A 50,546-nucleotide genomic window follows, 5' to 3' on the forward strand; every position below is an offset into this window, starting at 1 on the left:
CGCCAACTTCCATATCGAAGGCCTGAAGTACCACACAACCTTGCTCGGCCCAGTATTGCTGGAGCGCGAGGATCAAGTCTTGGAAGGTACGCACGGCTGGCGTAGGCTGGCTCACGAAATTCACCTGTTTCTTGGGCTGCGATTTAAAGAGCGGGAGTATACCCGATTCGTTGCTGCGCACGCCCCCTGGAGCCTTATGCCACGCTGCTTTTGGTGTACCGAAGATCCGCTGTACATGGCCTATCACGATCAGGAGTGGGGCACGCCGCTACGCGATGCGCAGGGTTTGTTCGAGTTGCTTTTGCTCGAAGGGTTCCAGGCCGGGCTGTCGTGGATCACTGTGCTGCGCAAGCGCGAGCGGTATCGCCAGGTGCTGTTCGGCTTCGATGTGCAGCGTGTCGCGCAGATGAGCGACGCCGAAATCGACGAACTGATGCTCGATCCGGGGATCATCCGCAATCGTCTCAAGCTCAACGCCGCGCGGCGTAATGCCCAGGCGTGGCTGGCGCTGGAGGATCCGGTGGCGTTGCTCTGGTCGTTTGTAGGCGACCAGCCAATCATCAATCACTTCAAGGATCGCAGCGAAGTTCCGGCGATCACCCCCCAAGCGCTGGCGATGAGCAAAGCGCTGAAAAAAGCCGGATTCACGTTCGTCGGCCCGACCATTTGCTACGCGCTGATGCAGGCCTCGGGCATGGTCATGGACCACACCCAGGACTGCGACCGCTACGCGCAGTTGGTCAACGCCGGTTAGAATGCCCGCCTCGCGCACAGCACAAAGATCAGGAGTGACCTGTGGAAAAGTTTAAAGGCGCCTTGCTGGTAGGCGCTCTGCGGCTGTTTGCCCTGCTGCCATGGCGGGCCGTGCAGGCCGTCGGTTCGGCGATCGGCTGGATCATGTGGAAAACCCCCAACCGTTCCCGCGACGTGGTGCGGATCAACCTCGCCAAATGTTTTCCCCAGATGGATGCGGCCGAGCGCGAGCGTCTGGTCGGCCAGAGTCTGAAAGACATCGGCAAGTCGCTGACCGAAAGCGCCTGTGCGTGGATCTGGCCGGCGCAGCGCTCGATCGATCTGGTCCGCGAAGTCGAAGGCCTCGATGTGCTCAAGGATGCGCTCGCTTCGGGCAAAGGCGTGGTCGGCATCACCAGCCATCTGGGCAACTGGGAAGTGCTCAACCACTTCTACTGCAGTCAGTGCAAACCGATCATTTTCTATCGCCCGCCGAAGCTCAAGGCGGTGGATGAATTGCTGCGAAAACAGCGCGTGCAGTTGGGCAACAAGGTCGCCGCATCGACCAAGGAAGGCATTCTCAGCGTGATCAAGGAAGTGCGCAAAGGTGGTGCCGTGGGCATTCCCGCCGATCCGGAGCCGGCCGAATCCGCCGGGATCTTTGTGCCCTTCTTCGCCACTCAGGCACTGACCAGCAAATTCGTGCCGAACATGTTGGCCGGCGGCAAAGCGGTCGGCGTGTTCCTGCATGCTCTGCGCCTGCCTGACGGCTCGGGCTACAAAGTGATCCTCGAAGCCGCACCCGAAGCCATGTACAGCACCGATACCGCCGAGTCCTGCGCGGCGATGAGCAAAGTGGTCGAGCGTTACGTGGCGGCGTATCCGAGCCAATACATGTGGAGCATGAAGCGCTTCAAGAAGCGTCCGCCGGGCGAAGCGCGCTGGTACTGAGCCGCTTCGACAGGTTGGCGGCTGATGCAGACGGCGTCACCTTGCGCTGTCTGTAGCTCAAGGCGCATGCCGCTCGAGCTTCTTCAGGAACACCGTCATCTCCTTCTCGGCCTGTTTGTCACCATGGGCGCGGGCCGCTTCCAGGCCCTGTTCCCAGGCCTGACGCGCAGCGGCGTGATCGCCTAGCGCCAGCTGCGCCTTGCCCAGTAACTTCCACGCTGCTGAGTACTTCGGGTCGAACGTAACGCAGTGCTGGAAATGCTCGGCAGCCCTGGCGTTTTCGCCCAAGTCCAGATAACCCTTGCCCAGGCCGAAACGCAACAGAGCGTTATCCGCACCTTTGGCGAGCATTTTTTCCAGGGATTCGAGCATAGGCGCGTTCCTTTCTGCGGTGTGTCAGAGGTGAGTCTTGCTCAGCAATACCCCTTTCGCGAGCAAGCCTGCTCCCACAGGGCAACGCATTCCAAAGGTGGGAGCGGGCTTGCTCGCGAAGGGGCCATCTCGGGCAACGTTGTTTTCAGGTCAAAAAAAGCTCAACCCCACATGAAACAGCTTCTCCACATCGCGAATATGCTTCTTGTCCACAAGGAACAGAATCACATGGTCGCCCGCTTCGATCACCGTGTCGTCGTGGGCAATGATCACTTTCTCGTTGCGAATCACCGCGCCGATGGTAGTGCCCGGCGGCAGGCCGATCTTTTCGATCGGCTTGCCGATGACCTTGCTCGACTTCGCATCACCGTGGGCAATCGCCTCGATCGCTTCCGCCGCGCCGCGCCGCAGTGAGTGCACGCTGACGATATCGCCTCGGCGTACGTGGGCGAGCAGGGTGCCGATGGTCGCCAGTTGCGGGCTGATGGCGATGTCGATGTCGCCGCCCTGAATCAGGTCGACGTAAGCCGGATTGTTGATGATCGTCATGACCTTCTTCGCCCCCAGCCGTTTGGCCAGCAGCGACGACATGATGTTGGCTTCGTCATCGTTGGTCAGGGCGAGGAAGATATCGGCGTCGGCGATGTTCTCTTCCAGCAGCAGATCGCGGTCCGAGGCACTGCCCTGCAACACCACGGTGCTGTCGAGGGTATCGGAGAGGTAGCGGCAACGCGCCGGGCTCATCTCGATGATCTTCACCTGATAGCGGCTTTCGATGGCCTCGGCCAGGCGCTCGCCGATCTGCCCGCCACCGGCGATAACGATGCGTTTGTAGGTTTCGTCGAGGCGGCGCATTTCGCTCATCACCGCGCGAATGTCCTCACGGGCGGCGATGAAGAACACTTCGTCGTCGGCCTCGATCACCGTGTCGCCCTGCGGCAGGATCGGCCGGTCACGGCGGAAGATCGCAGCGACGCGGGTTTCGACGTTCGGCATGTGCTCACGCAACTGGCGCAGTTGCTGGCCGACCAGCGGCCCGCCGTAGTAGGCGCGCACCGCCACCAGTTGCGCCGCGCCTTCGGCGAAGTCGATCACCTGCAAGGCACCGGGATGCTGGATCAGGCGCTTGATGTAGTTGGTCACGACCTGCTCGGGACTGATCAGCACGTCGACCGGAATCGCTTCGTTCTGGAACAGCTGTTCCTCGCGATTGAGGTACGACGCTTCGCGCACCCGGGCGATTTTGGTCGGGGTGTGGAACAGCGTGTGCGCGACCTGGCAGGCGACCATGTTGGTCTCGTCACTGTTGGTCACCGCGACCAGCATGTCGGCGTCGTCGGCACCGGCCTGACGCAGTACCGAAGGCAGCGAGCCTCGGCCCTGCACGGTGCGGATGTCAAGGCGATCGCCGAGGTCGCGCAGGCGCTCGCCGTCGGTGTCGACCACGGTGATGTCGTTGGCCTCGCTGGCCAGATGTTCGGCCAGCGAACCGCCGACCTGTCCTGCACCGAGGATGATGATTTTCATCCAGTCACTCCGTTGAATCCGTTTAGCTGCGTGCGGCAGCGATCTTGATCAGCTTGGCGTAGTAGAAGCCGTCATGGCCGCCCTGCTGGGCCAGCAGTTGGCGACCATGGGGCTGTTTGATGCCGGCCGCCGTAGCCAGATCCAGTTCGCGGGCACCGGGGGTGCGCTCGAGGAACGCAGCGATCACCTCAGTGTTTTCCGTCGGCAATGTCGAGCAGGTGGCGTAGAGCAGGATGCCGCCGACTTCGAGGGTTTTCCACATGGCGTCGAGCAACTCGCCTTGCAGTTGTGCGAGGGCGACGATGTCGTCGGGCTGGCGGGTCAGCTTGATGTCCGGATGGCGACGGATCACCCCGGTGGCCGAGCACGGTGCATCGAGCAGGATGCGCTGGAACGGTTTGCCATCCCACCATTTCGCCGTGTCGCGGCCATCGGCGGCGATCAGCTCAGCGCTCAGGCCCAGGCGTTCAAGGTTTTCCTTCACCCGCACCAGACGCTTGGCCTCCAGATCCACCGCCACCACGCCGGCCAGCGCCGGTTCGGCTTCGAGGATATGGCAAGTCTTGCCGCCGGGCGCGCAGCAGGCGTCGAGCACGCGTTGGCCGGGCGCCAGGTCGAGCAGGTCGGCGGCCAGTTGCGCGGCTTCGTCCTGCACACTGATCCAGCCCTCGGCGAAACCCGGCAGGCTGCGCACATCGGCGGCGGCTTCGAGGACGATGCCGTCGCGGCTGTATTCGCAAGGTGTCGCGGCGATCCCGGCATCGTTCAGCAGCGCGAGGTAGGCGTCGCGGCTGTGATGGCGGCGGTTGACCCGCAGGATCATCGGCGGATGCGCGTTGTTTGCTGCACAGATGGCTTCCCACTGCTGCGGCCAGAACGCCTTGAGGGATTTTTGCAGCCAGCGCGGGTGCGCCGTGCGCACCACCGGGTCGCGTTCGAGTTCGGCGAAAATCGTCTCGCTTTCGCGCTGGGCATTGCGCAGCACGGCGTTGAGCAGGCCTTTGGCCCAGGGTTTTTTCAGCTTGTCGGCGCAACCGACGGTCTCACCGATGGCGGCGTGAGCCGGTACGCGGGTGTAGAGCAACTGGTAAAGACCGACCAGCAGCAGCGCCTCGACATCGGCGTCGGCAGACTTGAACGGTTTCTGCAAAAGCTTCTCTGCCAATGCCGACAGGCGTGGCTGCCAGCGTGCAGTGCCAAAGGCCAGATCCTGAGTGAAACCGCGATCGCGATCCTCGACCTTGTCCAGCTGCGGGGGCAGGGAGCTGTTCAGCGAAGCCTTGCCGCTGAGCACGGCGGCGAGTGCCTTGGCGGCGGCCAGACGTGGATTCATTGCGCGTCCACCGCTGCACCCAGCACGCTGCCGACGGCGAATTTCTCGCGGCGGCTGTTGAACAGGTCGCTGAAGTTCAGCGCTTTGCCACCGGGCAGTTGCAGACGAGTCAGGCACAGCGCTTGTGCACCGCAGGCGACGATCAGGCCGTCCTTGCTGGCGCTGAGGATTTCACCCGGAGCGCCAGTGCCGTCGGCGACTTTCGCGGCCAGCACTTTCAACGCTTCGCCATTGAGCGTGCTGTGGGTGATCGGCCATGGGTTGAAGGCGCGAACCAGACGTTCCAGCTCTACCGCCGGACGGCTCCAGTCGATGCGTGCTTCATCTTTGTTCAGTTTGTGCGCGTAAGTGGCGAGCTCGTTGTTTTGCACCTCACCTTGCAGGGTGCCGGCAGCCAGACCGGCAATCGCCTGCACCACAGCGGGCGGCCCTATTTCGGCGAGACGATCATGCAAGGTGCCGCCGGTATCGTTGGCGTTGATCGGCGTGACAACCTTTAGCAGCATCGGCCCGGTGTCGAGCCCGGCTTCCATGCGCATCACGGTCACACCGCTTTCGGCATCGCCATGTTCGACGGCGCGCTGAATCGGCGCCGCACCGCGCCAGCGTGGCAGCAGCGACGCATGACTGTTGATGCAACCCAGACGCGGAATATCCAGCACCGCTTGCGGCAGGATCAGGCCGTAGGCGACCACCACCATCAAGTCCGGTTTCAGCGCGGCCAGTTCCGCCTGGGCGTCGGCATTGCGCAAGGTCGGCGGCTGCAACACCTGGATATTATTCTCCAGAGCGAGTTGTTTGACCGGGCTCGGCATCAGTTTTTGCCCGCGGCCGGCCGGCCGATCCGGCTGGGTGTAGACCGCCACGATCTCGTACGGGCTGCTCAGCAGAGCCTTGAGGTGCTCGGCCGCGAATTCCGGGGTACCGGCAAAAACAATGCGCAGTGGCTCAGTCATGAAAGGCGTCTCATAAAAAGAAAAAGGCTTGCCGCAGCAAGCCTTTGAAGAGGGGCATCAAGCGTTCTGGCGGTGCAGCTTTTCCAGTTTCTTCTTGATCCGGTCGCGTTTGAGCGTGGACAGGTAATCGACGAACAATTTGCCGTTGAGGTGGTCGCATTCGTGCTGGATGCACACCGCGAGCAGGCCTTCGGCTATCAGCTCATAGGGCTTGCCGTCGCGGTCCAGCGCCTTGATTTTGACCTTCTGCGGGCGGTCGACGTTTTCGTAGAAGCCCGGTACCGAGAGGCAGCCTTCCTGATACTGGTCCATCTCGTCGGTCAGCGGTTCGAACTCGGGGTTGATGAACACCCGTGGCTCGGTACGGTCTTCGGACAGGTCCATCACGACGATACGTTTGTGCACGTTGACCTGGGTCGCGGCGAGGCCGATGCCCGGCGCTTCATACATTGTTTCAAACATGTCGTCGACCAACTGACGCACTTCGTCGTCCACTACAGCCACTGGTTTGGCGATAGTGCGCAGACGCGGGTCCGGAAATTCGAGGATGTTTAAAATGGCCATAGGCTTCGATTGCTGCACACGTTGAGTAAAGTCGGGTCGATGGCCTGGCGGGTCCGAGGATGCAGGCTACCGTTGTGAAGCGTAGCTTCTGAAAACAGAAGCGAGCCACGGGGGCTCTGACGATTCACGCGAATGCACATGATAAAGGGATTCACTGCATGAGGAAAACACTACTCGCCCTGCTGCTTCTGGCTGCGGCCGGCGGCGCTCAAGGGCAAGTGCAACTCAGGGATGGTTTTCCACAGCAATACACGGTGGCTTCGGGCGACACGCTCTGGGACATCTCCGGCAAGTACCTGCGCGAGCCCTGGCAATGGCCACAGCTTTGGCGGGCCAACCCGCAGGTCGATAACCCCAACCTGATCTATCCCGGCGACACGCTGACGCTCAGTTACGTCAACGGTCAGCCGCAACTGACCGTCAACCGTGGCGAGTCGCGCGGTACCATCAAGCTTTCGCCACGGATTCGCACCAGCCCGGTGGCCGAGGCGATTCCGAGCATTCCACTAAAGTCCATCAACAGCTTTCTGTTGAGCAACCGCATCGTCGACAAGGCCGAAGATTTCGACAAGGCACCGTACATCGTCGCCGGCGATGCCGAGCGCGTGCTCAGTGGCACCGGTGACCGCATCTTCGCCCGCGGCCATTTCGACCCGGAACAACCGGTGTATGGCATCTTCCGCCAAGGCAAGGTGTATACCGACCCGCAAACCAAGGAGTTCCTCGGTATCAACGCGGACGATATCGGTGGTGGCGAAATCGTTGCTGCCGAAGGCGATGTCGCCACCCTCGCCCTGCAGCGCACCACCCAGGAAGTGCGGCTTGGTGACCGCTTGTTCAGCGGCGAAGAACGTTCGATCAACTCGACGTTCATGCCCAGCGCGCCGAATCGATCCATCGACGGCCTGATTATCGACGTGCCGCGTGGCGTCACCCAGATCGGCGTGATGGACGTCGTCACGCTGAACAGGGGCAAACGCGACGGTCTGGCCGAAGGCAATGTACTGGCGGTGATGAAAACCGGCGAAACCGTGCGTGACCGGATCACTGGCCAGCCGCTGAAGATTCCTGATGAGCGCGCCGGCTTGCTGATGGTGTTCCGCACCTACGACAAACTCAGTTACGGCCTGGTGCTCAACGCTTCGCGTTCGTTGGCGGTGCTCGACAAGGTGCGAAATCCGTAAGCTTGCTTCACAAGTTACCAACAGAGTTATCCACAGCTTGTTCCGAATGGTTCGGAGCATAGAACGATCAAGGATGATCCATTCATGTTGTCGCTCAGTACGGCCATTTCCCCGGCGGAACTGGAGGCGCGCCTGCGCCTGCACCGCATGCCGGATATCGGCCCCAAGCGTTTTGCCAAACTGCTCGAAGCCTTCGGCTCGGCGTCGAAAGCCATCAGTGCGCCGGCCAGTGCGTGGCGCTCGCTGGGGTTGCCATCGGCCTGCGCCGAGGCGCGACGTTGTCCGACGGTGCGCGATGGCGCCAGCCACGCAATGCGCTGGCTAGAGCGCCCCGGCCAACATTTGTTGATGTGGGATCAAGCGGATTACCCAGCATTGCTGGCGCAAATTCCCGATCCGCCGCCGCTTTTATTCGTTGCCGGCGATCCGTCGATTTTGGAGAAACCGCAGTTGGCGATGGTCGGCAGCCGCCGCGCTTCGCGTCCCGGGATGGACACGGCGGCGGCGTTTTCCCGCAGTCTGGCCGGGGCCGGTTTTGTCATCACCAGTGGTCTGGCGCTGGGCATTGATGCCGCTGCGCATCAGGCCGCACTGAACGTTGGCGGCCAGACCGTGGGTGTGCTTGGTACGGGCCTGGAAAATTTTTATCCACAACGCAACCAAGGCCTGGCTGAGGCAATGATTGCCTCGGGCAGTGCGGTGCTTTCCGAGTTTCCGCTGGACGCCGGGCCGAGCCCGAGCAACTTCCCCCGACGCAACCGCATCATCAGCGGCTTATCCCTTGGCGTGCTGGTGGTCGAGGCCAGTGTTGCCAGCGGCTCGTTGATCACCGCGCGACTGGCGGCCGAGCAAGGGCGTGAGGTTTACGCGATTCCAGGATCGATCCATCACCCCGGCGCCCGCGGTTGTCACCAGTTGATTCGCGACGGCGCGGTGCTCGTGGAAACTATCGAACACATTCTCGAAGCCCTGCGTGGCTGGCAGCAGCCGTTGTTATCCACAGCTTCGCCGCAGGATGATCATCCGTTGCTTGCGCTGCTTCACGCGGCGCCCCACACCAGCGAAGCCCTGGCCGCGAGCTGTGGCTGGGCGCTGCCCAAAGTGCTTGCGACGCTGACCGAGCTGGAGATCGACGGCCGTGCGGTGTGCGAAAACGGTCGCTGGTTGGCGCGGTCACGCTAGGTTTTACAAGGAAGATCGGTAAACTGCGCGAAACCTGTTTGTGGAGAGTTTTTTCATGGTCAACAGTTGGCGTGTGCAACAAGCCGCGCGTGAAGTTCGCGCCGGCGCGGTGATTGCCTATCCAACCGAAGCCGTCTGGGGGCTGGGTTGCGACCCGTGGAACGAAGACGCCGTGGACCGCTTGCTGGCGATCAAGAATCGCTCGGTGAGCAAAGGACTGATCCTCGTCGCTGACAACATCCGCCAGTTCGATTTCCTTTTCGAGGACTTCCCGCAGGACTGGATCGACCGCATGGCCAGCACCTGGCCGGGGCCTAACACCTGGCTGGTGCCACACCAGAATCTGTTGCCGGAATGGGTCACAGGCGTGCATGACACCGTGGCACTGCGGGTCAGTGATCACCCGCAAGTGCGTGATTTGTGCTCGATGGTCGGGCCGTTGATATCAACCTCGGCCAACCCGCAAGGTCGCCCGGCGGCGCGCACGCGTTTACGGGTAGAGCAATATTTCCGTGGGCAGATCGATCTGGTGCTGGCCGGTAGTCTCGGCGGCCGGAAAAACCCGAGTGTCATCCGCGATCTGGCGACGGGCAAGGTCATTCGTCCCGACTGACGCTTTTCTGCCTCTTCTGCTTTTGAGCTCCCCGAATGGTTTGGCGGGGAGTTTTTCTGCCCGAAATATTATCTTTGGTCAATTATAAAACTTAAACAATCCGTTGTTTATGTTGCTCCGCTGTATGTCAGATAAATCTATAAATCAGAAACTTCGGTAAATTTTCCCACGTCATTATCAGACGTCGTGCAGTGGCGAGATTTGCAGAATCATCCATTATTTCAATGCGTCAGAAAACTTCGATAGTTAACGTCTGCGGAGAGGGAATGGATACTACAAACTTACAATTAAAGGATTACCTGCAGGGGCTTCGAGAAACACTGCACAAGCAGAGTTCTGATTATCGTATCGTTATTCTTGAAGCAGGGTCAGATGCCAGCGAGTTTGAACGCTTCATCGGTCGTCAGTTTCGTCTTCGGTTAAAACATTACATGTTGACGTCAAGAGCCCGAGCACTTGAAACGAGTCTGGCGATCTCATCGCGAAGCACGCATTTTCTGCTGTATCAACGCGATCAACTGACGGCGGTCATGCGTGTCACCCCATCACCGTTCGAATGGGCTTCGCTGGCAAACCAATATGTTTCTCCGACCGTGGCGCTGGCACGTCATGTCGAGTTCAGTCGCCTGATCACCCATTCGCAACAGCACCGGCCAGTGCCGACCAATGCGCTGCTTGCGGCCGCCACGCAATGGGCGATCGACCGCGGTTATGAAGGTGTCACTGCGTTGTGCAGATCGCCACAACGGCGGCTATTTCAGCGTTTCGGCCTGACCCTGATCACCTCCAATCCCCTGCATATCGCAAATCGTTCTCGCGGCGATTACTGGCTGCTGTCTGCGCAGTGGCGACAAATCCTTGCAGCACTACAACAACCATTTCCCATGAACGGCAACTATCCGGAGAATCGCAATGAATGCGTCCATCAGTTTTGAACAACATTTGATTCTGCTCGATCAGCGCATCGACAAAACATGGAGCGATATTCTGGGCAACTCCAGGCTGGTCAAGGCTATTCGCAAGGGCAGTGTTTCCAAGGCGTTGTATGCAATCTACATGATCGAAACCTTTCATTACACCTCACACAATGCTCGAAATCAGGGTCTGGTTGGGGTGCGGCATGCCGATAATCCTGTTTATGCGAAGTTCTGTTTTGAACATGCGGCGCAAGAAGTCGGGCATGAGAAAATGGCCCTGCATGATGTCATGAGTTTAGGCTTGAAAAATGAAGCTTTTGATATACCGCCAGCACTTCCTGAGACCGAAGTGCTGATCGCTTACTTATACTGGATTTCTTTTACCGGTAACCCATTACAGCGGCTCGGATACAGTTACTGGGCGGAAAACGCTTATCACTTTATCACTCCGCTGATCAACAAACTGAGTGAAACGCTGTCGTTGAAGCCCGCTCAATTGACGTTCTTCATTGCTCATTCGGATATCGACGTCGACCACTTCAATGAGATCAAACTCATTCTGCAGCGGACCTGCAAGCGTCAGGCTGACTGGGATGCCGTTGCGACCGTGATGGAAACCAGTCTGCGCCTGACCGGTAACATGCTCGAAGCCGTTTATGACCAGTATGAAGCTTGGCAAAACGGCCTCGCGCCCCGCTACGAGTTTCTTCATGCCCTGGAGAAATCATGACGCCTTCCCGTTCATTTTCCTGTCAGGCAGGCGGAGGTCGAGATGGCTGATTATTTCGAGCGTTTGAACTACTCGCTGGGGGATGAAGACACAGCGCTCGAACATGCCATTCTGCCCGAGCATGCCAGACATGTATTGGGCGTTGCCGGCTGTGGCGGTCGGCTTCTGCCTTTGCTGGCCCGTCACCCAGCCCGCATGACGTGTGCCGATATCAGTGCGCCGCAACTGGCCTTTACGCGCTTGCGTTTTGCCCTGCTGGAGCAGACCGATCGTCAGTCGTTCATGGATTTCATGGGCTACCAGCCCGATATATCGGCGACACGCCGCAAATCCATATTTCGCCTGCTGGATCTGCCTTCTCTTGATAGGCGCTGGCTGGAGCACTTTTTTCATTCCCGTCATTGGCAGGCACCGATTTACCTCGGCGCCTTCGAGCAGACCCTGCAGCGGTTGGCGAAGGTCAACGGACTGTTCACTGGCAAGGCGGGACGAGGGATCTTCCAGGTCCGAGATCTGGAAGAACAATCGACTTATTACCAAAGCCGTTTTCCCCTCAAGCGCTGGAAGGCCGTGATCGCCCTATTGGGCAATGCATCGGTGCTCAACTCGCTTTTGTATAAAGGGGCATTCCCCCGCAACAATCTGGGCATCAGTTCCCGCGAGGTGTATCTGGATATTTTCCATACCTTGTTCACCACCCAGGTCGTGCGCGAGAGCTTTTTCCTGCAAATGCTGTTTTTCGGTGAGTTGCGGTATCCCCAAGGCTTTCCGCTGGAGTGCGATCAACAGGTCTTTCAACAGGCACGCAAGGCACTGCAGCAATGCCGGCTGACCGTGGAGCAGAGCGATATTTTCGACTGTGCTTCCAGGTGCAGGGATGTCGACTTTGTCTCATTTTCAGACGTGCCTTCATTCCTGCCGGCGAAGGTGGGTATTGATGTTCTGCAGCGGCTTCGACCCGCTTTGGGCGAGGATGCGCTGACGGTTATTCGTGGCCATTTGCATGTGGTCAGGCCCGATTGCGAAGGCTTCTGCGACGTTACTACGCAATTTCAGGACGCAATCGCACGAGAAAAAACTCAACTCTGGCGAGTGCAGGTCTACCGCCAGACATCACCTGCGCAGGTATCCCGATGAATACACCTCACCCGACCGTTAATTGGGTCAGGAACCGCGTCCGCCAGGCGCGGGACGATCAACAGCAATTGTTCGACGCCGGTCTCAATGGCCTGCACCTGGTGCAGCGCGACGGCAAGGTCATAGAGTTGGGCAGCGGCGAGCGGCTGACCGAATTTCTCTCATGCTCCTATCTGGGACTCGAAAGCGACCCCCGTCTGATTCAAGGCGCAGTGCAAGCCATCGAGTCCTTCGGCGTGCAGTTCGCTGCCGCTCGCACCCGAGCGCTGCTCCCGCCGATGCGCGAACTCGATGAGCAGTTGAACCGCATATTCCAGGGGCATACGGTGACATTCAACTCGGTGGGCAGCGCCCATCTGGGTTGTCTGCCGCTGCTGGGTTCCGGTGAATTGCCGTCGTATCCCTTGCACCGTGGCCCGGGCTGGATCATTGATCATACTGCCCATGCTTCAATGCAAGTGCTGCAAGGCATTCTGTGGCAGTTCGGCCCCGTCCATCGCTGCGATTGCAGTGATCTTCAGCAAGTCGAAGATGCTTGCTCCACAGCCGTCGCCGCCGGCAATACGCCGATTATCATGACTGACAGCATCGGCTCGATGCGCGGGCTTTATCCTGTCGACCGATTGCTGCAACTGGCAGAGCGCTTCGAGGGTTATCTGTATGCGGATGACGCTCACGGCACTTCCATTCATGGCCACGCCGGGGGCGGTTATGCGCTCGATGTCGCCGCTGCGCCGTCGTGCGAACGTTTGATCCTGCTGTCGTCATTATCCAAGGCTTTCGGTGCCACCGGCGGAGCAATTACAGTGCTGACGTCGGCCGATGCCGAGCTGATTCGGCGCCATGCGTCGACTTATACATTTGGCGGCCCGCTATCGATGGGCGGTGTCGGTGCGGCAGTTGCCTCGGCAAAGATCCACCTCTCTGCACAATTGGGTCAGTTGCAAGAGGCGCTTTGGCGAAACGTGGAGGTCATCGACAGTCTGTTAGGACCGGTTTTAGGCAATCACCAGATTGCTTCGCCCATTCGTTTCGTCCGGGTGGGTGCCGAACGGGACGCGATCAGTCTGGCGTTGCACTTGCGTCGGCACGCCATAGCGGTCACTACAGCCTTGTTTCCAGTGGTGGCCAAAGGTCAAGCCATCCTGCGACTGGCCATCAGCGCGAATCACAGCGAGGTTCAGTTGGAGCATCTGGCCAGTGCGGTCAACGAAGGATTCGCTGAGCTGGGTATTCGCCAGGAAGATCCGCATCATGCGCGGTGACCTGATGAACCAGGCCTGTGCAAAGACCGTTCAGGGTGCGGCCGCGGAGGCCTTCGCGCGTAAACTGGCCTATGCGCGGTCACTGCCATGGTTCTGTAAGCTCTGTCCGCAGATTCAGTACGTACAGACCGCAGCGGATCTGCATCGGTTACCGATCCTCGCCGTGGAGGATGATCAGGACGGATTGCTGTTTACTCATCTCAGCGAAGCGTCACATTGCGCGCCGGGCGGCGGGCTGACCCTGACTTCAGGCGGCAGCACGGGTAACCGCAAGCACATCACTCACTCTTGGGCATTCAACGAAAATATCGTGCCCTTGGGCGCGCGGATGTTCGTTGCGAGCGATGAACTGCCCCGTGTCGTAATCAACTGCCTGACGCCCGGTGAAATGCAGGGTGCCTTTCAATACGCGTCGGCCATTGTCCGGCACATTGGCGCGCGCCTGCTGCCTGCGGGTGCGCTGATGGGGCTGCAGCGTATAGCCGGGCTGATTCATTCTCAATCGGCCGATGCACTGATCTGCACGCCCTCATTCGCCGAGGCCCTGTTCAATCATGCTGATGTCGAGGGCGCGCATTTGCGCAGTTTGAGATGGCTCTACTACATCGGAGAACCTTGTCGTCAGCCACTGCGCGAGCAACTGGCTCGAGCCTGGCCGGCCCTGAACATACGATCATTGGGTTACAGCTCGACGGAGACCGGACCTATCGGGTTCCAGTGCAGGCATCTGGAGCATGGTCTCTACCATCTGCATGCCGATGCCATGCTACTTGAAGTGGTCGATCCCCACAGCCTGCAAGCGGTGGTGGAAGGTGAACCCGGGGAGTTTCTGCTGACCCCTTTATTGCCCGATCAGGTGCCTTTGTTGCGGTATCGCATTGGTGATCGTGGGCGAGTCTTGGGCGGGCAATCCGGTTGTGCCTGTGGCAGCGCTCTGCCAATACTGCAACTGCAGGGTCGCGTCGAGACCTCGATCAAACTGGGCGGCGCGATCATCACTCAGCGACAGGTTCTGAGCGTGCTCGCAGAGCTGTTGCCCGAATTGTACGCTTGGGATGTGCAAGTGCAGATTGATCGGCGGGCCGAGGGTGCGCACCTGCGGCTGCTGATCGCCGAAGACCGGATTCCCGCCGCTGCGGAACGGGTCATCGAAGTGGCTTTGCGCAGCGAGGCACAGGCGAGCGCATTACTCAGATTACCCGGTGTATCGGGCATGCAGATTCAGCGTCTGCCCCGTGGTGATTTTGCCATCACCACGGCTGGCAAGACGCCGTTTTTTGTCGAGAGATGAGGCGTCCCGGTCAAGCTCTTGAGGCGCGCCCGAGTGCTGCGTTTGATGGAAGTGTTTCAGGGGTGCAGAACGGTAGAGCCGGTGGTGCGCCGCGCCGACAGTTCGGTTTGCGCCTTCGCCGCTTCGGCCAGTGGATAACTCTGGCTGACATCCACCTTCAATTTGCCGCTGATGATCATCTCGAACAACTCGTCAGCCATACGCTGCAGGTTCTCGGCGTTGTTGGCGTAGGTCGCCAATGTCGGCCGGGTGACATAAAGCGAGCCCTTTGCGGCGAGAATGCCAAGATTGACGCCATCGACCGCGCCCGAGGCATTGCCGAAACTCACTACCAAGCCACGTGGCGCCACGCTGTCCAGGGAGGTGAGCCAGGTGTCCTTGCCGACGCCGTCATACACCACCGGGACTTTCTTGCCGTCAGTCAGGGCCAGCACACGCTCGGCTACGTTTTCATGGCTGTAATCGATGGTGGCCCAGGCGCCGTTGGCCTTGGCCAGTTCGGCTTTTTCCCTGGAACTGACGGTGCCTATCAGCTTCACGCCCAGTGCTTTGGCCCATTGGCAGGCCAGCGAGCCGACGCCGCCCGCTGCCGCATGGAACAGAATGGTTTCGCCGCCCTGCAGTTCGTAGGTCTGGCGCAGCAGGTATTGCACGGTCAGGCCCTTGAGCATGACCCCGGCAGCCGTTTCGAAGCTGATTTCGTCGGGCAGGTGTACAAGATTGTCTTGCGGCAGTACATGTACCTGGCTGTAGGCGCCGAGCGGGCCGCTGCCGTACGCCACACGATCGCCGACCTTGAACCGGGTGACGTCGCCGCCCACCGCCTCGACGGTGCCGGCGCCTTCCGAACCCAGGCCAGACGGCAAGGCGGGCGGCGCATACAGGCCGCTACGGTAGTAGGTGTCAATGAAATTCAGGCCGATCGCGTGGTTGGCCACGCGCACTTGATTCGGCCCGGGCGCAGCGGGTTCGTAATCTACATATTCGAGCACTTCGGGACCGCCGTGGGCACCGAACTGGATACGCTTTGCCATCTGCCTGCTCTCCTTGGGTCGTCACTAAGCCCTCTATCCAACTCCCCTGCTTGATCTTCGTCAACTGCGGCGCGCCGGTCTGCGATGGTATGCTACGCGCCCATTTGCGCCGCCCGCCTGCCGGGGCGCCGCCCGATTCAAGGTGAAGCCATGACGACCCGCACCGACGCCGTAAAGGCCTATTTGCTCGATCTGCAAGACCGCATCTGCGCCGCGCTCGAAACCGAAGACGGCGGCAAATGCTTCGTCGAAGACGCCTGGACCCGGCCGGCGGGCGGTGGTGGGCGCACCCGTGTGCTGGAAAACGGCACGTTGATCGAAAAGGGCGGCGTCAACTTTTCCCACGTCTTCGGCAGCGGCTTGCCACCCTCGGCCAGTGCGCATCGGCCGGAACTGGCCGGGCGTGGTTTCGAGGCGCTCGGCGTATCGCTTGTGATCCATCCGCACAACCCGCACGTGCCGACGTCCCACGCCAACGTGCGCTTTTTCATCGCTGAAAAAGAAGGCGAAGAGCCGGTCTGGTGGTTTGGCGGCGGCTTCGACCTGACCCCGTATTACGGCGTTGAGGAAGATTGCGTCCACTGGCACCGCGTCGCCGAGCAAGCCTGTGCTCCGTTCGGCGCTGATGTCTATCCACGCTACAAGGCCTGGTGCGATACCTACTTTCACATCAAGCACCGTCATGAGCCGCGCGGCATTGGTGGTCTGTTCTTCGATGATCTGAACGAGTGGGATTTCGACACCAGTTTCGCGTTCATGCGCGCCATCGGCGACGCCTACATCGACGCCTACCTGCCGATTGTGCAGCGGCGCAAAAACGATGCCTTCACTGCACAGCAGCGCGAATTCCAGGAGTTCCGCCGTGGTCGCTATGTCGAGTTCAACCTGGTTTACGACCGTGGCACCCTCTTTGGTCTGCAATCGGGCGGACGTACCGAATCGATTCTGATGTCGCTGCCGCCGCAAGTGCGCTGGGGTTATGACTGGAAGGCCGAGCCAGGCAGCGCCGAAGCGCGCCTGACCGAATACTTCCTGCAGGATCGCGACTGGCTGGCCGAGGCCTGAGGATTGGTGATGGATCGTTACGTCGTTTTCGGTAACCCGATCGGCCACAGCAAGTCGCCGATGATTCACCAGCTGTTCGCTGAACAGACAAGCCAACGCCTCGATTACAGCACGCTGCTGGCGCCGCTTGATGATTTTGCCGGCTGCGCCACCGCGTTCTTTCGGGAGGGGCGCGGTGCCAACGTGACGGTGCCGTTCAAGGAAGAGGCTTACCGTCTGGCCAACAGCCTGACCGCACGCGCGCAGCGCGCTGGGGCGGTGAACACCTTGAGCAAACTGGACGATGGCTCACTCCTCGGCGACAACACCGATGGCGCTGGCCTGGTCCGCGATCTGACGGTCAATGCCGGATTCAGCCTGACCGGCAAGCGCATCCTTTTGCTCGGCGCCGGCGGCGCGGTGCGCGGGGCGCTGGAGCCATTGCTGGCGGAGAATCCGGCCTCAGTGATCATCGCCAATCGCACGGTGGACAAGGCTGAGCTGCTGGCCGAATTGTTCTGCGACCTGGGGCCGGTAGCAGCCAGTGGCTTCGACTGGTTGCGCGAACCGGTGGACGTGATCATCAACGCTACTTCCGCCAGCCTGACCGGTGACGTTCCGCCGATTGCGCCAAGCCTGATCGAGCCGGGCCAGACGCTGTGCTACGACATGATGTACGGCAAGGAACCGACTGCGTTCTGTCGCTGGGCCACCGAGCACGGCGCGGCGCTGGCAATGGATGGTCTGGGCATGCTCGCCGAGCAGGCGGCGGAGGCGTTCTACTTATGGCGCCGCGTGCGCCCGGATACCGCTCCGGTGCTCGCCGAACTGCGCCGACAATTAGCCCTTTAAGAGCTTCGCGAGCAAGCTCGCTCCCACATTTGATCGCATTGCACGGTGGGAGCGCGCTTGCTCGCGAATGGCCACTCAGCTGATCCTGGATCAATCCTCAAAGCGGATCGGGCATTTTTCCGCCCCTTCCAGCTTGCGTAATTCTTCCACGACCTGTGGCCGTGCCCGGCGCAAGGTCAGGCTGCGGCCCTGGCCCAACAAACGCCGCGCTTCCTGATGCAGCATCTCCACCCCTGAATAATCGATGAAGTTGATCTGCTGTGCCTCGATTACCACCCGCGCTCCGTGCAACCGTTGCAGGCGCACTTGCAGGTAATGGCTGGCGCCGAAAAAGATCGAACCGCCGACGCGTAAAACATCGTCCTCACCGTCTCGCCAATGCTGCACACGCGGTTGCGAAGTGCGCTTGAGGTAGAAAAACAGCGACGCCAGCACGCCGGCGTAAATGGCTGTCTGCAGTTCCAGCAGCAGCGTTGCGAGGCACGTCAGCGCCATGACCACGAACTCGGCACGACTGACCCGCAGCAATGCCCGAATTGCTCGGTGATCGACCAGGCCCCAGGCAATCAGCAGAATGCTGCCGGCCATGGCGGGAATCGGAATATGCGAAATCAGCCCGGCGCCGAAGATCGCAAACAAAGCTACCCAGACCGCAGAAAAAATCCCGGCCAGTGGCGAACAGGCACCCGCTTCGTAACTCAATCCCGAGCGGGTAAACGATCCGGCTGACAGCGAGCCGGAAAAGAACGCCCCGACAATATTCGACAAACCTTGCGCGCGGACTTCCTGATTGGCATCAAGCAACTGCTGCGACCGGGCGGAAATCGAGCGCGCAATCGACAGACTGGTGACCAGCCCGAGCATGCCCACCGCTACGGCGCTCGGCAGCAGGCGCAGCATCACCTCCGGATCCAGCGGCAAGGCGCTGAAAGGCGGCAAGCGACCGACGAAAGCGCTGACCAGATGCACATGGCCGAACATCGCCGGCCAGATCCATACCAGCAGACTGGCCAGCACTAGCGTGATCAACAGCGTCGGCCAGCGTGGCAGGAGTTTTTTCAGCGCCACGCCGACGATGACTGTGGCGACGCCGAGGATCAGCGAAGGCTTATCCACAGCCCCGAGATGTCGCACCAGATCCATCAGACTGGCGAGCGCCGTGGTGCTGGCCGGCAATTCCAGCCCGAGCAGATTGGGCAATTGCCCGATGGCGATCACCACCGCCGCACCGAGGGTGAAACCGAGCACCACCGAGTGCGAGACGAAATTCACCAGTGCGCCGAAGCGCAGCAGGCCGAGCAACCACTGGAAAATCCCGGCCAGAAAGGTCAGCAACAGAATCAGCGTGATGTAGTCCTGCGACGCCGGAACGGCCAAGGGGCTGACGCTGGCGTAGAGCACAATCGAAATCGCCGCCGTCGGGCCGCAGATCAGATGCCACGATGAGCCCCACAGGCAAGCGATCATCACCGGGATGATCGCTGCGTAGAGACCGTATTCAGGTGGCAGACCGGCAATCAGGGCGTAGGCAATCGACTGGGGTAACGCGAGAATCGCACCGCTGAGGCCGACGATCAGGTCCCTGCCGACGCTGGCGCGGGTTTGCCGTGGCAACCAGCTCAGGAAAGGAAAAAGTGAATGACGGCTGGGGAAGGCCATGGATCCTCACGGTTGGAGTTTTCAACAAGGGTATCAGCCCTTCCCGCCGATCGTTCCCACGCAGAGCGTTAGAACGATCGGCGAATGCATTTACAGCTTCGCCTTCACCGCCACCAGTGCATCATTGCCATCCACCGTCTTCACGCCATCGAGCCACTTGTCCAGTACCGCCGGATTCGCCTTGATCCACGCCTTCGCCGCCGCGGCATTGCTGATTTTCTTGTTCACTACCTCGGCCATGATGCTGTTTTCCATGTCCTGAGTGAACGCCAGATTGGTCAGCAACTTGCCCACATTCGGGCAGGCCTCGGCGTACCCCTTGCGGGTCAGGGTGAAGACGTTCCCGGTGTCGCCGAAGTATTTTTCGCCGCCTTTCAGATAGCGCATTTTCAGTTGCACGTTCATCGGGTGCGGGGTCCAACCGAGGAAGGTGACGAATTTCTGTTTCTTCACTGCCCGCGATACTTCGGCCAGCATCGCCTGTTCGCTGGACTCGATCAGCTTCCACTGACCCATGTCGAAGTCGTTCTTCTTGATGATTTCCTGCAGCGAAATGTTTGCGGGGGCGCCCGAGCCGATGCCGTAGATTTTCTTGTCGAACTTGTCGGCGAATTTGTTCAGGTCAGCGAAATCATGCACACCCGTCTCCCAGACATAGTCGGGGACAGCAAGGGTGAATTCAGTGCCTTCGAGGTTTTTCGCCAATTGCGTCACATCACCGGTGGCGACGAATTTGTCATAAAAGCCCTGCTGCGCCGGCATCCAGTTGCCGAGAAATACGTCAACCTGGCCGTCCTTCAAACCGCCAAAGGTGATCGGCACCGCAAGGGTATCGACTTTGGCCTTGTAGCCCATGGCGTCCAGCAGAAACCCGGTGATGGCATTGGTCGCGGCGATGTCGCTCCAGCCCGGATCGGCCATTTTCACGATTTCGCAGCCTTGCTCGGCAAAAGCCGAGGCGCTGCTCAACGCGATCAGGCCAACGGTCACAGCTGTGGATAACTTGCGCATGGACTTCCCCTTAACATTATTGGTTTTGGCAGGGTTGTGGATAACGGGCCTTGCGCTCCAGATCATCAAGGTCGATGTGGTTGCGCATGTACTGCTGACTGGCATCGACCAGCGGCTGGTGATCCCAGCTCTTCAGCTTGCCGATGGTTAACGCATCGGCGACGAACCGGCGTCGGCGCTGGCTGGCCAGCACGTCCCGATGGATCGCCGGGATATCCCATTTGGTCCGCGCTTGAGCAAGAAAGTCTTCGAACACCTGACGGTGTTGCGGCGACTGGCTCAGCTCTTCTTCTTCGCGCGGATCGTTAACCACGTCGAAGAGCAGGCACGGGTCGCTTTCGCTGTAGATAAATTTGTAGGCGCCCCGGCGAATCATCATCAACGGGCTGACGGTGCCTTCGGCCATGTACTCGCCGAACACTTCGTCATGCCCGCCCTGCCCTTGCAGGTGCGGCAGCAAGGAGCGGCCATCCAGCGGCAGGCCCGGTTCGAGGCTCCCTCCGGCCAGATCAACGAACGTCGGCAGCAGGTCGGCGGTGGAAACCGCGGCGCTGACCCGGCCCGCCTGGAATTGTCCCGGTGCGCTGATCAGCAGCGGCACCCGCGCGGCCATCTCGAACCAGTGCATTTTGTACCAGAGGCCCTTCTCGCCGAGCATGTCGCCATGGTCGCCGGAGAAAACAATGATGGTGTCGTCAATCAGCCCGGTATCGTCCAGCGTTTCCAGCAGTTTGCCGACGTTGGCGTCAATATAGCTGCAAGCCCCGAAATAGGCGCGACGGGCATCGCGGATTTTATCCACAGGCAGCGGCTTGTCCCACAAATCGTAAACCTTGAGCAGCCGTTGCGAGTGCGGATCGAGTTCGTCCTGGTTCAAGGCTGTAGGCAGCGGGATATCGGCATCGTCATACAAATCCCAAAATTTCTTGGGAATCGTGTACGGGTCGTGCGGGTGAGTCATCGACACGGTCAGGCAAAACGGCTGGTCGCCATCCTCGCGGATGTGATCGAACAGATATTGCTGTGCCTTGAACACCACCTCTTCGTCGAAATCCAGCTGATTGGTACGCACGCACGGCCCGGCCTGCAGCACCGAGGACATGTTGTGATACCAGCTCGGTCGTACCTGCGGCTCGTCCCAGTTCACCGCCCAACCGTAATCGGCCGGGTAGATATCGCTGGTCAGGCGTTCTTCATAACCGTGCAGTTGGTCCGGCCCGCAAAAGTGCATCTTGCCCGACAGCGCAGTGCGGTAGCCGAGTCGGCGCAAGTAGTGCGCATAAGTGGGGATATCGGCAGGAAAATCAGCGGCGTTGTCATAGGCGCCGATCTTGCTCGGCAGCTGACCACTGACCAGAGTGAAGCGCGACGGTGCGCACAGCGGGCTGTTGCAATACGCGGCATCAAACACTACGCCCTGGGCGGCGAGGCGGGACAGGTTTGGCAGTTTGACAGGCGATGGGCCGTAGAACGGCAACATTGGCGCGGCCATTTGATCGGCCATGATGAAAAGAATGTTCTTGCGCTTCATGTGATCGCGGCATTCCATGTTGAATATTTATGCGAGAGTGCTGCAACCGAGCATGAATCCCATGCTTTCTTCGGTAAAGCCCGCCACAGACAATGACTAGGATAAGCACAGCTTATGTATGAGGCCCTCGGCGACCTGTCCCTCGATCTTCTTCGTGCCTTTGAAGCGGCGGCGCGCCATCGCAGTTTCACTGCGGCTGCGGTTGAGCTTGGTACGACACAACCGGCGATCAGCCAGCAGATCAAACGCCTGGAAGAACAACTCGGAACACGCCTCTTCGATCGGATTTACCGGGGCATTGAGCTGACTGAGGTGGGTACCCTGCTTTTCGAGCAAGTTACCTTGGGTTTGCAGAACATCGACGCAGGATTGAGCGCAATCAGCGCTCAGCAGCAACATGAAGTGCTGCAGGTCGCGACCGATTTCGCGTTCGCCGCCTATTGGCTGATGCCGCGCCTGCACCGCTTCCACGAAGCCAACCCGCACATCGATGTCAGCCTCGTCACGAGCGAGCGCAACCACAATATGCTGCGCACCGACATCGACGTGGCGATCCTGTTTGGCGATGGTCGATTCAAGCAGGGCGAGAGCCACTGGCTGTTCAGCGAAGAAGTGTTCCCGGTGTGCAGCCCGCTGCTGCTCAAGGACCGTTCATTGCCGTTGCCCGCGCAGGCCCTGCTGGAATTTCCGCTGCTGCACCTGCGCGGCGAAAACAGCAGCAACTGGTTCGACTGGAGCGGGCTGTTCCGTCAACTTGGCCTGACCACGCCGCCGGCGCCGGGTCAGTTGCGCTTCGACAATTACACGTTGCTGATTCAAGCGGCGATTGGCGGGCAAGGTGTGGCGATTGGTTGGCGTCACCTTGTGGATAACTTGCTGATGCAGGGTTTGCTGTGCCGGCCGCTGGCGCAAACCACGCTGTCGCGGCTGGGGTATTACGTGGTGCTGCCGCAGCGCAAACGTCGGGGTGCGTTGATTCAAGAGTTTGTTGATTGGTTAATGGCGGAACAGGCCAGCAGTGCCGAATCGCTTAACGGTCTGGCCCTGCCCTCGATTGCGGTGTGAAGAGCAAAAGATCGTCCGATCGCGGCCCGAGCCTCCGGCAGCTCCGGCAGCTCCTGCAGGCGATCTTTTAAATATCTGAAGCCGCTACAAAATTCACATGCTGTCCCACATGCAGATTGAGCCGCAGCTCATCGGCAATCCCCACTGCCACGCGGTTCAAGCGCTCCAAGGGTTCGGCAAGCCCCGGCTCGAGATTTCCGCCAACCTGACTGAAATGCTCGATGGTCAATCCGGCAACGCCGTGCGGCGCATTGACCAGGGTCCAGCGCAGTGAGCTGCTTTGCACCGCCTCGAGGATTTCTTCAGCGGCGTGACGTTGCAGACGCTCGTCACTGTCAGGCTCGTCGAGTACACCGAAGTTGCCTACCAGGAACAAGCGCGGCACGCTGGCCAGGTGCAAGCCTTCGACCAGTGCGTCGACTGCCAGCACCTGTTCGACCGGGCCCAGAGTGACCGAGCGCTCGACATGGTCGCTGCTGAACGGCAGCCCCGGCGCGTCCAGCAGACAGATCACCGCCGAGGTGCCGGCGACGCTCTGATTGACCCGCTCGGCGTCGAACAAGTCGCCGGTTTTTGTGCGCAGTCCGGGTCGCGGCGCGAGCGCAGTGAGATCGTCGAGAATGGCGATCACTTCGTGTTGGCGGCGCAGCAATTCAGCCATCAACGCACCCCCCAGGCTGGCCATGGCACCATAGAGCACCACTTTCACCACTGGGGTTTCGGCATTTTTCATGGCTGTTTTCCTTATAGTTGGCCCATATGGCCTGTGACGGTGGAAACAGCCAAGGGTTCGAACCGATTGAGAGGCGACACGATGCAAGGGATCAAGGGCTACCACGCCCATGTCTATTTCGACGCGCAAACCATCGACCAGGCGCGGGCCTTGTGCGAACAGGCCGCGCAGCTGTTTGCGCTGAAGATGGGCCGCGTGCACGAACGCCCGGTGGGCCCGCACCCCGACTGGAGCTGCCAACTGGCCTTCGGCCCCGAGCTGATCGGCGAAGTGCTGCCTTGGCTGGCGCTCAACCGCAAGGGCCTGGTGGTATTCCTGCACCCGGACACGGGCGATGACTTGCTCGATCACACCGAACACGCCATCTGGATGGGCGCGCTGCGGCCGTTGAATCTGTCGGTGTTTTAATCGAGAGTTTCTTCGGCTTCGCCCGGCAGATGCTCATCCAGACGCAGCCAGGGCAATCGGCTGTCAGTCCAGATGTGCCGCTCGGCCGGCGCGATTTCAGGATGATCCAGCGTGGCGATGGTCACGTCGATGGTGTCGGGGCTGAGCGAGGTCAGCAATGCCAGTTGCGCGCCGCAGTTTGAGCAGAAGTATCGCGCGCAACTGGCGGACGATTCATAGCGTGCCGGCGTTCCGGCCAGCCATTGAAAGTTCGCCGCCGGCACGGTGATCCATGTGGTGACGATACCGCCGCTGACCTTGCGGCAGATCGCACAGTGACAATGCGCAATGTCCTGCAGCGCTGCGCTGAACCGGTAGCGGATGTGCGCGCAGTGACAGCCGCCGTTATGTGTCTGGTTCGTCTCCACCGCTCTTCTCCCGTATTCATTGGCTCTCGTTGCAGCCGCCCACCGGTTGACCGTTCATTCATCGCTTTCGATCGCGAAAGGTAGCTGAAAGCTTCCCCGATTAGGATCGCCTCACTCCCGGCAACAGACCGGTTGGCCCAAGACCTGTGGTTGTTCCACAGACCCGGCCCAATTAACAACAACAATGGTGATTCTGATGTCTTCTGCAACCCGCCGTTTTTCCCTCTCCCTGCTGGTTACTCCGCTCGTACGCCTCGCGCCTCCCGTTCTGCGCTGATCCCGCCCGGTCCGCTCATTCCATTAGCCGCGCTACGCCTGGAGTAATCCCATGCTGACTTTCCTTGGCTTCGCCATGGTCATCACGTTCATGTTCCTGATCATGACCAAGCGCCTGTCCGCGCTGATCGCCCTGATCATCATCCCGATCCTGTTCGCCCTGTTTGGTGGGTTCGCGCCGAAAATCGGTCCGATGATGCTAGAGGGCATCACCAAACTGGCGCCAACCGGCGTGATGTTGATGTTCGCCATTCTGTATTTCGCCCTGATGATCGACTCCGGCCTGTTCGACCCGGCCGTGCGCAAAATCCTCAAACTGGTCAAGGGCGACCCGCTGAAAGTTTCGGTCGGCACCGCCGTTCTGGCGCTCGTCGTTTCCCTTGATGGTGACGGCGCGACCACTTACATGATCTGCGTGGCCGCCATGCTGCCGCTGTACAGCCGCATCGGCATGAGCCCGCGAATCATGGCCGGTCTGATCATTCTCGCCGGCGGCGTGATGAACATGACCCCATGGGGCGGCCCGACCGCCCGTGCGGCGAGTGCTCTGCATGTCGACCCGTCGGATATTTTCGTGCCGATGATTCCGGCGATGGCTGCCGGTGTAGTGGCGATCCTGCTGATTGCCTACTTCTACGGCAAACGTGAACGTGCCCGCCTCGGCGAGCTGCATCTGGTCGGCGATGAGATCGATCACAGCGAAATCAGCGTCTCGCAATTCCCCGACGCGCGGCGTCCGAAACTGATCTGGTTCAACGCCGCGTTGACCTTCGGCCTGATGTGCACGCTGATCGGCGGCCTGCTGCCGCTGCCGGTGCTGTTCATGGTGGCGTTCAGTATTGCGATGATCGTCAACTACCCGTGCCTGCAAATGCAGAAGGATCGCGTCGCCGCACATTCCGGCAGCGTGCTGGCAGTGGTCGGGCTGATCTTTGCGGCCGGTATCTTCACCGGTATCCTGTCGGGCACCGGCATGGTCGATGCGATGTCGAAGAGCCTGTTGGCGGTGATTCCGGAGTTCCTCGGCCCGTACCTGGCGGTGATCACGGCGCTGGTGAGCATGCCGTTCACCTTCTTCATGTCCAACGACGCGTTCTACTACGGCGTGTTGCCGGTGCTGGCCGAAGCGGCCAGTCACTATGGAATCACTGCAGTGGAAATGGCCCGTGCCTCGATCGTCGGTCAGCCCGTCCACTTGCTGAGCCCGTTGGTACCGTCGACCTATCTGTTGGTGGCGCTGGCTGGTATCGATTTCGGTGATCACCAGCGTTTTACCTTGAAATGGGCGATCCTGGTGTGTATCTGCATTCTGATTGCTGCGCTGCTGTTGGGGACTTTCCCGCTGTTCAGCACTCTATAAGCCCAAGACTCACCGATTCGGGTCCTGGCTTCGCGGTTTGAAGCCCGGACCTTTTTCGGTTTAACAATTGCTCAAAGGAATACACATGGAATGGCTGACCAACCCCGAAATCTGGGTTGCCTTCTTCACCCTGACCGCCCTGGAAATCGTCCTCGGCATCGATAACATCATCATGATCTCGATTCTGGTCAGCCGCATGCCCAAGCACATGCAGGCGCGCACCCGAATCTTCGGTCTGGCCCTGGCGATGATCACGCGGATCCTGTTGCTGCTGTCGATCACCTGGGTCATGCGCCTCACCGCCGACCTCTTCGAGGTGTTCGGTCAGGGCATTTCCGGTCGTGACCTGATCCTGTTCTTCGGTGGCCTGTTCCTGCTGTGGAAAAGCTCGCAGGAGATGTACCACGCGCTGGAAGGCGAAGACGAAAGCGACGACGCGCCATCGGGCAAGGGCGGCAACTTCCTCTACACCATCATTCAGATCGCGATCATCGATATCGTCTTCTCGCTGGACTCGGTGATCACTGCGGTCGGCATGGTTTCGCATGTACCGGTCATGGTTGCGGCGATTATCGTGGCGGTGCTGGTGATGATGCTGGCCTCGGGCAAGATCAGCGAATTCATCGACAAGCACCCGTCGCTGAAAATGCTCGCGCTGTCGTTCCTGCTGGTAGTCGGTACCGTGCTGATCGCCGAGTCGTTCGACGTGCATGTGCCGAAAGGCTACGTCTACTTCGCCATGGCGTTCTCGCTGGCGGTGGAAGCGATCAACATCAAACTGCGCGGCGCGATGGCCAAAAAGAAACAGCAGCAGGATCCGGTGAAACTGCGCAAGGATGTGCCGGGCCAATAATCTGCTCGTCCGCTCAAGCGCAATAACCTGTGGGAGCGAGCCTGCTCGCGAAGACGGAGTGCCAGTCGACAACAATGTTGGCTGGCCCACCGCTTTCGCCAGCAAGCTCGCTCCCACAGTCGTTTTCGGCCACGCAGGGAAAACGTGTCGAATTCCGGGGCTGGATACACCGGCTTTCATGACAGTTTTGTTTCATTCCGTTCTTTAGCTGTGCAATGCTGGCGCCCAGACCGTTAGCCAACTACAGCTTAAGTATCAAAAACGTAGAAACCGCGCGGTGCCGTCCACTTGCCCCTCTGGGGCGCTGCTACTACAGGGGGTCTACATGCTCACCCTGCTCAATTTGTTGTCCGCCGTTGCCCTGCTGATCTGGGGCACGCACATCGTCCGAACCGGCATCCTGCGGGTTTACGGCACCAATTTGCGACATGTCATCGGCCAGAACATGTCGAAGAAATGGCTGGCGTTCATCGCCGGTATTCTCGTCACCGCGATGGTGCAGAGCAGCAACGCCACGGCGATGCTGGTCACCTCGTTTGTCGGCCAGGGCCTGATGGCGCTGACCCCGGCGCTGGCGACCATGCTGGGTGCCGATGTCGGTACCGCGTTGATGGCGCGGGTGCTGACGTTTGACCTGTCGTGGTTGTCGCCGCTGCTGATCTTCCTCGGGGTAATTTTCTTTCTCTCACGTAAACAGACGCGGCTCGGGCAGATGGGCCGGGTGTCGATCGGGCTGGGGCTGATCATCCTCGCTCTGCAGTTGATCGTTGAAGCCGCCGCGCCGATTACTCACGCCCAAGGGGTGAAAGTGATTTTCGCCTCGCTGACCGGCGACATCCTCCTCGACGCCCTGGTCGGCGCGCTGTTCGCGATGATTTCCTACTCCAGCCTCGCTGCCGTGCTGCTGACCGCCACGCTGGCCGGCGCTGCGGTGATCAGCCTGCCGGTGGCGATCGGTCTGGTGATCGGCGCGAACATCGGCAGCGGCATTCTCGCCTTCATGAGCACCAGCATGCAGAACGCCGCCGGCCGGCAAGTGGCGCTGGGCAGCCTGTTGTACAAACTGATCGGTCTGCTGCTGATCATCCCGGTGCTCGACCCGCTGGTGCACTGGATCGACAGCCTCGATTTCAGCCCCCAGGAAATGGTCATCGGCTTCCACCTGCTCTACAACACCGCGCGCTGTCTGATCCTGCTGCCCAGCGTCGGGCCGATGGCGCGGCTATGTGCCTGGTTGCTGCCGGAGCGGCCGGAGGTCAACGGCACCGCCAAACCGCGGCATCTCGACCCGACGGCACTGGTCACGCCGAGCCTGGCGCTGGCCAATGCTGCGCGGGAAACCCTGCGCATGGGCGATCTGCTCGATAACATGCTCGACGCCTCCCTCGATGTGCTGCGCGGCAAGCAGACCGCCGTCACGCAGGAGATGCGCCGCCTGACCGACGATGTCGAAGCACTGTACAGCGCGATCAAGCTTTATCTGGCGCAGATGCCTCGCGAGGATCTCGGCGAGCAGGACAGTCGGCGCTGGGCCGAGATCATCGAGCTGGCGATCAACCTGAAACTTGCCGCCGACCTGATCGAGCGCATGCTGCGCAAGATCCAGCAGCAGAAAACCTCGCAGCGGCGTTCGTTCTCTGAGGAAGGCCTGGAAGATCTCGCCGGCCTGCAGCAGCAATTGATCGCCAACCTGCGCCTGGGCCTGTCGGTGTTTCTCAGTGGCGACCGCGAAAGCGCGCGGCAGTTGTTGCGCGAGAAACGCCGTTTTCGTGCGCAGGAGCGGCGTCTGGCCCACGCGCACGTCAGCCGTTTGCAGCGCAAGATCGTGCAGAGTCTGGAGACCAGTTCGTTGCATCTGGAATTGATTGCCGACATGAAGCGGCTCAACTCGCTGTTCTGCAGCAGCGCCTATGTGGTGCTGGAAACGGCGGACACCGGCGCGCTGGCGGTGGATGACATGGCCGACATTACGCATTCGCCTTGAACGTCTGAGGCTGCGGTCAGTCAGTTACAGTGGTTCAGCCTTGAGACCGCCGATTGGGGTCGCAACTGACGACACGGATCTCCAAATCAGCCGTATGGAAGCCTGTTATGCGTTGCCTGTTGTTCGCCTGCCTCTTGCTCGGCTCCCTGCCCGCCTTCGCCCTGGATCGTTTTCAAGTCGAAGGCTATGCGCTGCCCAACGGTTTGCAGTTGATGCTCAAGCCCGGCACTGAGCGTGGGCATGTGGCAATCCGGCTGGTGGTCGGCGTCGGCCTCGATGATTTCGATTGCGACGAGAAAGAGCTGCCGCATTTGCTCGAACACCTGCTGTTCAGCGGTATCGACGCCACTGGCGAAGGCGGTCTGGAGGAGCGCATGCAGGCACTGGGCGGTGACTGGAATGCGTTCACCAGCAATGCCGACACCACGTTCGTCATCGAAGCCCCGGCGAAAAACCAGCGCAAGGTACTCGACCTGCTCCTCGCGCTGCTGACTCAGACACGCATCGACGGCAACGCGATCAACGCGGCGAAACGGGTCGTCGAGCGTGAGGACGGCGGCCATTACACCAAACTGCAACGCTTCCTCGACCGTCAGGACCTCGGGCATACCGCGAGCAATCAACTGGCTGTCGAACTGGGATTGAAATGCCCGCAGCGCGCCGAAGTCGGCCATCTTACCCAGGAGCAATTGGAGAAGGTGCGCAAGGCCTGGTACGCGCCGAACAACATGACCCTGATCGTCGTCGGCGAACTCGACAAACTGCTGCCGGCCTATCTGGAGCGCACCTGGGGTGAGCTCGAGCCGGTCGAGCCGAGCGAACACCGGGCGCTGCCGGACATCCGCACCAGCGCCGCCCATGAGCGCACCCTCACCCGTGGCTTCATTGGCGACAGCGCCAAGCTGCACTGGCTGGTGCCGGAACCGGTGCTCGACGATCAGTACGACCAGACGTTCGACATTCTCAAGGATTATCTCGACTGGGCGCTGTACCGGCAGATTCGCCTAAACCATGGCTTGTCGTACGGGCCGTGGGCCGAGCGCGAAGTGTTCGGTGGTGTCGGCTTCATGAGCCTCAACGCTGACCTGGATCGCGATGACGTCGACGAAGCCATCCAGGTACTCGATGACCTCAAGGCCGACCTGCTGAAAAACGGCCTCGACCCGAGCACCTTCGCCCGCATCAAGCAAGCTGCCATCGCCCATCAGGCCTGGGCCGTGCAGGGCAACAGCGCGCTGGCGGACTATTACTGGAGCGCGCTGGCCGACTATCAGGATGGCCGCTTTGCCAATCCCGCTCGGGAGTTGCAAGGGGTGACGCTGGACGCGGCGAACAAGGCCATGCGCGAGCTGCTGTTGCAGCCGGGGTATATCAGGATCGAGAAGCCCTTGATCAGTGATGATCAGGTGTTGTGGCTGGTCGCCGGTGGTGTCGGCGTACTGCTGCTGATCGTGATCGGCTGGCGTCTGCATCGCCACCGCAAACCGGCCGAACACTGACCCTGTGGGAGCGGGCTTGCTCGCGAATTCGCCGGGTCAGTCACTGCAATGCCGGATGATCCACCGCATTCGCGAGCAAGCCGCTCCCACAGGGAGTGTGGTGGATTTATGTGACCCGCAACCTCGCCACAACGCCCGGCGGACGCTACTCTGTCGGGGTATTTCCTTACCCTGCAGTGAATGGCCCACATGTCGAAATTAACCCTCCTGGTCCAGCGCATTCTCGAGCTGATCAAGCGCTACCCAGGGGTCATTGCGGCGGGTGGTTTCATTTCCGGGGTCGGCAGTTTCATCCTCGTCGATCGCCAACAGGGGCTGGCCAGTTGGATCACGGTGATCATGCTGCTCAGCTGGATCTGGCTGATGCTGGAAAACACCCTGACCGGGCTGTTCACGCGGATCTTCAAACGCGAGATTCCCCAGCCGCTGCTGCGCTACGCGACGCAGATGATCCATCAGGAAAGCCTGTTTTTTGTCCTGCCGTTCTTCTTCATCACCACCACCTGGAACAGCGGTCAGTTGATTTTCACCGGCCTGCTTGGCATTGCCGCACTGATCTCTATCGTCGATCCGCTGTATTACAAATGGCTGGCGCCACGGCGCTGGGCATTTCTCGCATTGCACACGCTGACGCTGTTTGCCGCCCTGCTCACTGCATTGCCGGTGATCATGCACCTGACGACCGCACAGAGTTTCAAATGGGCGCTGGGGATTGCCGTGCTGCTGTCGTTCCCGAGCCTGGCGTCGATCTTCCCGATCCGCACGGTGCGCAACGCCCTGGCGATTCTGTTCATTACCGTCGGCATCGGTGGCGTCGGTTGGGCGCTGCGTTCCTGGGTGCCGCCGGCGACGCTGTGGATGACCGATGTGGCGATCAGCACGCAGCTGCAGGATCGCACCCCCGGCGCCAGCCTCGATACCGTCAGCGCCGAGCAGATCCGCAATGGCGGGCTCTACGCCTACACCGCGATCAACGCGCCGCGTGGCCTCGATGAGCGGATCTATCACGTCTGGACCTTCAACGGCAAAGAGGTTGACCGCATCGCCCTCGACATCCATGGCGGGCGCAAGGAAGGCTACCGGGCGTGGACGCACAAGCAGAATTTCCCCGGTAACCCGACGGGCAAATGGCAGGTGCGCGTGCTGACCGAGGATGGCCAGTTGATCGGCGTGCTGCGTTTCGCAATTACGGACAGCACACCGGCCAAAGAAAAGTAATCCGGTTCGTGCTATTACGTAGGCTCTCGTAACGGCCGTACAAGCACGGAGCTTATGACCAGCAGCCCAACCCCCGGCAGTGCCCACCTGGACACCGCGCTCAGTCCTGCTCGCCTGCGGGTCACCGGCGACTGGACGCTGGCCCATTACACGGCGCTCAAGCACCTGAGTGAAAAGCTCCACGGTCAATACGACGCCAGTACCCCGATCGACCTGAACGGCCTCGGCGCTCTCGACACCGCCGGCGCCTCGTTGCTGGTCGAACTGCTCGGTTCCGAACGGCTGGGCAAGTCTGCCGAACACCCCGATTGCACCCTTTCGACGGCCGACCGCGCCTTGCTGCAAACCGTGTACCGCTCGCTGAGCGATTTCTGCGTGCCGATCAAAGAGCCGGAAGTCAGCGTCAGCGTGCAACTGCTGACGCGCATCGGCCGCGCGGTGGATAAAGTCTGGAGCGACACAACGCAGCTGCTCGGCTTCGTCGGGCTGATTCTCGAAGTCATCGCCCGTGGCCTGTTTCGGCCCAGGCGCTGGCGCATCACGCCGATGATCGCGCACATCGAGCAGACCGGCCTCGACGCCGCGCCAATCGTGGCCCTGCTGACGTTTCTGGTCGGCGCGGTGGTGGCGTTTCTCGGCGCCACGGTGCTGGCCAGTTTCGGCGCGACAATTTTTACCGTGGATCTGGTCGGCTTCTCGTTCCTGCGCGAATTCGCCGTGTTGCTGACGGCGATCCTGATGGCCGGGCGCACCGCCAGCGCGTTCACCGCGCAGATCGGCTCGATGAAAGCCAACGAAGAAATCGACGCCATCCGCACCCTCGGTCTCGACCCGATGGAGCTGCTGGTGGTGCCACGGGTGCTGGCGCTGCTGGTGGCGCTGCCCATGCTGACCTTTCTGGCGATGCTCTCGGGGATTGTTGGCGGCGGTGTGGTCTGCGCGGTGTCGCTGGACATCTCGCCGGCGATGTTCCTCTCGCTGCTGCAATCGGACATCGGTGTACAGCACTTTCTGGTCGGCATGGTGAAAGCGCCGATTTTCGCTTTCCTGATCGCGGCGATCGGTTGCCTGGAAGGTTTCAAGGTCAGCGGCAGCGCCGAGTCGGTCGGTGCGCACACCACTTCCAGCGTGGTGCAGTCAATTTTCGTGGTGATCGTGCTCGACGCGGTGGCTGCGCTGTTTTTCATGGAGATGGGCTGGTGAGTCGTTTACCCCGCGCGCCCTCGGAGGCGGTGATCGAGGTCCGTGGCCTGTGCAATCGCTTCGGCCCGCAGAGCGTGCACGAGAACCTTGATCTGGACGTGTACAAAGGCGAAATCCTCGCCGTGGTCGGTGGCTCCGGCACCGGCAAGTCGGTGCTGCTGCGCAGCATCGTCGGGCTGAATCGGCCCAGCGAAGGCATGGTCAAGGTCTTCGGCCAGAACCTGCCGAATCTGCCCGAGCATGAACGCTCGCTGATCGAAAGGCGCTTCGGTGTGTTGTTTCAGAAAGGCGCGCTGTTTTCCTCGCTGACCGTTACCGAAAACGTCGCCCTGCCCCTGATCGAACACGCCGGCCTCAGTCGCCACGACGCCGAGCATCTGGCAGCGGTGAAGCTGGCGCTGGCCGGGCTGCCGTTGTCGGCGGCGGACAAGTACCCGGCGTCGCTGTCCGGCGGCATGATCAAGCGTGCGGCCCTGGCGCGGGCCCTGGCACTGGATCCGGACATCCTGTTTCTCGACGAACCCACTGCCGGCCTCGATCCGATTGGCGCGGCGCAGTTCGATCAATTGATCCTGACCCTGCGTGATGCGTTGGGTCTGAGCGTGTTTCTGGTCACCCACGACCTCGACACGCTCTACACCATCACCGACCGAGTGGCGGTGCTGGCGCAGAAGAAAGTGCTGGTGGCCGGCCCTATCGACATCGTCTCCGAAACCGCCGACGCGTGGATTCACGAATACTTCCACGGCCCGCGTGGCCGCTCGGCGCTGGACGCCGCCAAACTGCTCAACGAGGTCTGACATGGAAACCCGAGCCCATCATGTGTTGATCGGCCTGTTCACGGTGGTCGTGGTGGCAGGCGCCCTGCTCTTCGGCCTGTTTCTGGCCAAGTCCAGCGTCGACACCGAGTTCAAGGATTACGAAGTGGTGTTCAACGAGGCGGTCAGCGGTCTGTCCAAGGGCAGTTCGGTGCAGTACAGCGGAATCAAGGTCGGCGATGTGGTCAGCCTGCGCCTCGACCCGCAAGACCCGCGCCGGGTGCTGGCGCGGATTCGTCTGGCGGGCGACACGCCGGTCAAGGAAGACACCCAGGCCAAACTGGCGCTGACCGGCATCACCGGCACCTCAATCATCCAGCTCAGCGGCGGCACGCCCGAGAGCCCGAAACTGCGCGGCCATGACGGCAGTCTGCCGACGCTGATCGCCTCGCCCTCGCCTATCTCGCGCCTGCTCAACGACAGCAGCGATTTGATGACCGGCATCAGTGCCTTGCTGCAAAACGCCAATCACATGTTCTCCGCCGAGAACGTCGAGCGCGTGAGCAAGACCCTCGCCCATCTTGAACAGACCACCGGCACCATCAACGACCAGCGTGGCGACATCAAACAGGCCATGCAGCAATTGGCGAGTGTCGGCAAGCAGGCCGGCAGCATGCTTGAACAAACCTCGCTGCTGATGCGCAACGCCAACGGCTTGCTCAATGATCAGGGCAAGCAGGCGTTGGGCAGCGCCGAGCAGGCGATGAAGTCGCTGGAGCAAAGTAGCGTGACCATCAATGGCCTGCTCAGCAAAAACCAGCATTCGCTGGATAACGGCATGCAGGGCCTCAACGGCCTGGCCCCGGCGATTCGCGAACTGCGCGAGACGCTGACCTCACTGCGCGCCATTTCCCAACGCCTCGAGGCCAACCCCAGCGGCTACCTGCTGGGCAGCGACAAGAACAAGGAATTCACCCCATGAAGCTGACTCGAATCGCCCTGCTCGGCGCTGGCCTGACCCTGATCGGCGCGTGCTCGATCTTGCCCAAATCGGAACCCTCGGACGTCTATCGCCTGCCCGCCGCGCCAGCGCCCGCCTCGGCCAATGCGCTGACGCAGTCGTGGTCGTTGCGGCTGAATAAATTGCAGGCCAGCGAAGCGCTGAACCGGCCGAGCATTGCCGTTATCCCGCAGGGCGATGTGATCAGCAGCTACAAGGGCTCGCGCTGGAGCGATCCGGCGCCGGTACTGCTGCGCAATCGCCTGCTCGATGGATTCCAGCGTGACGGCAGAGTGACGTTGCTGAGCACCGACGACAGCAACTTCCAGTCGGATCTGGAACTGGGCGGCAGTTTGCAGGCGTTTCAGACCGAATATCAGGGCACCCAGGCCGGCGTTGTGGTGCGGGTCGATGCGTTGCTGGTGCGCGGATACGACCAACGTATCCTCGCCAGCCGCCGTTTTGAAGAACGCCAGCCGTTGAGCGATGTGCAGGTGCCGGCGGTGGTCGCCGGGTTTGGCCAGGCCAGCGATCGGCTTACGGCCGAAGTCGTCGCTTGGGCGGTCGAGCAAGGCCAGACATTAGCGCCACAGTCCCGCTGATCCCCTACAACCTGTGGGAGCGGGCTTGCTCGCGAAGGCGGAGCGTCAGGCAACGCTATGTGACTGACACGCCGCCTTCGCGAGCAAGCCCGCTCCCACAATGGAATTTTTTGCTTAGCCAAAGAACCAGTAGCAGACAGCGATCGCACCTACTACCCCGGCGAACTCCGCCAGCAACGCACATCCCACCGCGTGCCGCGCGCGCTGAATCCCCACCGCGCCGAAGTACACCGCCAGCACGTAGAACGTGGTTTCGGTACTGCCCTGCACCGTCGCCGCGACCAGCGCGGGGAAGCTGTCGACGCCGGAAGTCTGCATGGTCTCGATGAGCATCGCCCGCGCGGCGCTGCCGGAAAACGGTTTGACCATCGCTGTCGGCAGCGCATCGACGAAGCGCGTGTCCCAACCGGCCCACTCGACCAGATGCCGAATACCGTCCAGGCCGAAGTCCAGCGCGCCTGAAGCGCGCAATACACCCACTGCGCAAAGCATCGCCACCAGATACGGCAGCAGGTTCTTCGCCACATCGAAGCCTTCTTTCGCGCCTTCGACGAATGCCTCGTAGACCTTGACCTTGCGCAGCGCGCCGATCAGCAGAAACAGCATGATCAAGCCGAACAGCGTGAGATTGCCGAGGATCGACGACAATCCCGCCAGCGCTGTCGCGGAAAGCGTGCCGAGCAGGGCCATGAAGCCGCCGAGGAGCAGCGCGCCGGGGACCAGATAGGCCAGCACCACCGGGTCCCAGATGCGCAAACGCTGCATGAAGGCCACGGAGAGGAAACCGACGATGGTCGAGCAACTGGTCGCCAGCAGGATCGGCAGGAACACCAGCGTCGGATCCGGCGCGCCTTGCTGGGCGCGGTACATGAAGATGGTCACGGGCAGCAGGGTCAGCGACGAGGCGTTGAGCACCAGAAACAGGATCTGCGCGTTACTGGCGATGGTGGCGCTGGGGTTGAGCTCCTGCAGCGCTTTCATGGCTTTCAGGCCGATCGGCGTGGCCGCGTTGTCCAGGCCCAGACCGTTGGCGGCAAAGTTCAGCGTGATCAGGCCAAGGGCAGGGTGGCCGGCGGGGACTTCGGGCATCAGCCGCAGAAACAGCGGGCCGAGGACCTTGGCCAGCCACTCGACGATGCCGGCCTTTTCGGCAATGCGCAGAAAGCCCAGCCATAAGGTGAGGGTGCCGAACAGCAGCACCATGACTTCGACCGAGAGCTTGGCCATGGCGAAAATGCTTTCCACCATCGCCGCGAAGATCCCGGCGTGGCCGCCGACCAGCCACTGCGCCAGTGCCGACACGGCTGCCACGATGAAGAAGCCAAGCCACAGGCCATTAAGCATCAGTCAAACCCCCCGAAGAATGCGGCGAATGATAACGGGGTCGCCAGAAACGACAAACCCCGGATTGCTCCGGGGTTTGTCTGGGTCTGCCAGCGCCCGGTTATGGGCTGGCATTGATTTCCTGTAGGAGCTGCCGGAGGCTGCGATCTTTTGATTTTATTTTTTAACAGCAAGATCAACAGATCGCGGCCTTCGGCAGCTCCTACAGGGTTTTGCATCAGTTCTTGGAAATCTCGCCAGCCGGCAGTTTTTCCTTGCTGCGCCAGTGCGGCAGGGAGTTCCAGTAGCGCTGGCCCTTGGCGTCGTCGTACATGCCTTCCCAGCGTGCGATGACCAGCACCGCCAAGGCGTTACCAATCACGTTCAATGCGGTACGTGCCATGTCCATGATCCGATCGACACCGGCGATGAACGCCAGGCCTTCCAGCGGGATGCCAACGCTGCCCAGGGTGGCCAGTAGCACCACGAACGACACGCCCGGTACGCCGGCGATGCCTTTGGAGGTGACCATCAGGGTCAGCACCAGCAGCAATTGCTGGCTGATGGACAGGTCGATCCCGTAGAGCTGGGCAATGAAGATCGCCGCGATCGACTGATACAGGGTCGAGCCGTCGAGGTTGAACGAGTAACCGGTTGGCACCACGAAGCTGCAGATCGCTTTCGGCGCGCCGTAGGCTTCCATCTTCTCGATCACCCGTGGCAGCACGGTTTCCGAGGAGGCAGTGGAGTAGGCCAGCACCAGCTCATCCTTGAAGATGCGCATCAGCTTGAGCACCGAGAAGCCGAACAGCCTGGCGATCAGGCCCAGCACCACGAAGGCGAAGAAAGCGATGGCCACGTAAACCAGAATCACCAGTTTTGCCAGCGGCACGAGGGACGCAAAGCCGAAGTTGGCAACGGTCACCGCGATCAGTGCGAATACGCCGATCGGGGCGTAGTTCATGATCATGTGGGTGACTTTGAACATGCTTTCCGAGACGCCCTGGAACATCTTCACCAGCGGCTCGCGCAGGTCCGACTGCAGGCTCGACAGGCCGAGACCGAACAGTACGGAGAAGAAGATGATCGGCAGCATTTCACCGCGGGCCATGGCCGCGAAGATGTTCGACGGGATCAGGTTGAGGATGGTTTCGATGAACGCATGTTCATGCTGCACTTCGGCGGCGGTTGCCTGGTACTTGGAGATATCCACCGTGCCCAGGGTGCTCATGTCGATGCCGGTGCCCGGATGGAACACGTTGGCCAGCACCAGGCCGACCACGATGGCGATGGTGGTGACAATCTCGAAATAGATGATGGTTTTGAGGCCGATACGCCCGAGCTTCTTGGCGTCCCCGACGCCGGCGATGCCGACGATCAGCGAGGAAATGACGATCGGGATCACGATCATCTTGATCAGACGGATAAAGATATCGCCTGCCGGTTGCAGGACGTTGCTGATCCACCAGGCCTTCTCGGCGCTGAAGTGGTTGAGCAACGCACCCAGTGCAATCCCCAGAACCAGACCGATGAGGATCTGCCAGGCGAGGCTGATTTTTGCCTTCTTCATTATCTTTACCCTTACTTGCGTTTGACTCAGGCACATGCAGGAACTGGAACGCTGATCAGCGGAAAAGTCTGTGCATCTGCCTCCGTATAAGGTGCCCCGAATCGCGTAATTACGGCTCTTCGGCAGGCGAAAAAAGGCGCAACTATTCCGATGCAAGATGGCGCCGTCTAATGCCGTAAACGCCTACCCTATGCCGAATCGGCATGAGCTTTTTCAATTGAAACTGGCGTCCCAAGCGGTTCGATTGTGACATTTAAGCCGGCATAAGCGCCGTGAACCGGCCATTACAGCGTAGGCCGAATGGATTTTTCACAGGCGAATTCGGCAGAAATTTGTGGAAAAAGTCTGAATCGCAAGACTAGAAGTCACACGGATCGAGCGCGATCTTTGTCGATATACGGTCACCGCAAACGCCGCAAACAATTTTGCGCGCAGTGTGGGCGATTCACAGAAGGGATTGGCGTGCTGGATCAACATTCGAGCTGGTTCAAAGCCCAGCGCAGGTTCGTCAGACTCTGGGGTCGACGAACCTGCGGCGCAGCTTTTACCCTGACCCGGCCCTTGCGCAGGTACTCCCTGTACCCGTAGGTCACTCCGACCCTGCATCAGTCAGAACGTCCCGGCCCCCTGGTCAAGCACCGCCCTCGTCGGGTGGCGCAATGAAAAGCAGCGGGCGCTGCTTTCGTGTTCAAAAACCTTGTGCGTCCTGCATCAGTACCACTTCGGATCTTTCTTCAGGGTTTCCATCAGCAGATCCTGCATGCCCTGATCAGGTTTGCCGAAGAAGCGATAGGTCGCATGTCGCGTCGGCGACTTGTCCTGCGGCAGACCTTCCGGCACATCGACCAGCATGGCGTAGGCGTCATCCTTGTCGAAGCTGAAGGCAACGATCAAACGGTGATTCAGGCACTTGTCCTGACTCTCGCAGAGCGGGCCGACCAGATATTGATCGCCATCTTCCGTAACGGCATGCATCTGTTGCTCGGAGGTGCCGGACAGGTTGATCACCCATTCCGGTACGCGCTCTTCCTTTTTGATCACGCCTTCCCAGGTTTCACGGTACTGCGCGTCGGAGGCGAGCAGTTCATTGACCCGGGTCTGGCCGTCATTGGCCGCCATGGCCATGGCACTGCCGCCCAGAAGCAGGGCGGCGGCCAATGTCTTGAGACCGATCATCGTTAACCTCGGCCGCGACGGCCAAAGAAGAAGGAAGCGATGAACATCACCAGGAACACGACAAAGAGAATCTTGGCGATACCCGTGGCGGTGCCCGCGATACCACCGAAGCCCAGAACGGCGGCGATGATGGCAATGATCAAGAATGTAATTGCCCAGCTCAACATGGTGATTCTCCTTACTTCTCTATTTAGGGGTGTTTGCGGTTTCCGACGCTGCGCGTCCGAATGTATTCAGCGGGTTAGAAAACCCAGCGTTCTTCGCGAGGCAGTTGATCCAGCGGTTGCGCCTGGTCGACATCGATCATGTGCATCGAAGCGTTTTCGGCCTGGCTGCTGCTCACGGCACTGAAGTGCTTTTGCGTGCTGTGCTGCATCGAAATCAGTGGCTCGGGTTTACGGCTGTTTTCCCAGCTCATGTACTGCTGGCAGACGATCAGGGTGATCAACAACGCCAGTACACCGAACAGACCCTGCTGGATCTGCAGTGGCGAAATACCTACTTGGGCGGCGATTGGGCGAGTCATCCTGTGTTCCTCACGCTTGTTCGGTTGGGGCAGTGCTGTTCTGCCCGGGCTGAGTGAGGTATTGCAGTCTGCATGCCAGTTTTTTAAAGTCTAAAAAACCCAATAAAAACAATGGTTTGTATGCGTATGAGAAATTTACTGCGACGCATCCTGCACGATGGCTCTTCTGCGGTCGTGCGCAATGCACGATTATTTCGTGGGAAATTTCGATGATATGGAATTGCTACCGGTACGCGGATGTCAGAAGAGGACGCAGGATCTGCCCTGCAAAACGCAAAATGTTTTAAAACTCAACGAAATCAATGAATTGGCCGTTATGGCAGTAGAGAGCTACCCTCCTATGGCTGGTATCGTTCAGAATCAACCATGCAACTTGCCCGATTTTTCCGGGACTAACCCAAGACTAATCACTATGGAGCGTAGGAAAAATGGAATCTGCCACTGAGCAACAAGGCCGCATTCTGCTGGTGGACGATGAATCCGCCATCCTGCGTACGTTTCGTTATTGCCTCGAAGATGAAGGCTATACGGTAGCCACGGCCAACAGTGCAGCTCAGGCCGAAGCGCTGCTGCAACGTCAGGTCTTCGATCTGTGCTTCCTCGATTTGCGTCTGGGCGAGGACAACGGTCTCGACGTCCTCGCGCAAATGCGCATTCAGGCGCCGTGGATGCGCGTGGTGATCGTCACCGCCCATTCGGCGGTCGACACCGCTGTTGATGCCATCCAGGCGGGTGCCGCCGACTATCTGGTCAAGCCATGCAGCCCCGACCAATTGCGTCTGGCCACCGCCAAACAATTGGAAGTGCGCCAGCTCTCCGCGCGTCTTGAAGCGCTCGAAGGCGAGATCCGCAAACCAAAAGACGGGCTCGATTCCCACAGCCCGGCGATGAAAGTCGTGCTGGAGACGGCCCGTCAGGTGGCGAGCACTGACGCCAACATTCTGATCCTCGGCGAATCCGGCACCGGTAAAGGCGAATTGGCCCGTGCGATCCACGGCTGGAGCAAACGCGAGAAGAAGTCCTGCGTCACTATCAACTGTCCGTCGCTGACTGCCGAGCTGATGGAAAGCGAGCTGTTCGGTCACAGCCGTGGCGCGTTCACCGGTGCCAGTGAAAGCACCTTGGGTCGGGTCAACCAGGCGGACGGCGGTACGCTGTTTCTCGACGAGATCGGCGACTTTCCTCTGACCCTGCAACCAAAGTTGCTGCGCTTCATCCAGGACAAGGAATACGAGCGGGTAGGCGATCCGGTGACTCGCCGCGCCGATGTGCGCATCCTCGCCGCCACCAACCTCAACCTCGAAGACATGGTTCGCGACGGCCGTTTCCGTGAAGACCTGCTCTATCGCCTCAACGTCATCACTTTGCACCTGCCGCCATTGCGCGAGCGCGCCGAAGACATCCTGACCCTCGCCGATCGCTTCCTCGCACGTTTCGTCAAAGAGTACGCACGCCCGGCGCGCGGCTTCAGCGATGAGGCGCGCGAAGCGCTGCTCGGCTATCGCTGGCCGGGCAACATTCGTGAACTGCGCAACGTGGTCGAGCGGGCCAGCATCATCTGCCCGCAGGAACGCGTAGAAATCAGCCACCTTGGTATGGCCGAACAACCGGCCAACAACGCGCCACGGGTTGGCGCGGCGCTGAGCCTGGACGAGCTGGAGAAAGCGCACATCGGCGCGGTGCTGGCCACTGCCGGCACCCTGGACCAAGCGGCAAAAACCCTCGGCATCGACGCCTCGACCCTGTATCGCAAACGCAAGCAGTACAACCTGTGAGCAGTGCGCGATGAAACTGGCGATCAAGCTGCGTACGCGCCTGTTCCTGAGCATCTCTGCGTTGATCACTGTGGCCTTGCTTGGGCTTCTGCTCGGGCTGGTCAGCGTGATGCAGATGGCCGGGTCCCAGGAAGCGCTGGTACGCAGCAATTTCGTCACGCTGGATCTGGGACTCAAGCTGCGCCAGACCCTTGGCGATCAATTGATCATCATGCTCGCGGAAAAACCCGATCCCGTTGCGTTCGAAGCGTCCAAGCAACACTATTTCGAGCTGCTCGATCAGGGCATCGCCCAGCAGCAGGAGGGCGATGACCAGCCTTACGGTTTCCGCCAGGCCAAGGCCGATTACCTGCACTTCCTTGCCTCGTTCGATGTGACTGCCGAAGCGGCCAGGAACGCCAGCACCAGCGCGGATTTCCGCGAGCGCTTCAATATTCTTCGTAATGGTTTGATCGCTGAGCACAAACACGCGCTGGAAACCATCAACGCGGTTCAGCACGCTGCCCGCGAACGCGCCTTGCTGATTGCCGGGCTGCTTGGCCTGGTCGGGCTGGCGGTACTGATCATCGGTTTCGTCACCGCTCAAGGCATCGCCCGACGTTTCGGCGCGCCTATCGAAGCGCTGGCCAAAGCTGCCGACAACATCGGCCAGGGCAACTATGACGTGACCCTGCCGATTTCCACGGCCATGGAAGTGAATCTGTTGTCGCGGCGCTTCGGCCTGATGGCCGAGGCATTGCGCGAACACCAGGCGATGAATGTCGACGAACTGTTGGCCGGTCAGCAGCGCTTGCAAGCGGTGCTCGACAGTATCGACGACGGTTTGTTGATGATTGATCGCCAGGGCCAGCTCGAACACCTCAACCCGGTGGCTCAGCGCCAGTTGGGCTGGGAAGACGACCGACTCGGCCAGGGCCTGGGCACTGCACTCGGTCGTCCGGAGCTGGATGCACAGCTGCAATTGGTCCTGCGCGGCGGCACGCTGGAACGGGCGCCGGAAGATCTCAGCATCGAAGTCGATGGCGAGTCGCGTCTGCTGACCTACAGCCTGACGCCGGTCAGCCACACCCAGGGACATATTCTCGGCGCGGTCATGGTGCTGCACGATGTCACCGAACAACGTGCGTTCGAGCGGGTCCGTAGCGAATTTGTTTTGCGCGCTTCCCATGAGCTGCGCACGCCGGTGACGGGCATGCACATGGCCTTCGGGTTGTTTCGCGAGCGGGCGAAATTCCCGGCGGAGTCGCGCGAGGCTGACCTGCTGGATACGGTCAACGAAGAAATGCAGCGTCTGATGCAGTTGATCAATGACTTGCTGAATTTCTCGCGTTACCAGAACGGTCTGCAAAAACTCACCCTGGCGCCATGCTCCATCGAAGACTTGCTGGAGCAGGCGCAACTGCGTTTTGCCGACGCGGCGGCGGCCAAAGGTGTAGCGCTGAATGTCGAGATTCAAGGGCCATTGCCGAGGTTGCAGGCGGATCAGGCGCAACTCGATCGCGTCCTCGACAACCTCATCGACAATGCGCTGCGCCACACCGCCCGCGACGGGCAGATCCGTCTGCAGGCGCGCCGCCATGGCGAGCGGGTGATCATCAGCGTCGAAGACAATGGCGAAGGCATTGCCTACGGCCAGCAGGGGCGGATCTTCGAGCCGTTCGTGCAGGTCGGACGCAAGAAGGGCGGCGCCGGTCTCGGGCTGGCGCTGTGCAAGGAAATCGTCCAGTTGCACGGCGGGCGCATGGGTGTTTATTCGCGGCCGGGGCAGGGCACGCAGTTCTACATGGCGCTGGCGGTTTAAGCTTCGTCGTCCATACGCCGTCCGGCGAGGCGTCTGCCGCGAGTGATCAGTTCGATGAATTGCACGGCGCTCAGCGCATGGGCGAACAACCAGCCCTGTCCGAATTTGACGCCTTCACTGCTGAGCAATGTCGCTTGGGATTCCAGCTCGATGCCTTCGGCAATCACTTTCAGATCCAGCGCCTGCGCCATGTGAATGATGTGTGGCGCGACGCCGCTGCTCGCCGCGTCATGGCCCAGCGCATCGATAAAGGCCTTGTCGATCTTCAGGCAGTCCACCGGCAGGGTCTGCAGGTAGGCGAGGCTGCAATAGCCCGTGCCGAAATCATCGATCAGCACTTGATGGCCGACATCGCGCAGGGCTTGCAGATTTTCCCTCGCCACCACCACATCGATGAGGCCGCGTTCAGTGACTTCGAAGGCAATCTGCCGCGCGGCGACACGGTGCAGCGCCAGCAGGCGCGCCATCACCTGGCCGATGCGCGGCACCATGACATCGCAGGCGGCGAGGTTCACCGAAATGTACAGCTGCGGATTGGCGCGCAGTAACTGGCCCAACTGCTCAAGCAGGCGCTGCAGCACGAAGTCCGTCATCTGGCGGATTTGTCCGGTGTTCTCCGCCATTGGAATGAACAGGTCGGGGCTGGTCAGGGTGCCGTCCGGGCGGCGCCAGCGCAGCAAGGCTTCGGCACCAACGCAGTTGCGGCTGTCGAGGTCGAAGATCGGTTGATACAGCACCTGCAGCTCACCCCGGCGGATCGCTCCGTGCAGCTCGGCATCCAGGGACTGGCGCTGGCGCACCAGCAGGAAGGTCAGGAAACCGACGATGGCCCCGGCAATCAGGCACACCGGCAACAGCCACCACCACACAGCCGGGACATGCATGCCAGTGCGCGGCGTAATGAGCACCAGCTGATATTCCGGATTGTCGGTGGGCATACGGTAAATCAGCCGCGTCTGCGTCACTTGCAGGGCATCACGGCTTTTCGGTGGCCAGGGTTCGGTCGGCGGCCAGGCCTGTTCAGTGCCCAGCACCGGGATGGCACGAGTGCCGTGATTGAGCACCACCAGCAGGCTGCTGCCGGGCGACAGATCGACCATGTCGGTCAAATGCCCGCGTGAGGTAGCGACGCGAAAATTGCCGCGGCCGAGCATCAGCGCCGCGCGGTTTTCATCCGGTTCGGTCGTGGTGTTCAGCCAATAACTGTAGGTCGGGCCCTGGATGTCCGGCGCGCGATTCAATGACAGGCCTTCCTGATGCGGGCGATTGGAGCAGAACCGCGAGGCGTCCATGTATGCGGCTTCATAGACGAAGCGGTAGTTGAAGGTGACTTGCTGCAACGTCGCGATCATTTCCTCGTCGCAGCCGCGCAAGGGCTGGGCTTCGAGATCGTCGAGGCTTTCGCGCAACTGGCCGAACAATTGTTCGAGACGGGCGAGAAAGCGCTCGCCCTGGGCGTTCATCTCCTGACTCTCGCGCATTTCCATCTGGCGCATCGCCGCGAACATACCGCCGGCAATCAACAGACTGGCACTGAGGACAGCCGCAATCATCGCCAAAAAAACAGGGCGATAAAACCAGCTACGCAGCGTCTCTCGGGTTGCAGCCATCAAGGGATTTCCGAAGAATTACCATGAGTTATAGCTGCTGATTACGATTTCGCCCTGACCGTCGGGCGGGCGTCATTATTTTGTCTGGTTGAGCACCAGAAGAAGTGCTGCAGTTTGCGCATCCGGCGTGCCGTCGAAGCGGGCAGGGCGGTAATGCATCTGGAACGCGGCGAGGACATGGCGCGTGGCGACGTCCAGCTCACCGGTTTGCGGCGTGTCATAACCCAGACGCGCGAGTTGCGCCTGGAACCAGCCGATCTCCGGCAACGGGCTGCTATCGAATACTGCCTGCTGACGTGCCACCGCTTGCTCGTTCGGCCACAGCCCCAGCCCTTCATCAGCCAGACGCTTCCACGGGAACAGCGGCCCGGGATCAAGCTTGCGCAGCGGCGCGATGTCGCTGTGGCCAATGATGTGCCGGGAGCTGATGCCGTTGCGTTTGCTGATGTCCTTGAGCAGCGTGATCAGCGACTGGATTTGCGCTTCGCTGTAGGGGTACCACAGGCGCCCGGTCGGGGTGTCCTTGTAGCCGGGATTGACGATTTCAATGCCGATAGAACTGGAATTCAACCAGGTCCGGCCCTGCCACTGACTCTCGCCGGCGTGCCAGGCGCGCTGGTTTTCATCCATCAACTTATAGATCGTGCCGCCCTTGTCATCGCCGATCAGGTAATGGCTGCTGACCTCGCCGTGGGTCAGCAACTGCAGCGAGCGCTCCAGCGACGCCGAGGTGTAATGCACCACAACGAACTGGATGCGACTGTCGTAATTGGCTGACGGATGGCTGGTGTTGTAGCGCGGGCCGCTGGCGCAACCAGCGAGGACGAGCAGCGAAGCAACAAGGGCAAAAAATTTCATAGGCAGAGGACGGTACGCAGAAGACGATAATGCAACAGTGTAACGTACGGATTTCACCTGAGGCCGCCAGCGGGCGAATTTAAGCAAAATGGAACAATTGCCTCAACCCAGCTCCACTCGGTTGCGGCCGGCATTTTTCGCCCGATACAGCGCTTGATCGGCTCTTTTCAGCACAAGATCGCTATGTTCTCCAGTTCGGAACGATGCGAGTCCCATGGAAACCGTGATGGTTACGCGCTCACCCTTGAAGTGAAACGGGCAGGCTTCAATCGCTGCGCGCAGGGTTTCCAGCAATTTTGCGCCAACCGCCGGCGGCGTTGCTGGCAGTAACAGGACAAATTCTTCGCCGCCGAAACGGGCAATGAAGTCCGAACCACGCAGGCGTTTGCGCAGTACCGTAGCGATGATTTTGAGGACTTTATCGCCGGCCAGATGACCGTAATTATCGTTGATGCGCTTGAAATGATCGAGGTCAAGCATGGCCAGGCTCAAGGTATTGCCATGCTGCTGCCATTGCTGGATTTCATGCTCGAGGCGTTCACTCCACGCCGCGCGGTTGGGCAGGCTGGTCAGCGGGTCGATCAGGGCTTTCTGCCGCTGTTCCTCAAGGTGTTCGCGAAAGCCCAAGGCTTCCTGTTCCATATGCGCCACCCGCTCCGACAGGCTTTTCAGTCTGGCGGCGACTTCCTGCTCGCGGGTGTCGCGCTGCTTCTGGTGCTGGTCCATCGTTCCCAGCAGGCCTTCCAGATGATTCTCCAGCACATGCTTGAGGTCATCGAGGTCGGCCGCTTGCTGGACGCTGCTCTGCAAGCCGTCGACCTGTTCACGGATTTGAGTGTCCATGGCCCGCGCCGCCGAGCTGTTGTCGGCATGCCCTTCGCTGGCGGCTTGCAGATTGCTCTGAAACGCTTCGAGGCGTTCGTTGAGCTGCTGCAGATAGGCTTCGAATTCATGCTGGCCACTGTCGGTAATCGCCAGCATCAAGGTTGCGAGATCGTCGAGGATCGGTAGCAATTCGTACCAGTTAAGACCATGTTTGAGCCGTTCGCGCATGGCTTCGGCTTGCGGCCGGTGGCGCTCGGGCAGGGTCAGGTCGTCGAGCAGGCCGATCAAGGTGTCTTCGATATGCCGGGCCACGGAGCTGTAGGACGGCTCGGGCGAGTCCGGCAGGGCGAAGAGGATGTCGTGCTCGGACTGATCCGGGTCGATGGCAGCCAAGGCTTGGGCGATCGGCTCGGGCAAGGGCAGAGTGTCGAGAATCAGCGGCGATGGATCGCCGGGATGGCTCAGTTCGTCCGGGTTGAATGCCTGGGCAACGAGTGGTTGCGCAGCTGAGTCTGGCGCGGCCGGAGCGGCGGGCTCAAGCGGCATTGGCTCGACATCGACGGTGACAACAGGCGTAGCGAACGCGACGATTTGCGCTTCGGGCGAGTCCTGTACAGGCGCCTCGACGGTCGCGGCGGGCGCAACAATCGCAGGCTCGGCGTCTGCGATCGGTGCCATTTGCGCTGGCTCCGGTTCAGGTTGCGCGGTGGCGACCGGCTGCGGCGCTGGTGCGGCTGAAGTGTCTGCGAGCGCTGCAATGGATTCGTCAGGCTCGCGACTGCCGAAAAGACGCTGCAACAAGCCCGGCCGGCCCGGCTCGGCGGGCGTCTCCAACTGACTCAAGGCCTTGCCCTGCAAGCCACTGAGTTCGCTCAGCAGCAGCGGCATTTCCCGCGCCTGACCGACGCGGCTGTCCAGTTGTTTGGCGAATTTCTTCAGCGGCTGCGCAACTTCGCGCGGCAATGGCAGCGCTTGCAGCTGGGTGACCAGCGCAGTCAGCGCGGTGCTGACCTGATCGATACGGGTCTCACGACGCTGCTCCGAGTCGAGCACGGCTTTTTCCAGGCGCGGGAGCAGGGCGGCGAGGCCGGCGTCCATGTCATCGGTGCGCACGACTTCGCGCATCTCCTTCATGCACTGATCGACAGCCTTGTCGGTGCCTTCGGCCGCCAGCGTGCTGCGCACCAGACCGCGTCGCAGCAGGTCGAGTCGCGCGGCCCAGCGGCGTTCGAGCTTGTCCTGCTGCTCGATACTTTTGAGGTACTTCTCTTTCCAGCGCTGGGCGTCGTCGCTCATTCACAGGTTCCGCGAGGGGCAGGGCTCAACGCGGGCAATGCGTCGGCCGTGAGCGAACCCGGCAGACGAATTTCCACCGCGACCGGCAGGTGATCGGAAATGGGCTGGGCCAGTACCTCGACCTTTTCCAAAGTCAGGGTCGGGCTGAGCAGAATATGATCAAGGCACCGCTGTGGGCGCCAGCTGGGGAAGGTCGCTTCCACCTGCGGGGCCAGCAGGCCGAGATCGCGTAACGGCGAATGTTCGAGCAAGTCGCTGGCATGGGTGTTCATGTCGCCCATCAGCACTTGATGCTTGTAGCCGCTGATCAAGTCACGAATGTAGGCCAGTTGCAGGCTGCGCGTCCGCGCGCCGAGGGCCAGGTGCATCATCACCACCACCAGCGCTTGCGGACCTTCGCCGAAACGCAGCAGGATCGCGCCGCGACCTTTCGGGCCGGGCAGCGGATGATCTTCGATCGCCCACGGCTTGAGGCGACTGAGCACGCCATTGCTGTGCTGGGCCAGTCGGCCGAGGTTGCGATTGAGTTGTTGATACCAGTAGGGAAAGGCGCCGAGGTGGGCCAGGTGTTCGACCTGATTGACGTAGCCTGAGCGCAGACTTCCGCCATCGGCCTCCTGCAGAGCGACCAGATCGAAGTCGCCAAGCAGATCACCGATCTTCTGCAGATTGCCGGAACGCCCGTTGTGCGGCAGCAGATGCTGCCAGCTGCGGGTCAGGTAATGGCGATAGCGCTCGGTGCTGATGCCGACCTGGATGTTGAAACTGAGCAAGCGCAGACGCTGGTCCGCGGGCAGGCCCGTAGACGCCAGGTGATGCTCGTTGACCTGCGGATCATGCAGCCCAACGATGCGTTCGGACTTCCAGCGGCGCATGGCGAAAGCCGCGCTTAGTTGGCAGCCGCCTTGGTTGCCGCTCGCTCTTTGGCGACCAGGTCGTCAGCCAGTTTCAGTGCCTGTTCGGCACCACCGGCGGAGCCGATGTCGAAGCGGTATTTACCGTTGACGATCATGGTTGGCACGCCAGTGATTTCGTACTTCTTGGCCAGCTCGCGGGCCTTGACGATCTGACCCTTGATGGCGAACGAGTCGAAAGTGGCGAGGAACTTGTCCTTGTCTACGCCTTGAGTGGCGAGGAAGTCAGCCATGTCGTTCTTGTCGGTGAGCTTCTTGTGTTCTTTCTGAATCGCGTTGAATACCGCGTTGTGAACCTGATGTTCGACACCCATGGCTTCCAGGGTCAGGAACATTTGGCCATGAGCATCCCATGGACCACCGAACATGGCAGGGATGCGTACGAAATTGACGTCGGATGGCAGTTTTTCAACCCATGGATTGATCACCGGTTCAAAGGCGTAGCAATGCGGGCAGCCGTACCAGAACAGCTCGACCACTTCGATCTTGCCAGGCTTTGCCACCGGCACCGGATTGGCCAGTTCGACATAAGGGGCGGCAGGGGCTTCAGCGGCCTGGGCGGTGACGCCGAACAGGCTGGCAGCGACGAGTGCGGCGCTGATGATCAGATTACGCATGCTTTACTCCTGAACAATTTGGGTCGCCTCGCTCGACCTGTTTTGACACAGATCCTGGCGGGCATGAGTGCTGTAGTGTAACGGCAGCGGCCACAAAAAAGGGCGGCCTGAGCCACCCTTTTTATACTCGCTGCGAAGGATTAATCGAGCGTTAACGTGGCAGGCGTTGCGCGCCTCGTTCAACCCTCGAATCAGAGCCTCAGTGCAGGCCCTGGATGTAGCTGGAAACCGCAGCGATGTCTTCATCGCTCAGCTTGCGTGCGATGGTGCGCATGGTCATCGCGTCGCCGTCATTGGCGCGACCACCGTCTTCCTTGCGGAAGTCGGTCAGTTGCTTGGCGATGTATTGAGCGTGCTGGCCACCCAGATGCGGGAAGCCTGCTGCAGCGTTGCCGGCACCATTTGGCGAATGGCAGCCGGTGCAGGCTGGCAGACCTTTTTCCAGGTTGCCGCCACGGAACAGCGCTTCACCGCGAGCGACGATCTTTGGATCGGCGGCACCGACGCTGCCTTTCTGGCTGGCGAAGTAGGCGGAAATATCGGCCAGATCCTGATCATTCAGGTTGGTCAACAGGCCGGTCATCTCCAGCACCACGCGCTTGCCCGACTTGATGTCGTGCAATTGCTTGTCGAGGTAACGTTCACCTTGACCTGCCAGCTTCGGAAAATTCGGCGCCATGCTGTTGCCGTCCGGGCCATGGCAGGCCCCGCACACGGCAGCTTTGGCCTGGCCTGCTGCGGCATCGCCGGCAGCATGGGCGAAGCCTGAAATTCCCACGGTCAACAGCAGACTCACGATCAATTTGTTCATCAGCTAATCCAACTACGGCTAAGGGTTAAGTTATGGACCGGGCTTACTCTCGCTCATCCACAGGATGATGGCCTGGTAATCCTCGGCACTGCAGTCCATGCACAAACCACGCGGCGGCATCGCCTTGAAACCCTGGGTCACGTGTTGCACCAGCGTCCCCATACCTTTCGCCAACCTCGGCGTCCAAGCTTCC

General features: G+C 60.5%; 49 protein-coding genes. 25 read left to right on the forward strand and 24 right to left on the reverse strand.

Annotation, left to right across the window (positions count from 1 at the left end; translation table 11 throughout):
* On the reverse strand, window positions 1-115 hold a 115-nt coding region (locus tag ACIGDJ_RS24060; RefSeq protein WP_397504628.1), incomplete at its 3' end, for a glycine--tRNA ligase subunit alpha.
* A gap of 81 nt (window positions 116-196) precedes the next feature.
* Between ACIGDJ_RS24060 and tag the strand changes: the two genes are divergently transcribed.
* Complete coding sequence (gene tag / locus ACIGDJ_RS24065; RefSeq protein ID WP_101159708.1) at window positions 197-754, forward strand: DNA-3-methyladenine glycosylase I; 558 nt, start codon at window positions 197-199, stop codon at window positions 752-754.
* A 41-nt stretch (window positions 755-795) separates the two neighbouring features.
* Window positions 796-1,683, forward strand: coding sequence for a lysophospholipid acyltransferase (locus tag ACIGDJ_RS24070; protein WP_024014955.1), 888 nt, complete (start codon window positions 796-798; stop codon window positions 1,681-1,683).
* A gap of 57 nt (window positions 1,684-1,740) precedes the next feature.
* Here the strand turns inward: ACIGDJ_RS24070 and ACIGDJ_RS24075 are convergent, their stop codons facing one another.
* The 5 genes from ACIGDJ_RS24075 to def form a co-directional block, all read right to left on the reverse strand.
* On the reverse strand, window positions 1,741-2,055 hold the full coding sequence (locus ACIGDJ_RS24075; protein ID WP_397479843.1) for a tetratricopeptide repeat protein: 315 nt from the start codon (window positions 2,053-2,055) through the stop codon (window positions 1,741-1,743).
* Between the two features lie 150 nt (window positions 2,056-2,205).
* Window positions 2,206-3,582: a Trk system potassium transporter TrkA gene (gene trkA / locus ACIGDJ_RS24080; protein WP_016772381.1), complete on the reverse strand. Its 1,377-nt coding sequence runs from the start codon at window positions 3,580-3,582 to the stop codon at window positions 2,206-2,208.
* 22 nt (window positions 3,583-3,604) lie between these two features.
* Complete coding sequence (rsmB, locus tag ACIGDJ_RS24085) at window positions 3,605-4,915, reverse strand: 16S rRNA (cytosine(967)-C(5))-methyltransferase RsmB (RefSeq protein ID WP_397479844.1); 1,311 nt, start codon at window positions 4,913-4,915, stop codon at window positions 3,605-3,607.
* Window positions 4,912-5,871, reverse strand: coding sequence for a methionyl-tRNA formyltransferase (gene fmt / locus ACIGDJ_RS24090; protein ID WP_397479845.1), 960 nt, complete (start codon window positions 5,869-5,871; stop codon window positions 4,912-4,914). Before fmt ends, rsmB begins: the two co-directional genes overlap by 4 nt.
* 57 nt (window positions 5,872-5,928) lie before the next feature.
* Window positions 5,929-6,435: a peptide deformylase gene (gene def, locus ACIGDJ_RS24095; protein WP_016772378.1), complete on the reverse strand. Its 507-nt coding sequence runs from the start codon at window positions 6,433-6,435 to the stop codon at window positions 5,929-5,931.
* Between the two features lie 158 nt (window positions 6,436-6,593).
* Between def and ACIGDJ_RS24100 the strand changes: the two genes are divergently transcribed.
* The 8 genes from ACIGDJ_RS24100 (at window position 6,594) to ACIGDJ_RS24135 (ending at window position 14,754) form a co-directional block, all read left to right on the forward strand.
* Window positions 6,594-7,619, forward strand: a complete 1,026-nt coding sequence (locus tag ACIGDJ_RS24100) for a LysM peptidoglycan-binding domain-containing protein (protein WP_397479846.1) — start codon at window positions 6,594-6,596, stop codon at window positions 7,617-7,619.
* An 84-nt stretch (window positions 7,620-7,703) separates the two neighbouring features.
* Window positions 7,704-8,801, forward strand: coding sequence for a DNA-processing protein DprA (dprA, locus tag ACIGDJ_RS24105; RefSeq protein WP_313000398.1), 1,098 nt, complete (start codon window positions 7,704-7,706; stop codon window positions 8,799-8,801).
* A 55-nt stretch (window positions 8,802-8,856) separates the two neighbouring features.
* Complete coding sequence (locus ACIGDJ_RS24110; RefSeq protein ID WP_101159702.1) at window positions 8,857-9,414, forward strand: L-threonylcarbamoyladenylate synthase; 558 nt, start codon at window positions 8,857-8,859, stop codon at window positions 9,412-9,414.
* A gap of 266 nt (window positions 9,415-9,680) precedes the next feature.
* A complete protein-coding gene (locus tag ACIGDJ_RS24115; RefSeq protein WP_397479847.1) occupies window positions 9,681-10,349 on the forward strand; it encodes a hypothetical protein in 669 nt (222 codons plus the stop codon).
* Window positions 10,327-11,061, forward strand: a complete 735-nt coding sequence (locus tag ACIGDJ_RS24120; protein ID WP_101159700.1) for an iron-containing redox enzyme family protein — start codon at window positions 10,327-10,329, stop codon at window positions 11,059-11,061. Before ACIGDJ_RS24115 ends, ACIGDJ_RS24120 begins: the two co-directional genes overlap by 23 nt.
* Before the next feature lie 42 nt (window positions 11,062-11,103).
* A complete protein-coding gene (locus ACIGDJ_RS24125; RefSeq protein ID WP_101159699.1) occupies window positions 11,104-12,198 on the forward strand; it encodes a DUF3419 family protein in 1,095 nt (364 codons plus the stop codon).
* Window positions 12,195-13,463 carry an aminotransferase class I/II-fold pyridoxal phosphate-dependent enzyme gene (locus ACIGDJ_RS24130; RefSeq protein WP_313000407.1) on the forward strand — a complete coding sequence of 423 codons (1,269 nt, stop codon included), beginning with the start codon at window positions 12,195-12,197 and terminating at the stop codon, window positions 13,461-13,463. Before ACIGDJ_RS24125 ends, ACIGDJ_RS24130 begins: the two co-directional genes overlap by 4 nt.
* Window positions 13,453-14,754 (forward strand): AMP-binding protein, encoded by a 1,302-nt coding sequence (locus ACIGDJ_RS24135; protein WP_313000410.1) that lies wholly within the window; start codon window positions 13,453-13,455, stop codon window positions 14,752-14,754. Before ACIGDJ_RS24130 ends, ACIGDJ_RS24135 begins: the two co-directional genes overlap by 11 nt.
* Before the next feature lie 56 nt (window positions 14,755-14,810).
* Here the strand turns inward: ACIGDJ_RS24135 and ACIGDJ_RS24140 are convergent, their stop codons facing one another.
* Complete coding sequence (locus tag ACIGDJ_RS24140; RefSeq protein ID WP_313000413.1) at window positions 14,811-15,788, reverse strand: quinone oxidoreductase; 978 nt, start codon at window positions 15,786-15,788, stop codon at window positions 14,811-14,813.
* A 150-nt stretch (window positions 15,789-15,938) separates the two neighbouring features.
* Here ACIGDJ_RS24140 and hemF point away from each other — a divergent pair, with 150 nt between their 5' ends.
* Together hemF and aroE are read left to right on the forward strand one after the other, a co-directional pair.
* Entirely contained in the window at window positions 15,939-16,853 is a 915-nt protein-coding gene (gene hemF / locus ACIGDJ_RS24145) for an oxygen-dependent coproporphyrinogen oxidase (RefSeq protein ID WP_101159696.1), read from the forward strand.
* Between the two features lie 9 nt (window positions 16,854-16,862).
* Window positions 16,863-17,684: a shikimate dehydrogenase gene (gene aroE, locus ACIGDJ_RS24150; RefSeq protein ID WP_101159695.1), complete on the forward strand. Its 822-nt coding sequence runs from the start codon at window positions 16,863-16,865 to the stop codon at window positions 17,682-17,684.
* A 90-nt stretch (window positions 17,685-17,774) separates the two neighbouring features.
* Here aroE and ACIGDJ_RS24155 read toward each other — a convergent pair whose 3' ends face one another.
* From ACIGDJ_RS24155 to betC, 3 genes are all read right to left on the reverse strand, one after another.
* Window positions 17,775-19,343 (reverse strand): SulP family inorganic anion transporter, encoded by a 1,569-nt coding sequence (locus tag ACIGDJ_RS24155; protein ID WP_101159694.1) that lies wholly within the window; start codon window positions 19,341-19,343, stop codon window positions 17,775-17,777.
* 90 nt (window positions 19,344-19,433) lie between these two features.
* Window positions 19,434-20,354, reverse strand: a complete 921-nt coding sequence (gene choX / locus ACIGDJ_RS24160) for a choline ABC transporter substrate-binding protein (RefSeq protein ID WP_397479848.1) — start codon at window positions 20,352-20,354, stop codon at window positions 19,434-19,436.
* 16 nt (window positions 20,355-20,370) lie between these two features.
* Complete coding sequence (gene betC / locus ACIGDJ_RS24165) at window positions 20,371-21,885, reverse strand: choline-sulfatase (RefSeq protein WP_313000423.1); 1,515 nt, start codon at window positions 21,883-21,885, stop codon at window positions 20,371-20,373.
* A 114-nt stretch (window positions 21,886-21,999) separates the two neighbouring features.
* Between betC and ACIGDJ_RS24170 the strand changes: the two genes are divergently transcribed.
* A complete protein-coding gene (locus ACIGDJ_RS24170) occupies window positions 22,000-22,950 on the forward strand; it encodes a choline sulfate utilization transcriptional regulator (protein WP_101159691.1) in 951 nt (316 codons plus the stop codon).
* 67 nt (window positions 22,951-23,017) lie between these two features.
* Here the strand turns inward: ACIGDJ_RS24170 and ACIGDJ_RS24175 are convergent, their stop codons facing one another.
* A complete protein-coding gene (locus ACIGDJ_RS24175) occupies window positions 23,018-23,683 on the reverse strand; it encodes an NAD(P)-dependent oxidoreductase (RefSeq protein WP_101159690.1) in 666 nt (221 codons plus the stop codon).
* Window positions 23,684-23,764: 81 nt separating this feature from the next.
* Here ACIGDJ_RS24175 and ACIGDJ_RS24180 point away from each other — a divergent pair, with 81 nt between their 5' ends.
* A complete protein-coding gene (locus ACIGDJ_RS24180) occupies window positions 23,765-24,091 on the forward strand; it encodes a DOPA 4,5-dioxygenase family protein (RefSeq protein WP_101159689.1) in 327 nt (108 codons plus the stop codon).
* Here ACIGDJ_RS24180 and ACIGDJ_RS24185 read toward each other — a convergent pair.
* Window positions 24,088-24,498 carry a GFA family protein gene (locus ACIGDJ_RS24185; RefSeq protein ID WP_101159688.1) on the reverse strand — a complete coding sequence of 137 codons (411 nt, stop codon included), beginning with the start codon at window positions 24,496-24,498 and terminating at the stop codon, window positions 24,088-24,090. The two genes, ACIGDJ_RS24180 and ACIGDJ_RS24185, sit on opposite strands and share 4 nt — an antisense overlap.
* A gap of 328 nt (window positions 24,499-24,826) precedes the next feature.
* Here ACIGDJ_RS24185 and ACIGDJ_RS24190 point away from each other — a divergent pair, with 328 nt between their 5' ends.
* The 9 genes from ACIGDJ_RS24190 (at window position 24,827) to ACIGDJ_RS24230 (ending at window position 35,251) form a co-directional block, all read left to right on the forward strand.
* On the forward strand, window positions 24,827-26,134 hold the full coding sequence (locus tag ACIGDJ_RS24190; protein ID WP_101159687.1) for a CitMHS family transporter: 1,308 nt from the start codon (window positions 24,827-24,829) through the stop codon (window positions 26,132-26,134).
* 85 nt (window positions 26,135-26,219) lie between these two features.
* Window positions 26,220-26,987, forward strand: a complete 768-nt coding sequence (locus tag ACIGDJ_RS24195) for a TerC family protein (RefSeq protein WP_313000434.1) — start codon at window positions 26,220-26,222, stop codon at window positions 26,985-26,987.
* 325 nt (window positions 26,988-27,312) lie between these two features.
* Window positions 27,313-28,971, forward strand: coding sequence for a Na/Pi cotransporter family protein (locus ACIGDJ_RS24200; RefSeq protein ID WP_101159685.1), 1,659 nt, complete (start codon window positions 27,313-27,315; stop codon window positions 28,969-28,971).
* Window positions 28,972-29,078: 107 nt separating this feature from the next.
* Window positions 29,079-30,470 (forward strand): M16 family metallopeptidase, encoded by a 1,392-nt coding sequence (locus ACIGDJ_RS24205; protein ID WP_397479849.1) that lies wholly within the window; start codon window positions 29,079-29,081, stop codon window positions 30,468-30,470.
* 189 nt (window positions 30,471-30,659) lie between these two features.
* Window positions 30,660-31,688, forward strand: a complete 1,029-nt coding sequence (locus ACIGDJ_RS24210) for a DUF5924 family protein (protein ID WP_101159683.1) — start codon at window positions 30,660-30,662, stop codon at window positions 31,686-31,688.
* 54 nt (window positions 31,689-31,742) lie between these two features.
* Window positions 31,743-32,891: an ABC transporter permease gene (locus ACIGDJ_RS24215; RefSeq protein ID WP_101159682.1), complete on the forward strand. Its 1,149-nt coding sequence runs from the start codon at window positions 31,743-31,745 to the stop codon at window positions 32,889-32,891.
* Entirely contained in the window at window positions 32,888-33,691 is an 804-nt protein-coding gene (locus ACIGDJ_RS24220; protein WP_313000444.1) for an ATP-binding cassette domain-containing protein, read from the forward strand. Before ACIGDJ_RS24215 ends, ACIGDJ_RS24220 begins: the two co-directional genes overlap by 4 nt.
* A 1-nt stretch (window position 33,692) precedes the next feature.
* Entirely contained in the window at window positions 33,693-34,631 is a 939-nt protein-coding gene (locus ACIGDJ_RS24225; RefSeq protein WP_313000446.1) for an MlaD family protein, read from the forward strand.
* Complete coding sequence (locus ACIGDJ_RS24230) at window positions 34,628-35,251, forward strand: ABC-type transport auxiliary lipoprotein family protein (protein WP_313000448.1); 624 nt, start codon at window positions 34,628-34,630, stop codon at window positions 35,249-35,251. Before ACIGDJ_RS24225 ends, ACIGDJ_RS24230 begins: the two co-directional genes overlap by 4 nt.
* Before the next feature lie 114 nt (window positions 35,252-35,365).
* On the opposite strand, the gene ACIGDJ_RS24235 is transcribed toward ACIGDJ_RS24230, so the two are convergent.
* From ACIGDJ_RS24235 to ACIGDJ_RS24255, 5 genes are all read right to left on the reverse strand, one after another.
* Entirely contained in the window at window positions 35,366-36,595 is a 1,230-nt protein-coding gene (locus ACIGDJ_RS24235) for a nucleoside recognition domain-containing protein (protein ID WP_397479850.1), read from the reverse strand.
* A 217-nt stretch (window positions 36,596-36,812) separates the two neighbouring features.
* Window positions 36,813-38,144 carry a glutamate/aspartate:proton symporter GltP gene (gltP, locus tag ACIGDJ_RS24240; protein WP_101159677.1) on the reverse strand — a complete coding sequence of 444 codons (1,332 nt, stop codon included), beginning with the start codon at window positions 38,142-38,144 and terminating at the stop codon, window positions 36,813-36,815.
* 711 nt (window positions 38,145-38,855) lie between these two features.
* Window positions 38,856-39,320: an inhibitor of vertebrate lysozyme family protein gene (locus ACIGDJ_RS24245; RefSeq protein WP_016772356.1), complete on the reverse strand. Its 465-nt coding sequence runs from the start codon at window positions 39,318-39,320 to the stop codon at window positions 38,856-38,858.
* A gap of 2 nt (window positions 39,321-39,322) precedes the next feature.
* Complete coding sequence (locus ACIGDJ_RS24250) at window positions 39,323-39,487, reverse strand: DUF1328 domain-containing protein (protein ID WP_003177151.1); 165 nt, start codon at window positions 39,485-39,487, stop codon at window positions 39,323-39,325.
* A 74-nt stretch (window positions 39,488-39,561) separates the two neighbouring features.
* Entirely contained in the window at window positions 39,562-39,846 is a 285-nt protein-coding gene (locus tag ACIGDJ_RS24255) for a hypothetical protein (protein ID WP_101159675.1), read from the reverse strand.
* 428 nt (window positions 39,847-40,274) lie between these two features.
* Here ACIGDJ_RS24255 and algB point away from each other — a divergent pair, with 428 nt between their 5' ends.
* Both algB and ACIGDJ_RS24265 read left to right on the forward strand, forming a co-directional pair.
* The gene (algB, locus tag ACIGDJ_RS24260; RefSeq protein ID WP_039757147.1) at window positions 40,275-41,621 is read left to right on the forward strand and encodes a sigma-54-dependent response regulator transcription factor AlgB; all 1,347 of its coding nucleotides are present in this window, start codon (window positions 40,275-40,277) and stop codon (window positions 41,619-41,621) included.
* A gap of 10 nt (window positions 41,622-41,631) precedes the next feature.
* Window positions 41,632-43,422 (forward strand): ATP-binding protein, encoded by a 1,791-nt coding sequence (locus ACIGDJ_RS24265; protein WP_397479852.1) that lies wholly within the window; start codon window positions 41,632-41,634, stop codon window positions 43,420-43,422.
* On the opposite strand, the gene ACIGDJ_RS24270 is transcribed toward ACIGDJ_RS24265, so the two are convergent.
* The 7 genes from ACIGDJ_RS24270 to ACIGDJ_RS24300 all read right to left on the reverse strand — a co-directional run.
* Window positions 43,419-45,032: an EAL domain-containing protein gene (locus ACIGDJ_RS24270; protein WP_178081212.1), complete on the reverse strand. Its 1,614-nt coding sequence runs from the start codon at window positions 45,030-45,032 to the stop codon at window positions 43,419-43,421. The genes ACIGDJ_RS24265 and ACIGDJ_RS24270 overlap by 4 nt on opposite strands.
* A gap of 75 nt (window positions 45,033-45,107) precedes the next feature.
* Entirely contained in the window at window positions 45,108-45,890 is a 783-nt protein-coding gene (locus ACIGDJ_RS24275; RefSeq protein ID WP_101159672.1) for an N-acetylmuramoyl-L-alanine amidase, read from the reverse strand.
* 102 nt (window positions 45,891-45,992) lie between these two features.
* Entirely contained in the window at window positions 45,993-48,011 is a 2,019-nt protein-coding gene (locus ACIGDJ_RS24280; protein ID WP_397479853.1) for a diguanylate cyclase, read from the reverse strand.
* Complete coding sequence (locus ACIGDJ_RS24285) at window positions 48,008-48,886, reverse strand: endonuclease/exonuclease/phosphatase family protein (protein ID WP_101159670.1); 879 nt, start codon at window positions 48,884-48,886, stop codon at window positions 48,008-48,010. The genes ACIGDJ_RS24280 and ACIGDJ_RS24285 overlap by 4 nt, the downstream gene beginning before the upstream one ends.
* A gap of 14 nt (window positions 48,887-48,900) precedes the next feature.
* Window positions 48,901-49,542: a thiol:disulfide interchange protein DsbA/DsbL gene (locus ACIGDJ_RS24290; RefSeq protein WP_039757142.1), complete on the reverse strand. Its 642-nt coding sequence runs from the start codon at window positions 49,540-49,542 to the stop codon at window positions 48,901-48,903.
* 199 nt (window positions 49,543-49,741) lie between these two features.
* On the reverse strand, window positions 49,742-50,353 hold the full coding sequence (locus ACIGDJ_RS24295; RefSeq protein WP_101159668.1) for a cytochrome c: 612 nt from the start codon (window positions 50,351-50,353) through the stop codon (window positions 49,742-49,744).
* A 30-nt stretch (window positions 50,354-50,383) separates the two neighbouring features.
* Window positions 50,384-50,546: c-type cytochrome (locus tag ACIGDJ_RS24300; RefSeq protein ID WP_397504629.1), on the reverse strand; the 163-nt coding region annotated here is incomplete at its 5' end.

Source organism: Pseudomonas sp. NPDC079367, from assembly GCF_044542195.1.
GTDB lineage: Bacteria > Pseudomonadota > Gammaproteobacteria > Pseudomonadales > Pseudomonadaceae > Aquipseudomonas.

What these genes read in the sequence shown, in the direction of transcription:
- dprA (WP_313000398.1), top strand. Translation starts at nt 7,704, where the DNA reads ATGTTGTCGCTCAGTACGGCCATTTCCCCGGCGGAACTGGAGGCGCGC.
- ACIGDJ_RS24170 (WP_101159691.1), top strand. Translation starts at nt 22,000, where the DNA reads ATGTATGAGGCCCTCGGCGACCTGTCCCTCGATCTTCTTCGTGCCTTT.
- ACIGDJ_RS24205 (WP_397479849.1), top strand. Translation starts at nt 29,079, where the DNA reads ATGCGTTGCCTGTTGTTCGCCTGCCTCTTGCTCGGCTCCCTGCCCGCC.
- ACIGDJ_RS24155 (WP_101159694.1), bottom strand. Translation starts at nt 19,343, where the DNA reads ATGGCCTTCCCCAGCCGTCATTCACTTTTTCCTTTCCTGAGCTGGTTG.
- ACIGDJ_RS24265 (WP_397479852.1), top strand. Translation starts at nt 41,632, where the DNA reads ATGAAACTGGCGATCAAGCTGCGTACGCGCCTGTTCCTGAGCATCTCT.
- ACIGDJ_RS24200 (WP_101159685.1), top strand. Translation starts at nt 27,313, where the DNA reads ATGCTCACCCTGCTCAATTTGTTGTCCGCCGTTGCCCTGCTGATCTGG.
- ACIGDJ_RS24235 (WP_397479850.1), bottom strand. Translation starts at nt 36,595, where the DNA reads ATGCTTAATGGCCTGTGGCTTGGCTTCTTCATCGTGGCAGCCGTGTCG.
- ACIGDJ_RS24275 (WP_101159672.1), bottom strand. Translation starts at nt 45,890, where the DNA reads ATGAAATTTTTTGCCCTTGTTGCTTCGCTGCTCGTCCTCGCTGGTTGC.
- ACIGDJ_RS24120 (WP_101159700.1), top strand. Translation starts at nt 10,327, where the DNA reads ATGAATGCGTCCATCAGTTTTGAACAACATTTGATTCTGCTCGATCAG.
- ACIGDJ_RS24125 (WP_101159699.1), top strand. Translation starts at nt 11,104, where the DNA reads ATGGCTGATTATTTCGAGCGTTTGAACTACTCGCTGGGGGATGAAGAC.
- ACIGDJ_RS24230 (WP_313000448.1), top strand. Translation starts at nt 34,628, where the DNA reads ATGAAGCTGACTCGAATCGCCCTGCTCGGCGCTGGCCTGACCCTGATC.
- ACIGDJ_RS24280 (WP_397479853.1), bottom strand. Translation starts at nt 48,011, where the DNA reads ATGAGCGACGACGCCCAGCGCTGGAAAGAGAAGTACCTCAAAAGTATC.
- ACIGDJ_RS24175 (WP_101159690.1), bottom strand. Translation starts at nt 23,683, where the DNA reads ATGAAAAATGCCGAAACCCCAGTGGTGAAAGTGGTGCTCTATGGTGCC.
- tag (WP_101159708.1), top strand. Translation starts at nt 197, where the DNA reads ATGCCACGCTGCTTTTGGTGTACCGAAGATCCGCTGTACATGGCCTAT.
- betC (WP_313000423.1), bottom strand. Translation starts at nt 21,885, where the DNA reads ATGAAGCGCAAGAACATTCTTTTCATCATGGCCGATCAAATGGCCGCG.
- ACIGDJ_RS24075 (WP_397479843.1), bottom strand. Translation starts at nt 2,055, where the DNA reads ATGCTCGAATCCCTGGAAAAAATGCTCGCCAAAGGTGCGGATAACGCT.
- algB (WP_039757147.1), top strand. Translation starts at nt 40,275, where the DNA reads ATGGAATCTGCCACTGAGCAACAAGGCCGCATTCTGCTGGTGGACGAT.
- ACIGDJ_RS24135 (WP_313000410.1), top strand. Translation starts at nt 13,453, where the DNA reads ATGCGCGGTGACCTGATGAACCAGGCCTGTGCAAAGACCGTTCAGGGT.
- ACIGDJ_RS24115 (WP_397479847.1), top strand. Translation starts at nt 9,681, where the DNA reads ATGGATACTACAAACTTACAATTAAAGGATTACCTGCAGGGGCTTCGA.
- aroE (WP_101159695.1), top strand. Translation starts at nt 16,863, where the DNA reads ATGGATCGTTACGTCGTTTTCGGTAACCCGATCGGCCACAGCAAGTCG.
- ACIGDJ_RS24215 (WP_101159682.1), top strand. Translation starts at nt 31,743, where the DNA reads ATGACCAGCAGCCCAACCCCCGGCAGTGCCCACCTGGACACCGCGCTC.
- hemF (WP_101159696.1), top strand. Translation starts at nt 15,939, where the DNA reads ATGACGACCCGCACCGACGCCGTAAAGGCCTATTTGCTCGATCTGCAA.
- ACIGDJ_RS24255 (WP_101159675.1), bottom strand. Translation starts at nt 39,846, where the DNA reads ATGACTCGCCCAATCGCCGCCCAAGTAGGTATTTCGCCACTGCAGATC.
- ACIGDJ_RS24110 (WP_101159702.1), top strand. Translation starts at nt 8,857, where the DNA reads ATGGTCAACAGTTGGCGTGTGCAACAAGCCGCGCGTGAAGTTCGCGCC.
- ACIGDJ_RS24195 (WP_313000434.1), top strand. Translation starts at nt 26,220, where the DNA reads ATGGAATGGCTGACCAACCCCGAAATCTGGGTTGCCTTCTTCACCCTG.
- ACIGDJ_RS24210 (WP_101159683.1), top strand. Translation starts at nt 30,660, where the DNA reads ATGTCGAAATTAACCCTCCTGGTCCAGCGCATTCTCGAGCTGATCAAG.
- ACIGDJ_RS24190 (WP_101159687.1), top strand. Translation starts at nt 24,827, where the DNA reads ATGCTGACTTTCCTTGGCTTCGCCATGGTCATCACGTTCATGTTCCTG.
- fmt (WP_397479845.1), bottom strand. Translation starts at nt 5,871, where the DNA reads ATGACTGAGCCACTGCGCATTGTTTTTGCCGGTACCCCGGAATTCGCG.
- ACIGDJ_RS24250 (WP_003177151.1), bottom strand. Translation starts at nt 39,487, where the DNA reads ATGTTGAGCTGGGCAATTACATTCTTGATCATTGCCATCATCGCCGCC.
- ACIGDJ_RS24290 (WP_039757142.1), bottom strand. Translation starts at nt 49,542, where the DNA reads ATGCGTAATCTGATCATCAGCGCCGCACTCGTCGCTGCCAGCCTGTTC.
- gltP (WP_101159677.1), bottom strand. Translation starts at nt 38,144, where the DNA reads ATGAAGAAGGCAAAAATCAGCCTCGCCTGGCAGATCCTCATCGGTCTG.
- ACIGDJ_RS24100 (WP_397479846.1), top strand. Translation starts at nt 6,594, where the DNA reads ATGAGGAAAACACTACTCGCCCTGCTGCTTCTGGCTGCGGCCGGCGGC.
- trkA (WP_016772381.1), bottom strand. Translation starts at nt 3,582, where the DNA reads ATGAAAATCATCATCCTCGGTGCAGGACAGGTCGGCGGTTCGCTGGCC.
- ACIGDJ_RS24285 (WP_101159670.1), bottom strand. Translation starts at nt 48,886, where the DNA reads ATGCGCCGCTGGAAGTCCGAACGCATCGTTGGGCTGCATGATCCGCAG.
- ACIGDJ_RS24295 (WP_101159668.1), bottom strand. Translation starts at nt 50,353, where the DNA reads ATGAACAAATTGATCGTGAGTCTGCTGTTGACCGTGGGAATTTCAGGC.
- choX (WP_397479848.1), bottom strand. Translation starts at nt 20,354, where the DNA reads ATGCGCAAGTTATCCACAGCTGTGACCGTTGGCCTGATCGCGTTGAGC.
- ACIGDJ_RS24270 (WP_178081212.1), bottom strand. Translation starts at nt 45,032, where the DNA reads ATGGCTGCAACCCGAGAGACGCTGCGTAGCTGGTTTTATCGCCCTGTT.
- ACIGDJ_RS24245 (WP_016772356.1), bottom strand. Translation starts at nt 39,320, where the DNA reads ATGATCGGTCTCAAGACATTGGCCGCCGCCCTGCTTCTGGGCGGCAGT.
- ACIGDJ_RS24225 (WP_313000446.1), top strand. Translation starts at nt 33,693, where the DNA reads ATGGAAACCCGAGCCCATCATGTGTTGATCGGCCTGTTCACGGTGGTC.
- ACIGDJ_RS24130 (WP_313000407.1), top strand. Translation starts at nt 12,195, where the DNA reads ATGAATACACCTCACCCGACCGTTAATTGGGTCAGGAACCGCGTCCGC.
- def (WP_016772378.1), bottom strand. Translation starts at nt 6,435, where the DNA reads ATGGCCATTTTAAACATCCTCGAATTTCCGGACCCGCGTCTGCGCACT.
- rsmB (WP_397479844.1), bottom strand. Translation starts at nt 4,915, where the DNA reads ATGAATCCACGTCTGGCCGCCGCCAAGGCACTCGCCGCCGTGCTCAGC.
- ACIGDJ_RS24180 (WP_101159689.1), top strand. Translation starts at nt 23,765, where the DNA reads ATGCAAGGGATCAAGGGCTACCACGCCCATGTCTATTTCGACGCGCAA.
- ACIGDJ_RS24140 (WP_313000413.1), bottom strand. Translation starts at nt 15,788, where the DNA reads ATGGCAAAGCGTATCCAGTTCGGTGCCCACGGCGGTCCCGAAGTGCTC.